The following is a 52,854-nucleotide window of genomic DNA, read 5'->3' on the forward strand; positions in this document are numbered from 1 at the left end:
ACCGAGGCCATCAACGGCCGGCTTGAAGCCCTCCGACGCAACGCCCTCGGGTTCCGCAACCTGATCAACTACCGCATCCGAGCCCTACTGCACTGCGGCGCACTCGCACTCTAATTCCGGAAGAGCCGGCGAAGGGGGAAGACGATTAGCGGTTCACGACAGCGCAGTGCTGCTGTCGCTTCACTCGCCGTCAGCTCGGCGGTTCGGAGCGCCCGTCCGCGGGGGACGCTCGGTGCTCCTCCACCCCAGGATGTCGAAGACCCGCTGGAGCGCGATGTCGATCTCGGCGTCACGGCGGACAGTCCGGAGGAACTGGGGGTAGCGGCGGTCACCGCGCAAGAGGTTGTGGGTTGCGCACCGGTACAGATTGTCCGCTGGCTGGCCATCGGTGATGCCGGATGCAAGCCGCATCGTCGATCAGGTCGAGCTCGGCAGGAATCTTGGTCAACAGTTCGAGATCGTCCCTGCGTGCGTTTCGAGAATGCTGATCGCAGCGTGACCCGGTACGGCAACGCTGAGTGTGGACAACGCTAGTGGATCGCCGGGGTGATGCGATTGGGCGTCGCGACGTGCGGCTCGCCGTCCTGGCCGAGATGCTCGAAGCGTGCACCTGAGTGGGCGTAGTCGGTGCTGACTCCTCGTCAAGAGCATGCGCGGAGGGTCTCGACTGCCCGGCGCGTCTGATCGCGGCTCCATCGGTCCAGAAGGCAGGAAGCTGCCAAGGAGGAACGGTACGGTTAGCCACGCGTCCACGCTAGGACCTAAACGCGCGCGAAGGCTTTACACGATCGGTCGTCGTCGCGGGCGGGCCGTATTCCGCGCGCGCCCCAGCTGTCAAGGCTCTCTGCCTTTGCGCAAAGTCTTGCTCGCCCGCTTCGGTCGTATGGAATGATGGGAATCATCTCGTTGGTGAACTGCAAATGGTAACCTTCGATGCAGATCGGACAATTCATGACAACTAGGGACCCGGAATCCCAATACTTCGTACGTCTTATGGACGAGCCGGTGCCTGCCTGGATCACCGCTGCCCAGGCGACGCCGTGGACATTGCTAGCCGGGCCTGTCATACCTGCGACAGCAATGATGGGGTGAGCCACCCGTTTGTGTCCCTCGACAGCATCCAGGCCGTGCGGGGCACGGCCGAGACGAGCACCTGCATGCGGAAACGGTTGCTGAGCCCCCGGCACTCTCGAGTCTGCCCACACGCCCCAAGCGAGCGTCAAGATCGCTCCGCGTGGTGCGGATCGTGGTGCGAACTGGGGGCTACGAGCGACTCGTGGGGCCCTCAAAGACGCGAGAGTGAGAACAAAGACGCTGGTAGGAGCCTCGAGACACACGTTCCCGCGTTCTTACAAGCCGTCGGTCGCAGGTTCGAATCCTGCCCGCGCCCACGCAGCCGGGTCGGGGCAGGGGTCTGCGGAGTCCCGCGGCACCTACGGCTGGCCGCGGGTGCACGCCGAGTCGGTGAGCCAGAGCTGGTCAAGGCCGTCGACGGTGAACTGGCGCCCACTCACGTTCCGGCGGCGAGCAGGCGTTGTCCAAGATCACTGACCCCACACCGTCGGTGTCCGGTCCCGGGAGCCAACCTCACCTGCTCGTGCAGTCCAGGATCGGTGCGATCGCCGAGGGCCCTGGGGTCCTGTGGCCGACCATGGCGCTGCTCGGGATCGGCAATGGGCTCGCGATCCCCGCGATGATCGCGTCCGTGCTGGCGGTCGTGGCACCCACGACCTCCGGGACAGCAGCTGGGCTGCTGACGACGACCCAGCAGGTGGCCATGGCCTTCGGGGTTGCGGTCTTCGGCTCGATTCAGTCGGTGGCGATCGGCGGGTCGACGGACGCCACCTCCGGCTACGTTTACGGGCTGTCGGCGACCCTGGTGGTGGCGACGACCCTGCTCGCTCTGGCCGCGCTCTCATCGACGGTCCTGTACCGGCGATCCGGTTGAGGACGTGCCCGGCTCGGGTGGCGTCAGGCCAGGCGATACCGCGCGACGGCTTCCTCGTCCCACTCGATGCCGGTTCCCGGACGGTCCGGTGGGGTGGCGGCGCCGGTGGTGACGTCCAGCGGCTCGCGGAGCACCGGGGCGGCCCAGTCGACGTACTCGAGCCAGTGGGCTGTCGGTGTCGCGGCGAGCAGGTGGGTCGAGATCTCGGGGTAGAGGTGGTTGGACATCGGGATCGCGGCGACGTCGGCGAGCGCGGCGGCCTGCAGCCAGCCGGTGACTCCACCGATCCGGTCCACGTCGGGCATGACGAGGTCGCTGGCCCGCGAGGCGAGAGCCGTGGACATCGCCCGCGGGCCCGCGAAGTTCTCCCCGATCTGGATCGGGGTGCGGAGCTCGGCGGTGAGCTCGGCGGCGCCCGTGTAGTCGTCGTGGCGGATCGGCTCCTCGATCCACGTCAGACCGAGCTCGTCGAGCTGCCCGCACCGCTGCCGAGCCGACGGCAGATCGAGTGCCTGGTTGTAGTCGGCCATGATGGCCACATCCCGCGGGAGCGCGCGGCGCACGGCCTCCACGGCGTCCCGGTCGTCCTCGGGAACGGTCCGGCCCAGGCGCAGCTTCACCGCGGCCATGCCCTCGGCGGCGAGCTCGGCGGCCTCGGCGGCCACGGTCTCGGTGGCGGCGGGCCCGAGACCGTTGCTGTTGTAGGCGGGAACCGGGCGCGGATCGGCGCCCAGCAGGCGGACGAGGGGGAGCTGGGCGGCGATCGCGAGCGCGTCCCAGCAGGCCATGTCGAGTCCGGCGAGCAGGCCGGCGATCGGGCCGCCGACGCCGGCGAGCTTGTACCGGGCGGTGAGCACGCGGCGCAGCGCGGCCGGCTGGGCCGAGAGCCCCACGAGCGCGCCGGCGACCTCGCGGGTGAGCGCGAGGACGGCACGACCGACCGGCTCGAGGTAGCAGAACAGGTAGGAGCGGCCGGTGATGCCCTGCTCGGTGTGGACGTCGAGGAGCGCCAGCGGCGCGTGGGTCATGCGGCCCGCGCTCGTGTGGAGGGGCCGGCGCATCGGGACCTGCACCAGTCGGGCATCGACGGCCCGCAGGGTCAGTGCCGGTACATGGCCGGGTGCGCTCATCGGTCGCTGCCCTGCGCGTGGACGGCGAGCACGTCGGCAATCGCACGGTTGGCCGGGGTCGACACCCCGAGTCGCTCGCCGCGGGCCACGACGTCGCCGCTGAGCCAGTCGACCTCCAGACGGTGGCCCTGCTCGAGGTCGCGGTGCATGGACGAGGTCATCGTGGCGGGGACGGTGTCGACGAAGGCGATCCGGTCGTCGGCGAAGTCCGCCGGCAAGGCGACGCCCTGGGCACGAGCGACCAGGACGACCTCGTCCATGACGTCGTGGACGAAGGCCCGCGATCGCGGGGTGCTCCGGATCGGGCCGATCGTCGTACGAGCCAGGCTCGTGGTGCCCGAGAGTCCGACGAGGAAGACGAACTTCTCCCACGTGCTGCGCTCGATCTGCTCGCTGACCTCGACGTCGACGCCGGCGTCGGCGAGCGCCGCGCGAAACGCCTCAACCCGCGGTGAGCGTGTGCCGTCGAACTCGCCGATCACGATGCGCTGCAGGGAGCCGGAGTGCTCGATCACGCCGGGCTCCGCGATCGTGGCCGCGATGTAGCACACCCCACCGAGCACGTGCGCCGCGCCGACGGTCCGCGTGAGGACGTCGTCCTTCATCACACCGTTCTGCAACGACACGACGGCTGTCGCGTCGCCCACGAGCGGCGCAAGCGAGGCGACGGCCTGCTCGGTGTCCCAGAGCTTGACCCCCACGACGACCACGTCGACGGGACCGATCTCGGTGGGGTCGTCGGTGACCCTGGGGTGGGGGAGGTGCACGTCGCCCAGCGGGCTGCGGACCTGCAGGCCCTGGCTTCGGAGGGCGTCGAGGTGCCGACCGCGCGCCAGGAACGCCACCTCGTGTCCGGCGCCCGCGAGCCGGGCCCCGAAGTAGCCGCCGATCCCGCCGGTACCCACCATCGCCACGCGCATCTCGACCTCCTCCTAACTGAAAGATCATTCAAGAATAGCAGAGTGTCAGCAGCTGAGCGGCCTGCCAGAGGGCATCACCGAGCAGGAGGAGCCGCTGGGCTCGGCTACGATCGTCCCGTGGGCCGCACCCGGGGCTTCGATACGGAGCAGGCGCTCGACGCAGCGCTCGAGACGTTCTGGGTGCATGGCTACGACGCGAGCTCGATGCCGGAGCTCTGCCGGGCGATGGGGATCCAGCCAGGAAGTGCGTACGCCGCGTTCGGTTCCAAGCGGGATCTGTTCCGCGCCGCGCTGCAGCGCTACGCCCGCACCGTGTCGTCCGAAGCCGTCCTGGGTCTGACGTCCTCGCCGTCCGGCCTCGACGGCCTGAGAAGCTACTTCGACGATCTCGTCGAGGCGATGGTGGACGGCCGCCGGCGGTGGGGTTGCCTGATCACGAACTCCCTGGTCGAGTTCGCCGAACGCGATCCCGATCTCGCCGGCGTCTTCGATCTTCATCTGGCGAACCTCGAGGCCGCCTTCGAGGCGGCGCTGACGCGAGCGAAGGCCGCGGGCGACCTCCGTTCCGGCGCGGGTCCGGAGCAGGCCAAGCTGCTCGTCGCCGTCGTGCAGGGCATGAACGTGCTCGCGAAAGCAAGGCCAGGGCGGCCCGCGTTGCGCTCGGTGGCGGACGCGGCGCTCGCCGGTCTCGTGGCCGCGCCCGACGCCCCGAGGCTGAGCGATCGGTGCGGGTACCTGCAGGACTGAGACCGCTTTCCCGACCGACCTTCGGAATCCACGGACGCCGCATGGCCGGGCACCGCGCCCTACGCGCCCTACGCGCCCTACGCGCCCTACGCGCCCTACGCGCCCTACGCGGTCGTCGACGGTCGTTACCGCGGTCGGCTACGAGGGAGACGTCATTCCGTCCGGCGGATTGCTGCGCTTGTGTGGTGGAGGCGTAGTGGTGGGCCAGGATTGAAGCGCAGGTTCGAATCTGCCGCGCCCACTCAGCCCTCCGTGACGGATCTCGCGCGCCTGAGCAGGACGGCGGACAGGGCAATGATCCAGACGACGAAGGTCAGCGGCAGGTAGAGGCCGAGCGGTCCGTCGAGGGCGAACGGTCCGCTGGTGGCGAGGGCGGTCACCGACACGAGACGGGCGACGATCGCGACGACGCCGACCGCGGTCACCCAGGTGGGGACCAGGCGCGCCCGGTGCAGCCCCGCGCCGATCCCGGCGACCATGGCGACGTCCGGGAAGGCGCACGCGGAGAGGGCGACGAACTGGCCCGTGTAGATGCCCGCGACGAGGCCGGGGTCGGCGCCGATGGCGGCGAGGTGGAGGGCCAGGCCGCCGAAGACGGCCGAGACGCAGCTGAGCGCGTTGGTGAGGACGGCGGCGACCAGGCCGACGCGCAGCGCGATCCCGCCGGGAGCGGATCGCGGCACCGACCACGCGAGGAGCGCGGCCATGGTCGTCAGGAGCGTGGCGAACAGCGCCGTCAAGGGGAGCGCGAACACCATGCCCCCGGCGGCGGCCGCGAGCCCGGCGGCGACGGCGGCGCTGCCGTCGGAGAGATGGACGTCGGTCGGTGTGGCCACGAGCGCGCTGAGCACCGCCGCGATCGCCCCCAGCCCCGCGACGGCCGCCCACCGCAACGGCGTCCGCCCGGGCCGGGGGTCGGTGAGACGGTCGGGGTCGGGTCGGGCGACGGACGTCGTCATCGGGCTCTCCTGTCCTGGCGGTGCTGGCTCCGCAGGAGAGTCGCGCCCCGGGGGCAGGGGATCATCGGCCGAAATGCCGAGATCCGTCATCCGCCGTGGCGCTGGACGATCACGACGAGCTCGGTGCGGCGGGTGACCCCGAGCTTGGCGAAGACGCGCGCGAGGTGGGACTGCACGGTGCGCGGTGAGACGAAGAGCTGCTCGGCGATCCCGCTGTTCGTCAGGCCGTCGGCGGCGAGCCGCGCGACCTGCTGCTCGGCCGGGGTCAGCGCCGCCCATCCTTCGGCCGGACGGTTGCGGGGCCCGCGCGTGCCGGAGGCCAGTCGGGTGGCCTGCGCCTCGGACAGGGCACGGCCCTGTTGCCAGAGCTCGTCGAAGGCCTCGTCGCCGAGGACGGCGCGGATCTCGCGACACGATGCCGCGGCGCGGCGGCCGCCGGCGGTCGGCTCGCACCATCCGAGTCGTTCGCGATGAGCGGCGGCCGCGCCGAGGAGACGGACGACCCGGGGGCCGGTCCGTTCGACGTCGGCGAGTGCCTCCCAGCACTCGATCACGCCGAAGGCGTCCCCGAGCGCGGTGGCGATCTCCAACGCGGCGTGCAGGTCCGCGACACCGGCGCGGGGATCCCGCGCGGACGCCGCCCGGCCGGCGGTCCGGGTTGCGAGGGACTCGGCCCAGCGGTCGCCGATGCGCCGGGACGCCGCACGAGCGTCGACGGCGAGCGTCACGGCGCCGTCGACGTCGTCCCGGTCCAGTGCCGCGGCGGCCTGTTCGGCGAGCACCTGCGCCACCAGCAACGGGGCCGGCCCCGCGGTCGTGGCGGCCGCGCCGGCGAGCAGCTCGGCGCGCGTGTCGGGGGCGGCGAGGGCGGAGCTCTGGAGCAGGGCGTAGACCTCCAGCGCCGGAGCACCCGCGGCGGCGGCGAGTTCGTGGGCGCGGGAGGCGTGGTGCTCGGCGTCGGGGCGGTCGCCGCGGCGCCGGCCGACGCCCGCCAGGACGGTGTGCACCCACGAGGCGCGGTAGTCGCCGCCGAGGGCGCTCACCAGCGCAAGACCGGCGCGCGCGTCGCGCTCGGCGTCGGCGAGCCGACCCTGGGCCAGGGCCAGGTGCGCACCGACGCCCAGGCCGAAGCCCTCGCCCTGGAGGTTGCCCGCGCCGCGCGCGACGGTCAGGCACTCCGCGACCGCCGCGTGCGCCGCCGCGACGTCACCGCGCATCACCTCGACGTAGCCGAGCGCGCCCGCGGCGTCGGCCAGGTTCCACGCGTCCTCGGCCCCACGGGCCAGCGGCACCGCCTCGGCCAGCAGCGCCTCGGCCCGGTCCAGCTCGCCGCCGGACCACGCGAGCTGACCCAGCCAGCTCAGGGCGCGGCCGGCGATGCGGTCGTCGCTGAGCCAGCGGGACATCTGCAGGCTCTCCTGCGTCGCGGGCAGCGCGACCGCGACGTCCCCGGTGAACATGCCCAGCACCCCGAGCCCCCACAGCGCCGCGGCGCGGGTGGCCGTCGGCTCCGTCGGGGCGCGGTCGAGCGCCACCCGGAGCCAGGTGACGCCCTCGGAGATCGACCCGCGCAGGTGCCAGAAGGACGTCAGCGCGGCCGCGAGCCGCAGCGCCGCCGCACCACCGCCCGACCCGTCCGACGTGGCCCACGAGAGCGCCGCGCGGAGGTCGGGCTGCTCGGCCTGGAGCCGGTCCAACCACGCGAGCTGGTCGGCGCCCGTCAGCGCGGGCTCGGCACGTTCGGCCAGGTCCAGGAAGGTCCGGCAGTGCGCCGTTCGCGCAGCGGCGAGCTCGTCGCGGGCCTCCAGCTCCCGGACGGCGAACGCGCGCACCGTGTCCAGCATGCGGTACCGCGTGGGCGTGGCCGCGGTGTCGGCGGCGAGCAGCGAGCTCGCGGTCAGCTCCGCGAGCACGGCGTCGACGTCGGTGGGGGACAGCTCGCCGATCGCGCCCGCGGTCGCGGCGGTGAACGGCCCGGCGAAGACCCCGAGGCGGCGGAACGCGGTCCGCGCCGGCTCGGGGAGCAGCTCGTGGCTCCGGCCGATGGCGGTCGTCAGGCTCCCGTGACGCGAGCGTGTCGGCCCTCCGGCGACCGCGAGCACGCCGAGCGGATCCTCGAGCCGGTCGTGGATCTCGGCGACGCCGAACACCCGGCGCAACGCCGCGGCGAGCTCGATGGCCAGCGGCAAGCCGTCCAGACGACGACAGATCGCCTCCACCTCGGCGGGATCGTCGTCGACCTCCGGCCCGGTCGCCCGGGCGCGCCGCACGAAGAGCTCCCGGCCCTCGGCGAAGTCGAGCGGGCCCAGCCGGAACACCTTCTCGCCGTCGACGCCGAGGATCCGCCGGCTGGTGGCCAGCACCTGCGCCGACGGGCATCGTTCGAGTATCTCGACGACCACCCGACCGCACCCGGCGACGAGGTGCTCGCAGTCGTCCAGGATCAGCAGGGTCGCCTGCGGGCCGAGACGGTCGACCAGGGCGTCGGTCACCGAGTGCCCCGGAGACGCCCGCACGCCGAGGGCCTCGCCGACGGCATCGGCGACGAGGCCCGGGTCGGCGACCCCCGCGAGGTCGACGAGCCACGCCCCGCCGGCCCACCGGTCCTGCCCTGAGCGCGCGACCTCCAGGGCCAGCCTGCTCTTCCCGGCACCCCCGGGCCCGCAGACGGTGACGAGCCGCGCGCCGGCCAGGGCGGCCTCGAGACGGCGGCGTTCCCCGCCGCGCCCCACGAACCCGCTCAGCGGGTACGGCAGGTTCCCCACCACGACCACCCCGAGCAGGAACCTACGTCCCGGATGCTCGAGGAGGCAGTCGGTGGGCGATCCTCACCACCATGCGCCGGACGATCGCGCTGATGCGTCGCGTGGGTCAGCGGATGACCGAGATCAGTGGTTACGACCGGGCCGTCGCGCTGGCCGCCCACGTGTTCACGGCGATCCTGCCGATGCTGCTGGTGCTCGACGCGCTGCTGCCCCGGGACGCCCGGCGCCCGGCGGGGGACGCGCTCGCCACCAGCCTCGGGCTGTCGAGCTCCGCAGCCTCGGCGATCACCGCGGCGCTCCCGCCCTCCGCGGGCACCGCCCCGGAACCGTCCGGCGGGCTGACCGTCGTCGGGGCGCTGCTGCTCGCCGCCGCCGTGTTCGGGTTCGCCCGGACCCTGCAACGCACCCACCACGCGGTGTGGGGCCTCGGCCCCGGGGGAGCCCGCGACCGGGCCGCCGGCGCCCTGGCCGCCGTGGTCCTGGTGGCCGAGTACGGCCTGCTCGCGTGGTTCGGTCCCGACCTCGTCCGGCCCGTCGGCAGCGTCGTGCTGGGCTTCGTCGGGCACGCGGTGTTCGCCACGGCGCTGTGGTGGGTCCTGCAGTGGATGCTGCTCGCCGGACGGGTCCGGTGGCGCTCGCTCCTGCCGGGGTCGCTGCTCACCGGTCTCGCGCAGTCCGTCGTGGTCACCCTCTCGGGCAGCTACCTCCCGTTCTCGATCACCGGGCAGGCCGCGCGCAACGGCCTCGCCGGCGTCGTCATCGCCTTCCTGTCCTGGCAGGTCGTGCTCAGCGTCCTGATCGTCACCGCGGCGGTCGTCGGTGCCGAGGTCGCGGCCCGCGACCGGTCGCAAGACGCCGACGCCGCGCACGGCGCAGAATCCGGGCGTCCCCGCTAGCGGGAGGTGTCCCCGCTCGCCGACGGCCGCCTCGGCGGGAGCACTGTTTCCTGCCGGCTGTCGACACGGCGTGCCGCCGCGGGCAGCCTCGGTGTCGTGTCGCCGCGGTGCGCCCCCGCACCGCGAAGCAGCACGGAGCCGACCCCCCTCGGTCGCGAACGCGTCCCGGACAGAGAGAAGCCGCCCATGCCCACGGTGACCACCTCCGACGGCCTCGAGATCTTCTACAAGGACTACGGGTCGGGTCAGCCGATCGTCTTCTGCCACGGCTGGCCGCTGTCGTCGGACGACTGGGACACCCAGATGCTGTTCTTCCTCAACGCGGGCTTCCGGGTCGTCGCCGCCGACCGGCGCGGCCACGGTCGGTCGACCCAGACCGCCGACGGGCACGACATGGACCACTACGCCGACGACCTGGCCGCGGTGGTGAACCACCTCGACCTGCACGACGCGGTGTTCGTCGGCCACTCCACCGGCGGGGGCGAGGTCGCGCACTACCTGGGCCGCCACGGGCAGGACCGCGCGGCCGGCGCGGTGCTGATCAGCGCGGTACCGCCCCTGATGGTCCAGACCGACGCCAACCCGAAGGGCACCCCGAAGTCGGCCTTCGACGACCTGCAGGCCCAGCTCGCGGCCAACCGCTCGGTGTTCTACCGCGACCTCGCCGCCGGCCCCTTCTACGGGTTCAACCGCCCGGGTCGCGACCCTCAGGAAGCGATCATCCAGAACTGGTGGCGTCAGGGGATGACCGGGGGGACGAAGGCCCACTACGACGGGATCGTGGCGTTCTCGCAGACCGACTTCACCGACGACCTGAAGAAGATCTCCGTGCCGGCACTCGTGATGCACGGTGACGACGACCAGATCGTCCCCATCGACGCCTCGGCGAGGATGTCCGCTCAGGTGCTGCAGAACGCCACGCTGAAGATCTACGAGGGCTTCCCGCACGGCATGCCGACCACCGAGGCGCCGACCATCAACGCCGACCTGCTCGAGTTCATCCGCTCCTGAGCCGCCGGAGATCGCGGGCCGCCCGATCCCGTGCGCGGGTCGGGCGGCCCGGCGCTGCCGGGTGCACCGGGGCGGACCCCGAGCTCCGCGCCGGCTACGGTCTGCGCGCCACCTCCACGACCCACGCCATCGCCGCGTCGACGGTCGCGGTCGACGGCAGCGCTCGCTGTGGAGCGCGGGTGTCCGGCGGGAGCACGTCGTCCGCCGAGCACCACACGACGCCCGCGACGTCGTCGCCGGCACGCATCGAGGCGGTCACGACCGGAGCCGCCGACCCCCAGCCGACGAGCACCACCGGGCACCGGACCCCGTACCCGCGCGCGAGCCCCACGGGGTCCGTGACGCGCCCGGCCACGACCAGGCAGCCCGCGCCACGGCCCGTCGCCGGCACCCCGAACCGCGCCCACCCCGCCTCCGCGGGGAGTCCGTCCGGCATCGGCACCAGCGCGCACACGTCCCCGCCCGCGCCGAACAGGTACGTGTCCGGCGCGACCGCCTCGGCCGGGCACGGCAGCAGCGGCAGCGCCGCCCGGAACGCCGCGACCTGGGCGGCGCGGTTGCCCCGGTGCGACACCGACGACGGCGGGAACACGTGACCCGCGAACCCGTAGGCCTCGGCCGCCGCCAGCAGCGCCGAGCAGGCACCCGCGACGTCGTCGGCCGCCAGGCGGTCGTCGCCGGCAGCGACGGCACGGTCGCCCTCGGCCCGCCAGAACCGCTCCCACCCCGCCGCGTCGCCGACACGGGTACGGCGTGCCGCCGCGGCGACGGCGGCCGGGTCGGCGGCTCCCGGGTCGCCGAGCAGGCGGTCGAACGTCGGGTCGGGGTGACGGCGCACGAGGGCGTCAGGAGCGACGGAACGTCGGCCGGCCCCGGGCGTCGGCGCCGGTGGGCAGCCCGAGCAGCAGGCAGTGGTTGAGCAGTGTCTGCTTGAGGAAGACGGCGAACACCGGGAACTGCAGGCTCCGCTGCACGGCGATCACCGACCGCGGGGCGGCGTCGGTCACGAGCTCGGTGTAGAGGTCGTCGACGCACAGGCCCTCCGGGTGGCGCCGCAGGACCGCGTCGACCGCCGCGGTGAACTCCTCCCCGGTGTCGAGGATCTGCTGCAGGCGGGCCCGGGCCTCCCCGCCCCGGACCGGCAGCAACGGGGCGTGCCCGGCGCCGACGCCGTCGAGCAACCCCTCGTCGATCATCGTGATCGCCCGCACCGCGGTCGCGGCCGTGCGGCGCGGGTCCGAGTCGGTCCAGATCGGCACGGCGCTGGTCTCGTCGGCCAGCATGAGGAACCGCGCGTCGGGCAGGTGGTAGACGACGCCGCCGGCGGAGTGGCCGCCCGACTCCAGGACCTGGACCTCCGGGCGGCCCGCGTCATCGGTGAACGTCCAGCCGGTCCAGCGCGTCGACCCGATCGCGATCTCCTCGGCCCGCCCCCGGTCCTCGTAGTCGACCATCGAGGCGACGCACGGGTGCACCGCGGGATAGGTGCGGAGCAGGATCTCGACGACGAACGACGGGACGAAGCCGCTCAGTGCCGGCCCGAGCCCGAGCGCGTCCATCCGCTTGCCGAGGTCCGCGACGTCGTCGGCCGTCAGGTTCGCGGGGGCGCCGAGCGCGCGCAGCAGGTCGGCGAACCGGTCCGCGGGCAGGTCCAGGCCCGCCAGGTGGTCGAAGTACGCCACGCCCGAGCGGTACATGCGCGCGAAGAACGCCGCGTGGTCGACGGCGGCGGGCCGCGACGCGCGCGGGATGTGGTGCCGCCGCGTGGCCGCGGGGATCGCCGCCATGACGTGGTTGTTGCCGAGGTGGTCCACGTGCCCGTGGCTGTTGAGCAGGAGGACCTCCTCGATCCCCGTGAACCGTGCGGCGACCGCGAGGATCGCCGCGTACTGCTCCGGTCCGGCACCGGTGTCGAGCAGGTAGAGGCGCGGTCCGCGGCGGTACACGGCGACCGTCGGCAGGTCCGGATCGCCCCACAGCGAGTGGGGGTGGCGGCCCTCGACGAGGACCAGGTCGGGGGTGATCTCGTGCAGGCTTCCGACGGTCACGGCGCTGGAGGCTCCCGGCCGCCGCTCTCACGACGGTCTCACGGACGGTGGGCGTCGGTTCCGGGAACGGACGAACCGGCCGCGACCGGCGCTACCGTCGTGGTGTGGAGTTCCGCGATCTCGGGCCTCTCCTCGTCGAGGACGACGACCTCGCGCGCCCGCCCGGCGGCGCCCGCCTCTCCACGGTGCTCGCGGTGCTGCTCGCGCGCGTCGGCGAGACGGTCGCCGCGCCGGCCCTCGTCGAGGCGATCTGGGGCGCCGACGCCTCGGCCCGCAGCGTGAAGGTGCTCGAGTCGCACATCTGGCGGCTCCGCAAGATCCTCGAACCGGACCGTGGCCCGCGGGCGGCGCCGACCGTGCTGCGCACCGAGCCGACGGGCTACCGACTCGCCGTCGACCCCGCGCACCTCGACTCGCACCGGCTGGTGGCGACGAGCGCGTCCGCGCGCGCCCTGCTCCTCGCGGGCCGCCACGGCGAGGTCCTCGCGGCGAGCGAGCAGGCGCTGGCCCGCTGGCGGGGACCGTTCTGCGAGGACGTCGCCGACACAGGGTGGCTCGCGCCCGTGCGCGAGCGCTTCTCCGACCTGCGCCTCGACCTCGCCGAGCACCGTGCCGACGCGCTGATGGCCGTCGGGCAGCCCGAGCGCGCCGCCCACGAGCTCGCCGCGCTCGTCAGCGAGCACCCGCTGCGCGAGCGGCTGTGGGAGCGCCGAATCCTCGGGCTGTACCGCTCGGGGCGCCAGGCCGCGGCACTCGCGGCCCACGACCAGGTCCGCCGCCTGCTCGCCGAGGAGCTCGGCGTCGACCCCGGACCGGCGCTCGCCGATCTCCACCAGCGGATCCTCACCCACGCGGACGGGCTGCGCCCGCCGCCGGCACCGGAGACGGAGCGGCCGGCGGTCGACCTGCGGCTGCCGGGCCGGCGGCGGAGCATCCTCGGTCGCGACACCGAGTGCGCGGAGATCGCGTCACGCCTGCGCCCCGGCGCGCTCGTGACGGTGCTCGGTCCCGGGGGCGTCGGCAAGACGCGGCTCGCGACGGAGGTCGCCGCCGGCGCGGGGGACCGCTTCCCCGACGGCGTGTGGTTCGTCGACCTCGCGCCGGTGACGGTCGCCGACGCCGTGCCGGCGGCCGTCGCCGACGCGCTCGCCCTGAGCCCCGTGCCCGGCGCGTCGGCGCAGGACGTGGTCGCCGCCCACCTCGCCGACCGCCGGGCCCTCGTCCTGCTGGACAACTGCGAGCACCTGATCCCGGGGGCCGGCGCGCTCGTCGACCGGCTGCTGGACCGGTGCCCCGGCACGGCCGTGCTGGCCACCAGCCGCGAGCCCCTCGAGGTGGCGGGCGAGGTCCGGCACCTCCTCGGCCCCCTCCCGGTGCCCGACGGTCCGCCCGAGGAGCTCGCGACGTCGGCCGTCGTCCGGCTGTTCCTCGAGCGGGCGGCGGACGACCGCCCCGACCTCGATCCGGGCGGGCCGGACGGGCCGCTGCTGCGCCGGATCTGCGCGGCGGTCGGCGGCCTGCCGCTGGCGGTCGAGCTCGCCGCCGCCCGGGCCCGGTCGTTCGAGCTCGCCGAGATCGCCGAGAGCCTCGAGCGCTCGCCCGGGGATCTCGCGCGCAGCGGCCCCGGTCCCGACCGCCACGCGACCCTGCTCGAGACCGTCGCGTGGAGCTACCGCCTGGCGGGGCCGGACGAGCAGGTCCTGCACCGCCGGCTCGCGGTCCTGCCGGGGCCGTTCACCCTGGAGGGCGCGGCGGCCCTCTGCCGGCCCGCGCCGCTGCGGGCCGAGCAGGCGCTCGACCTGCTCGGAGGGCTGGCGCACCGGTCCCTCGTCACCGCGGTCCGGCCGGGCACGGCGGGCCGGGCGACGACGTTCACGCAGCTGGTGCCGATCCGTGCGCACGCCGACCAGGTCCTCGCGCCGGGGGAGCGGGAGGCGGCGACGGCGGCGCGGGACCGCTGGGTGCTCGACAGCGTCGCCGCGGGGCCGCTCCCGGGTGCCGCGGACCAGCCCGCCTTCTACGACTGGCTCGACGACAACGTGGCCGCGGTCCGCGCCTGCCTCCGGTCGTTGCTCGTCGAGCGGCCCGACCCGGCGGGACCCCGGCTCGCCGCTCGCCTGCTCGTGTACTGGCACGACCGCGAGCGGCTCGTGGAGCTGTCCCGCTGGGCGCAGGCCGCGGGCGACGCCGCACCCGTCCTCGCCGGCTTCGACCGGGCGGTCGCCGGCGCCGTCCGCGGGTGCGCCGACGCCCTCGCCCACGACGCGGACGCCGCCGACGGACACCTCGCCGCGACGGTGCCCGCGCTCGCGGTGCCTCCGGTCGACCGGGCCCCGGAGGCGGCGCGCCTGCTGTTCGTCATCGCCATCTGCGCGTGGAGCGGCGACGCGATCGGGTGGGCGACGGACGCCGCCCGCGCCGCGGTCGCGGTGGCCGAGCGGGCCGGGGACCGCCACACGGTGCTGGGCGGGCGGGCCGTGCTCGCCGCCTCGGCGCTGCTCGCCGGGGACGCCGACCGAGCCGTGGCCCTCGCCGATGCCGTGCTGGCGGACAACCGGGCCGTCGGCAACCAGCTCGCGGCCCTGTTCGCCGAGGTCACGCACTCGATCGCCGCGCTGTTCGCCGCGGACGGTGCCGCCGGCCTGCGACACGGCGACGCGGTCCTGCGGACCCAGCTGCGGCTCGGGACCCGGAACTTCGCGGAGTCGCTCGAGTCCCGCGGCGCCCACCTCGCCCACGCCGGCCAGCCGGAGGAGGCCGCGCGCACCTTCGCGGTGTCGTCGGCCCTCAGCGCACGCCAGGGACGGACGTGGCCGTGGCACCCCGGCACCGAGGAGCGGCTGGCGGCGGTGCGCGCCGAGCTGGGCCCCGACGAGTTCGCCGGCCACTGGGCGAGCGGGCTGCGGACGGGTCGTCTCGACCCCACCGAGCTGGTGGCCGGCCTCGTCCTCGACGGTCCGGGGGTCGAGGCGCGGCTCTGAGCGGCTTTGAGCGGGGTGGGAGCCCCGTGAGAGCGGGTCCGCCCATCCTGCGACCGGCCATCCGCCGCCGGTCCGAGGAGCCCGTGTGCCACCCACCGTCCTGACCCCCACGCCCGCCCCGACCCCCCCGACCACCCTGACCGGCCTGGCGTTCCAGGACGCGGAGTTCGACGGGCAGTTCCTCCGGGCGCTCGACACGATCCCCTCCGGCGGCGCCGACGTCGGCGAGTCCTTCATGACCGCGCGCCGCATCGCGCCCGGCGACCACGACGGCTGGTTGCGGGAGTGGCAGGCCCTCGGCGACCGCGTCCTCGCCGCCGCCGACGCGAGCGCCGCCGCGGGTCGGCGGGTCAGCGCGTACGAGGGCTATCTGCGGGCGATGACCTACCACCGGACCTCCGGGATCTTCCTCTACCGGCCGCCGCTCGACCCGGAGTTCGTCGACGCCCACCGTCGCCAGCGGGACGCGTTCGCGCGGGCGGCCGCGCGGTCACCGTGGCGGATCGAACCGGTCGAGATCCCCTACGGGACGACCCCGCTCGCGGCGTGGTGGGTCCGCCCGGACGGGGACGGCCCGCACCCCACCGTCGCGATGGTCGGCGGGTACGACGGCACCAAGGAGGAGTCGTTCGTCGCCGGCGGCGTCGCCGCGCTGCGCCGCGGTTACGCCGTCCTGCTGGTCGACGGTCCCGGACAGGGCGCGGCGCTCACCGAGCAGGGCCTGGTCTTCCGGCCCGACTGGGAGGCCGTGGTCACCCCTCAGGTCGACTGGCTGCTCGCCCGGCCCGAGGTCGACCGGCAGCGCATCGTGCTGATGGGACGCAGCTGGGGCGGCTACCTCGCGCCGCGCGCCGCGACCGTCGAGCACCGGATCGCCGCGCTGGTCGCGGACGCCCCGCAGTACGACCCCGGCGCCGGTGCGAGGTACCTGCTGCCCGAGCAGTACCGGGACCGGTTCGACACCGGGGACCCCGACGAGCTGAACGCCGTCCTGCGCCAGGAGATGGCCGCGAGCCCCGCCGTCGCGTTCATCCTGGATCGCGGGATGCTCACCCACGGGTTCGCGACGCCGATCGACTACCTGCGCGGGTCGGCGGACTACACGCTCGAGGGCCTCGCCCCGCGGATCACGTGCCCGACGCTGCTGTGCACCGGCGAGAACGACGTCCGCGGCAACGCCGCCCAGCCGCTGTTCGACGCGCTGACCGTGCCCAAGGAGTGCCTCCGGTTCACGAACGCCGACGGGGCCGGGGAGCACGACGAGGCGGGCGCCGCGGCGTTGTGGAGCCAGCGGGTCTTCGACTGGCTCGACGCCACCCTCCAGCGCTGAGCGCCCGCCGTTCCGGCCGCTCACCACGTCACCGGTAGCTCCAGCACACCGCCGGTGAGGCTCTCGGTCCGGAGGCGGAGCTCCTCGGGCGGCACGGCGACGCGCAGCGTCGGCACGCGGGCGGGGAGCGCGGCGAACACCTCCCGCAGCTCCACGCGCGCGAGGCTCGCGCCCACGCAGTGGTGGACCCCGTGCCCGAAGCCCAGGTGCGGGTTCTCGGCGCGGTCGCGGTCGAGCTCGGTCGGTGCGGCGAACACCGTCGGGTCCTGGTTGGCGGCCCCGATCGAGAGCACGACGGCCTCGCCGGGCGCGATGGTCACGCCGTCGACCTCGACCGTGTCGTGGGCGTACCGGATGAGCCCGCCGCCGCGCCCACCGCCGGGCACGGGCAGCCGCAGGATCTCCTCGACGACGCGGCCCACGTCGTCCGGCCCGACGGGCGGGCGGACGCCCTCGTGCGGGAACAGGCGCAGCACCCCGGCGTCGATCCGGGTCATCGTGGTCTCGTGCCCGGCGAAGAGCAGGCCGGTCGCGATCCCGGTGACCGCCATGTCGGGGAGGGTCGGGTCCTCCCGCTGGGCGGCCACGAGATCCGAGAGCACGTCCTCGCCGGGCTCGCGCCGCTTCGCCTCGACCAGGCCGCCGACGTACCGGGCGAGCGCGGTGATGCCCGCCCGGCTCGTCTCGGCGTCGTCGATGGTCGCGGCCTGGGAGGACCAGGCCCGGAACGCGTCGCGGTCGGCGTAGGGCACGCCGAGGAGCTCGCAGATGACCAGCGCCGGCAGCGGCTCGGCCAGCGCTGCGTGCAGGTCCGCGGGCCGCTCTCGAGCGAGCAGGTCGTCGATCATCCCGTCGACGAGCTCGCCGACGTGGTCGGCGAGGTGGCGCATGCGCCGAGCCGAGAACGCCGGGGCCAGCAGGCGCCGCATCCGCTGGTGGGACGCGCGCTCCTGCTCGGGGTCCGAGCCGCCCATCGGACCGCCGAGGATCATCCCCTCGTGCAGCCGCGCCGCCTTCTCGGGCTCGGGGTGTGACCGGCCCAGGCGCGGGTCGGCGAGCAGGGAGCGCACCTGGGCGTAGCCGGTGACCAGCCAGGCCTCGTCGCCGACCCGCGTGCGCACGCGCGTCACGGGGGCGTGCTCGCGCAGCGGCCCGAGCGCCGGGGCGAGGCCGAGCGGGTCGGGCGTGGGGAAGGGGAGGCGGGGGAGGTCCGCCGCGGTGTCGGGCACCGGCCCATCGTCGCGCGGTGGTGGGCGGCCGCGCCTCCACCGACGGGTCGAGACGGGGTGGACGCCGTCCCCGGCACCGGGTCGCGCAGCGCGCCGCTGTCCGCGCCCACCACCGGGCGTTGGGTGTCAGCACCCAGGGCGCCCGGGTGTCGCCACGGAAGCCCCCCGACCTCGACCGACCTAGCGTTCTCCCACGACGCCTCCCCACCCTGCCGGCGGTCTCGGGGTCGGGGTGCGGCGCAGGAGAGGAGAAGGCCGTGGTGGACACCGGGCGGTCGACGATCGGGACGGCCCGTCCGTCCGAGGTGCAGCGGTCGACGTGGCTGTGGATCGCGGCCGTCGTGCTGCACGTGGCCTCGCTGCTCGCGGTGTACGTCGCGGTCGCCTCGACGACGAGACGCACGCCCACCGGAGCGCTGTTCGGCGCGCCCCACCTCGTGTTCGTCGTCGTGAGCGCGGCGATCGCTCTGGCGCTCGTGCTCGGCATGCGCAACGGCCGCCACGGGGCGCGCGTCACGCTCACCGTCCTGGGCGTGCTGAACGTCGTCGGCACCGTCGTCGGGCTCGTCTTCGCCCTCGCGTATCCCGTGCCCCGGGGGGTCACGCTCACGCTCGGGGGGCCGGTGGGCGTCGCCATCGACATCGCCCAGACGGTGTGCATCGTCGCCGCGATCGTGCTGTTCTACCGGCCCCGCGCCAACGCCTGGTTCGCCGCGGCACGGCGCTGACGCCCGCCGCCGGCGACCTGGGGGCTTGCCCCCGTCCGCGTCATCGCGTAACACCTCATGGGCGTGCGCGATGCACCGGATGCGATGACGACAGCGGCCGTTCCCACCCCCGCCCTGGGTGCCCGTGCGCGCGACGTCACCCGTCCGAACACGGAGCACCGACCCGCGAGACTCACCGTCGCCGTCGTGTGCGCCGCGGTGTGGTGCGCGCTGTGCTACCTCCCGGAGCTGTCGTCGCGGCCGATGACCAGCGCCGTGGCGATCATGGTCGCCGTCGGTTTCGCGGTGGCCGCGGTGGTGGTCGCCGCGCAGCCGGGACGCCGCGGCGCGGGGGTCGTCCTCGCCGTGACGTGCGTCCTCTGGCCGCTGAACAGTCTCGGGGGGTGGGACGTCGGTCCCGCGCCGTTCGCGCGGCAGGCCGCCGAGTGCGTCTTCTGGGTGCTCGTCCCGGTCGCGGTCCTGCTCTACCAGCACCCGCGCTGGGGCGGGTGGGAGCGCCTGTTCGTCGGATGGATCACCGTCGAGTTCGTCGGCGGGCAACTGCTCTGGACGGCCCTCTCCCGTCCCGAGTGGTCCGGGCTCCCCGCCGACGCCTGGTGGCCCTCGCTCGCTCCGGACCCGGCTCTCTTCGAGATCACCCGTGATGTGCTCGCGGTGCTGTACGCGCCGTCCGTCCTCGCGTTCGCCGTCCTGCTGCTCTGGCGCGGCCGCCGGGGTGCGCCGGTCGACCGGTACTCGATCGCGCCGGTGGTCGTCGCCGTCGCGGGTGTCGGCGTGGCGGCCGGCTTCTCGTGGTCGGTCTTCGAGCGGACCACGGCGATCGTGGCGGTGTTCCTGCTCCCGCTGCCCGTCGCGTTCGTGTACTCGGCGACGCGGCTCGCCCGCCTGCGTCTGCGGCTCAGCGAGGCGCTCGACGCCGCGCTCGTCGCGTCGGGCACGGCACCCCGGGCCACGGTCACGTCGGCGTTGCGGACGGTGCTGCGCGATCCCGACCTCTCGGTCACCTTCTGGTCGGCGGAACGCGGCGAGTGGATCGGGGAGACCGGCGAGGTCCGCGCCCCGGGGTCGGGCGAGGACCAGGTGGAGATCCCGGTCGTGCGATCGGACGGCCGGCTCTGCGCCGTCGTCAGCACACGGGCGACCTCGCTCGCCGCGCGCCGCGAGGTGGAGGCGGCGGTCCGTCTCGCCGGCACGGTCATCGAGAACGCCGGGCTGCGGGCCGTGGTCCAGGCACAGGCCGAGGCCGTGGGGCGTGCCCACGCCCGCACCGTCCAGGCCGGGGTGGAGGAGCGGCGGCGGCTCGAGCAGGATCTCCACGACGGCGCCCAGCAACGGCTCCTCGGGGTGCTGACGCTCCTCGCCGTCGCCCGGCAGGACCCCGCGGGCGAGACCGGGGAGACCACCGTCGGCCGGGCCGAGACCGAGGTGCGCGCGGCGCTCGCCGAACTGCGCGACCTCGCCCACGGCCTGCACCCCACGGTGCTGACCCGTGACGGCCTCCCGGACGCGCTGACCGACCTGGGGGAGCGGCTCGCCCTGCCGGTCGAGGTCCAGGTGCGGGTCGGACGGCTCGAACCGGCGGTGGAGACCAGCATCTACTACGTGGTCAGCGAGGCCCTCACCAACATCCACAAGCACGCAGGCGCCGAGCGTGCCTGGGTGCGGGTAGCTCCGGGCGCCGTCGGTGTCGACGTCGACGTCCGCGACGACGGCGTCGGCGGTGCCGATCCCACGGGTGCCGGACTCCGGGGCCTCGCCGATCGCGTGATCGCCCTCGGGGGACGGTTCACGCTGCACAGCCCGGCCGGCGCCGGGACGCACGTCAGGGCGTGGATGCCGTGCGGGTGATCCTGGCCGACGACGCGGCGCTGTTCCGGTCCGGGCTGGCGCGGCTGCTCGCCGGTGTCGGCGTCGAGGTCGTCGCGGAGGCGTGCGACGGGCCAGGTCTGCTGGCCGCCGTCGAGTCCGCTGCCCCCGACGCCACCCCCGACGCCGTCATCGTCGACATCCGGATGCCCCCGGACTTCGTCGACGAAGGCCTCGTGGCCGCCGAACAGCTGCGCCGCACCCACCCCGAGCTGGCGGTCCTCGTGCTGTCCACCTACGTCGAGACCGGCCTGGCCGTGCGCCTGCTGGAGTCCGGCGCGGGACGGGTGGGCTACCTGCTCAAGGACCGGGTCACCGATGTCACGGCCCTGCACCAGGCGCTCGCCCGCCTCCTGGAGGGGCAGGCCGTCATCGATCCCGACGTCGTCGCCGGCCTGCTCGACCGGAGGGTCCGCCACAGTCCCCTGGCCGAGCTCAGCTCCCGTGAGCGCGACGTCCTGCGGTGCATGGCCGAAGGGCGTTCCAACGCCGGGATCGCCGCCGCGCTGTTCCTGAGCGAGCGCACCGTGGAGAACCACGTCGCGCGGCTCCTGGTCAAGCTCGACATCGACGCGGCCCCGGAGCACAACCGCCGGGTCCGGGCCGTGCTCCTGTGGCTCCGCGACCGGGCCCGGGTGAGTCCCCCGGGCTGACCGGGACCCTCCGTCATCGCCCGCCGCCCCGAGGTCCTCCGTGGGCCGGAGAAGTGGGTGTCAGCACGGACGCGACGCCGGCTCCCCGCGATCTAGCGTCATGAGGTCGTTGATCCGGACGGGGGGAGCGCCGATGTCCGTCGACACCAGCGTCGCGTCGCGGTCACCCTCGTCCGGCGACGGACCCGGGGCGGTCGACGGCCTGATCGAGGTCTTCGCGACCGAGCGGACACGGATGCTCCGGTACGCCCGGCATCTGCTCGGCCACCGCGGCGAGGACGCCGAGGACGTCGTGCAGGAGATCATGCGCAAGGCCTACCGCCGGCCGCCCGCGCTGCGCGACCCGCGGGCGCTGCGGGCCTACGTGTACGCCGCCGTCCACCACGAGAGCACGACCTGGGGCGTGCGCTCCGCCGCCGAGGGACGCCGGCGCGGCTCCGACGAGTCGCCGCTCGCCCTGCTCCCGGAGCCGGGCCCCGGTATCGACGACCGGATCGTGCACCACCTCGTGGTCGCCCGGGCCCTCGCGCGACTGTCTCCCAGGGAACGCCAGATCGTCGAGCTCGTCGACCTCCGCCGCTACACGGAGAAGGAGGCGGCCCGGGCCCTCGGGCTCGCGATCGGCAGTGTGAAGAGCTATCACCACGCCGCCCGTCGGCGCCTGCGCGACGATCCGGATCTCGCGGAGCTCGTCCGCTGAGCCGAGATCAGGCGTCCCGGGACGGACCAACGTCCGAGGGCGGACCGTCCCGGAGTGCGCACTCGGCGCGGATCGCGGCACGCACCCGGGGCCCGGGTCCGCCGGGCAGCGGCGGCGGGTCCTGGCAGAGCCTCCGGAAGGCCCGCAGCACCAGGTCGTCGACGGCCCGCCCGTCGTCGCCGAGGACGTGGCCCGCGTACCGGTGGATGCTCGCGTGCTCGCGGCGGTAGAACGCCAGCAGCTCCTCCACGCGCGACGCGATGACGTGACCGACCTCCCAGCCCCCGGGTCGAGCCTCCGCGCGTCCCGGCGCGCCGGCGGCAACGCCCAGCGCGGTCGGGAACCACTGCGGATCGAAGGCGCCGAGAGCGCGGGACACGGCGTCGTCGGCCTCGCGCTCGCTCGCGTCCGGCATGGCGCTGCTCCTCTCCGCCGGTGCCCCGGACGGGCCCGAGCCCGTCGTCGCTGTGGTGCCGCCCCGGGGACGAGCCCGGTCGGGGCGTCAGCGCGCCGCGATCCCCACGCCGAGAATCGTGATGGAGTTGCTCTCCTTGTTGGCCACCACGGCGCGGGTGCCGTCCGGGGTCACCGCGATCATCGAGGCGCCGTCCCCGGCCGGCACCGTCCCGGTCACGTGGCCGTCGCGGCTGCTGACCACGCTCACGTCGTGAGAGTCCTCGTTCACCACGTAGCTGTGGGCGCCATCGGGCGCGAACGCGACGCTCTGCGGTCCCTCGCCCAGCGGGGTCGTCCCGGCGACCCGGTTCGTGGCCGGATCGATGATCGTCATCGTGTTGCCGTCGTAGTTGACCTCCTCGACCAGCCGGCCGTCGGGGGAGACCGCGATGCTGTGGGGCGCCTGCCCCTCCCCGATCGGGATCGAGGCGACCGTCCGCCGCTGGGCGGTGTCGATCACCGTGACCTGCCCGGGCACGTGGTTCGTGACGTAGGCGTAGCGACCGTCGGGGGACAGGGCCACCCAGTGCGGGCTGACGGGCACCGGGATCTGGGCCACGGCCTGTCTGGTGCTCGGGTCGAGCACCGAGACCACGGAGGCGTTCATGTTCGGCACGTAGAGCAGGTGCGGCTCGGTCGGGGAGATCGCGAAGCCGAACAGCCAGGTCAGCGCTCCGCCCTGGGCTGCGCGCTGACCGGTCGGGATCGCACCGTCCAACGCGCCGACGCGGGTGTCCATCGTCCCGATGACCAGCTGGTCCTGGGCCCGGTCGTAGTACGTGACGTAGACGTCGTCGCCGCCGGGTGCGACGCCGATGAAGTAGGGCGGTCCCGGGATCGGGATGTCGTTGACGACCTGGCCGGTGCCGATGTCGAGGACCTCGAGCGCCGGGCGGTCGCCCGTGATCGTCAGGTAGGCCGACTTCCCGTCCGGGGAGATCGCCACGGTCTCCGGCGGCCCGTTCGTGGGGAAGCTCCCGGTCACGGTGGGCTGGTCGACGCTCGCCGCGGGCGGGGCGAGGTCCTCGTCGTCCGGCGCCGCGGGCGCCGCGGGCGCCGGTGGCGCACCGGGCGCGCCGGTGGCGGGCCGCTCCTGGGCCACGATGACGCCGACGGCGACGACCACGATGGCGACCAGCACCACGGCGAGCGCGGCGAGGAGCAGGGAACGGTGGGACCGCGTCCCCGCCCGCCCGGCGCCGTCACCGGGCTCGCGGCCCGACCCGTCCGGGAGCGAGCCCCCGCTGTTCGGCGGCCCGCCCGGGCCACGGACGACGGTCTCGGCGTCGTGGTCCGGGCCGGAGCCGGACGGCGAGCCGGTGGTGGATTCCCCGGTACCGCCCCCGGAGCGTGGTGGCGCGGTGAGCGCCGCCGTCACCCCGGAGCCGGTGTCGACGGAGCCGAGCTCCTCCGCGCCGCTGCCGGTCGCCGCGGGGACGGAGGCGACCGCGAAGCCGGCCGCGGGGGTGGGGACCGACCCGCCACCGGTCGAGCGGGCGAGCGCGGCCCGGGCGTCCCTCGCGAACTCCGCGGCGGAGGCGTGACGGTCCGCGGGGTCCTTCGCCATGGCCCGCTCGACCACGGCGTCGAACGCGGCGTCGACCTCGGGGCACCGGGCGGACGGCGCCGGGGGGACCGAGTCCGTGTGTGCCTTCATCAACGACGGCAGCCCGTCGACCTCGAAGGGCGGGGTGCCGGTCAGACACTGGAAGAACACACAGCCCAACGAGTAGATGTCGGCGGCCGGGCCGGCGTTGCCGTCGAACTGCTCCGGCGCCATGTACTGCAGGCTGCCGACGACGACGTGGCTCGCGGTCAGCGACTGCGACCGGCCCGACGAGGCCCGGGTGATGCCGAAGTCGGCGAGGTAGACGAAGTCCTCCTCGCCGGAGCCGCGGTCGAGCAGGATGTTCGACGGCTTGACGTCCCGGTGCACGAGACCCTCGCGGTGCGCCGACTCCAGGGCGCTCGCGACCTGCCCGATGACGGCCACGGCGCGGTCGACGGGCAGCCGGCCCTCGTCGAGCAGCAGGCGCTCGAGGTCGCACCCGTCGACCAGCCGCATGTCGAGGAACAGCCGGCCCTCGATCTGGCCGTAGGTGTGGATGGGGACCACGTGCGGGTTGCGCAGCCGGGCGGCCACCCGTGACTCGCGACGGAAGCGCTTCTGGAACTCGGCGTCGTCGGCCATGTGCGTCAGCAGGCGTTTGACGGCCACCTCGCGGTCCTGGCCGACGTCGTAGGCCTGGAAGACCTCGCCCATGCCGCCACGCCCGATCAGTCGCTGCAGGCGGTACGGGCCGAACTCCTCGCCACCGACCATCGTCGGTGCTCCCCCCGCCCCCTCGCCGGCACCCGCCGCCCCGGAGCCCTCCCCGTCCGGAGGGTGCACAGCACCGCCTCGCGGACGAAGCCAGTCGCCGATCTGGTTGAACGCCACGACACGGTGGACTCCGCAGGGACCCGAAAGGTTGGGGGCTCCGGAACAGGTTTCTCGATGGGCGCTCGCATCCCGTCCGCGCCGGGAATCCCGATGTGCCCGGCGCGCGGCCTGCCTACCGTCGTCGGCGACACCCGCGCACGCACCCGAGGCCCACACCATGACCGCGTCGACGTCCCGCACCTCCCTGTTCTGCGACACCGCGCTCGCCGCGCGCATCGAGCGGGCCGAGGTGGACCTCATCAGCACCGTCAGCCGTGCCGCCGCGGCCCGCTCCGGCATCGCCGGGTTCGTCACGCCCCTCGCCGGCGGCGCGGCGTCCTTCGCCGGCGCCGAGTCGCCGTACACCAAGGTCGTCGGGCTCGGGTTCGACGGCGTGCCGACGGACGACGAGCTCGCGGCGGTCGAGCAGGCCTACGCCGCGCACGGCGCGCCGACCTCGGTCGAGCTCGCCCACCTCGGCGACCCCGACCTCGCCGCACTGCTCAGCGATCGGGGCTACCGGCTCGAGGGGTACGAGAACGTCCTCGGGCTGGACCTCACCACGGCCACCGACCTCCCGGTGCCGGCGGGGATCGAGGTCCGCCGCAGCGGCGACGACGAGCTCGAGGCGTGGCTCCCGGTGATCGTCGAGGCCTCCACGCACCCCGACACCCAGGGCGTGCCGTGGCACGACGACTTCCCCGCCGAGGCCATCGAGGCCGCCCAGCGCGACTCCGCGGCCGCGGGCCTCACCCGGTACGCGGCCTTCCGCGACGGCGTCCTCGCCGGCGGCGCCGAGTTCCGCACGGTCGACGGCATCGCCCAGCTCGCCGGGGCCGGGACCGCGCCGGCTCACCGCCGCCACGGCGTCCAGTCCGCGATGCTCGCCGCGCGCCTGGCCGACGCCCGGGCCCTGGGCTGCGACGTCGCGGTGATCGTCACCCAGCCCGGCTCGACGTCCCACCAGAACGCCCAGCGGCGCGGGTTCGACCTGCTCTACACCCGCGCGACGCTGGTGCGACAGCCGTGACGGAGACGATCACCCTGCACACCGGCTCCCGGCAGGAGATCCGGGCGCTGTTCGAGCTCGCCGAGGACTCGGCCGCGCAGCTCGACACCTACCTCGAGCTCGGCGACGTCCTGGTCGCCCGGGTCGGCGACAGGGCGGTCGGGCACCTCCAGCTCGTGCCGGGGACGAACGCGTGCGAGGTCGAGCTCAAGAACATGGCAGTGGCCGGGGACCGGCAGGGCACCGGCGTCGGCCGCCGGCTCGTGCGCGCCGCGGCCGACCTGGCCCGCGCGCGCTCGGCGCACCGGATGACCGTCGCCACCGCGGCCGCCGACATCGGCAACCTGCGCTTCTACCAGCGCGTCGGCTTCCGGATGCTCGCGATCGACCGCGATGCGTTCGTGCCGGCGACCGGCTATCCGGACGAGATCGTCGTCGACGGCATCCTGCTGCGCGACCGGGTGTGGCTCGATCTCGACCTCGATCACCCGGGCTGAGCCGGGACTACGACCGCGCCCGGAGCAGGGCGACGCCGTCGCCGCGCAGCTCGTCGAGCACGGGCGGGCGGCCGACCATCGCCAGCAGCAGCACCCGCAGCGGTCCCCGGACCTCCGGCCCGTCGCCGGTGGTCCAGTCGACGTCCTCGGCGATCAGGCGGAGCCCGGTGACACGTCTCTTCGCGCCGAGCAGTGGCTGGGTGCCCTTCGCGACGTCCGCGGCGGTCACGAGGGCCTCCTCCGAGTGCGCGATCGCCGTGCCGGTGGGGTGGGCGATGTCCTCGCCGTGGGCGACGATCTCCACCAGCCACGATCCGGTCGGACCGGGCGGCGCGTTGCGCGCGTGGACCCGGTCGCCCAGCCGCTCGAGCAGCCTGGGGACGGGGTCGGCGCCGACGGTCGCCACGTTGCGTGCCATGAGCCGGGAGAACGAGAACCCGCTGCCGGCGAGCCCGAGGAAGAACTTCGGGGGCGTCATCTCCGCGGTGGAGACGACGTGCGCGAACGTGTCCTTGGTGCTCCAGCCCGCGCACAGCGAGGGAGCCGCCCACTGGTCGTCGCGCAGCCCGGCGAGCGCCTCGACCAGCCGCGCGCGCTCGTCGGCGATCAGTTCCCAGGTGCCCATGGTCTCCTACCGGTGGCTGCGACCGCTGTTTCGGCTGGAGTCGAATTAGAGTGGCGGCGAAACCGACAGTCAAGAGGACGGTGTGGACGAGATCCAGCGGGTGCTCCAGGCCCTCGGCTCGCCGGTGCGACGGGAGATCCTCTGGCTGCTGGGCGACCGGGAACGTCCGGCGGGGGAGATCGCGGCGGCGGTGCACGTCAGCGCTCCCACCGTGTCCGAGCACCTCAAGGTGCTGCGCGACGCGGGCCTGGTCGCGATGCGGGTGGACGGCAGCTTCCGGCGCTACCGCGCCCGCCGCGAGGCGCTCACGGGGCTGCAGCGCCTGCTGGTCGAGCCCGGGAACCGGTGGCGACCGGCCGACGACGTGCCCGAACGCGATCGGGCGGAGGCGCGCACGGTCCCGGCCGTGCTCGCGTCGGTCGACCTCGGCTGCTCCCGGGAGCTCGCCTTCCGGGCGCTCACCGACGCGGACCTCTACAGCCGGTGGCTGGGTGTCCCGGTCCGGATCGAGGACGGCCACTTCTCGGCCACCCTGGAGTGGGGCACCCACGTCCGCGGACGCTACGAGCACGTCGTGGCCCCGGAGCTGATCGTCATGTGCTGGGACTTCGCCGACGACGTCGTGCCGGTCCCGGGCGCCGAGCAGCGCGCCTACGCCCACGTCTCCGCGACGGGGGACGGCAGCCGGGTCGAGGTCAACCAGCTGGTCGAGACCCCGGAGCAGGCGACATTCATGCACAACGCCTGGCGGATGGTGCTCGGACGCCTCGCCGAGGCCGCGCCGGACCTTGCGGGCCCCGAGAAGCCGCGGCGGGCGCGCGCGAAGCACCGCCCCACCTGACGCACGCTCACCGCGCCGGCTTCTCGAAGGACGCGACGAGCAGGCCGGGCAGCCCGACGTAGGCCGCGTGGTTCGCGTCCGGCACGACGTCGGCCGTGGGTGTGGCGACCGCCTCGGCCGTCAGGCGCGGTTCGGTGTAGCTGCCCACGACGAGACCGGCGTCGAGCGCGGCCGACACGTAGTCCGACGGCAGGTGGGCGTGCAGGCGCAGGAAGCCGCGGCCGTGGTCGGTCGGGAACTGCGCCTGCCAGCCCAGCGTCACGAGGAACGGGTGGACGTCGCTGAGCACGATCCGGCCGCCGGGCCGGACGACGCGGGCGAGCTCGCCGATCGCGGCCGCGAGGTCGGCGACGTGCACGAGGGCGAGCGCGCAGACGGCGGCGTCGACCGAGGCGTCGGCGAGGGGCAGGTCGGTCAGCTCGCCGTCGAGGAAACGGGCGTCGGGGAGCTTGGCCCGGGCCCGGTCGAGCATCGCGCGCGACTGGTCAACCCCGGTGACCGTGTGGCCGCGGCCGGCGAGGTATGTCGCCCACCGGCCCGTCCCGCACGCGGCGTCGAGGACCTCGCCGGTCGGCAGGGCGTCGAGCAGGCTCCGCAGCGGCGGCTCCTCGATGCCGAAGAGCCGCAGCGGACGGTCGTAGGTCGCGGCCCACTGCGCGTAGCCGTCGGTCAGGTCGAGCTCGACGCCGAGCTGTCCGGCCGGCGGGGTGCCCTCCAGCAGGGCCCGCGTCTCGGCGAGCCGCGCGGCACGGAAGTCGGCCGCGTCGGTGGTGTACAGCGTCCGGAGCAGGGCCAGGCCCTCGACGCCGACCGTCAGTTCCTCGAGCGTGGGTCCCGGATCGGTCACCGCGAGGACGCTACCGAGGTTGCGCGGCCCCGGCGGGCGACCCGACGGGGTGCCATTGGCGCTCGGCCAGGAACCCCGGGTCGGCGATGTGGTCGGGGTCGGTCACGAGCACGACGCCGAGGGCGCCGGCCCCGGTGCGCCCGAGGGCCTCGAGGGCGGACGAGGCGTCGTCCGCGCGGGTCTCGCCCTCCTCGACGACGAGCAGCGCACGGTCGGCGGCGGAGCAGACCACCTGGCCCTCGACGGATTCCACCGGCGGCGCGTCGATGATCACGAGGTCGGCGAGCGTGCGGCCCTGGCCGACCAGACGCTGGACGTGGACCTTGGAGAACAGCGCGAACAGGTCGTCGCGCCGGCTGCCGGGCGGGGCGACGAGGAGCCCGCGGCCGTTGCTGACGATCGTGCTGTCGACGCGGGCGCCGCGTTCGGCGAGGAAGTCCGCGACACCGGAGCGCGTCGCGAGCTCCGAGGGCAGCGGCTCGGCCTCGAGGTCGGTCTGGAGCAGCAGGGTGGTCTGGCCCTGCAGGGCGCGCAGGCCGGCCAGGGCGACGGCCACGCGGGACTTCGACGCCCGCGCCGAGGCCGGGCCGGTGATCGCGAGCGCGCCCGGCCGCGGCATGCCGGTGGGGTTCGTCAGCCCCGTCAGTGAGCGCAGCAGCTGACCCCGGGCGTCCTCGCCCGGGCGGCGGCGTCCGCCGACGGTGGCCAGCACGGGGAGCCCCAGGCGGTCGGTCACCTCGCCCGGGGTGACGATCCGGTTCTCGACGCGCCCCAGCGCCCCGGCCAGCACGACGCCCAGGACCAGCCCGCCGAGCAGCGCGGTGGCGGCGTTGCGCAGGGCGTCGGAGGACGTGGAGGACACGCCGGCGTTGAGCTGCAGGTCCTGGAGCTGGCTGATGGTGTCCGGGCCCGAGTCGACCTCGTCGCGCAGGGCGACGGCCATCGCGGAGGCGGCGCGCTGGGCGGAGTCGGGATCGGGGGACTCCGCCTCGACGTAGAGGATCGGGCTCCCCGCGGCGAGCGACGCCGTCGCCGTTACCGACGGGTCCACGCCGGCGCGCTGGCGCAGGACCTCCTGGGAGGAGGCCTGGTTGAAGTAGTCGATGTAGCCCTGCGCGGACACGGTGACCTCGTCCGGCGTGAGCTTCTGGGACACGATCGTCAGCGCGGCGTGCCCGACGTAGGTCGTGCCCTTGATCAGGGAGCCGCCCAGCGCGCCCGCGGCGGCCACCACGCCGATGAGGACGACCAGGACCCACCGCCGGCGGATGCGGTCCCGGTGGATGAGGAATCCCTCGCGCATGGCCACCAACAGTACGGCCGTGCCCGTCCCCGTCGGGTGAGCAGGTGCCGGGTCAGCCGATCGACCGCTCCCGCCCGGCCCAGTGCGGGGCCCGCAGCGCCAACTTGTCGACCTTCCCGAACGGCGTGACCGGGAGGTCGTCGACGACCTCGGCGGTCTTCGGGCGGGCGTAGGCGGCGAGCCGGTCCCGGCACCAGGCGAGGACCTCGTCGACGTCCACCGCACCCACGATCACCGCGTGCACGGCCTCGCCCCAGTCGTCGTGCGGCACGCCGATGACGGCGACCTGGGAGACCGCGGGGTGGGCCGCGAGCACGTTCTCCACCTCGCTGCAGTAGACGTTCATCCCGCCGCTGATCACCATGTCCGCGCGCCGGTCCCGCAGGTGCAGGTAGCCGAGGTCGTCGAGGAACCCGACGTCGCCGGTCCGGATCCAGCCGCCCGGGAGGAACTTCTCCGCGGTCGCCGACGGGTCGTCGAGATAGCCCTCGAGGACGTACGGGGAGCGCAGGCAGACCTCGCCGGTCTCCCCGGTCGGGATCGGGTCGCCGCGGTCGTCGACGATCGCCACGTCGGCCATGATCGACGCGCGCCCGCACGAGTCGAGCAGCTCGGGACGGGCCGGGTCGTGGTCGTCCTTGGCCAGCCGGGTGCCCCAGTTCGGGCACTCGGTCTGCCCGAAGAGCTGGACGAACACCGGCCCGAACACCTCGAGGGCGCGGGCGAGCCGGCCGGGCGTGATCGGCGCCGCGCCGTAGACGACCGTCCGCAGCCCGAACCGCTCCGGCGCGTCGAGCGTGTCGAGCAGCCGGTAGAGCATCGTCGGGACGAGGAAGGTCCACGTGATCCCGCGGTCGCGCAGGGCCGCGAGCACCCGATCGGCATCGAAGCCGGGTTCGATGACGCTCGTGGCACCCCGGAGCAGGGCGGACTGGGCGAACAGGCCGGCGGCGTGGGCGAGCGGCGTGGTCAGCAGCAGGCGGTCGTCCTGCACGATCTCGGCCTCCAGCATCTGCGCGTACTGGAGGGCGACGGCCGACGCCTGGGTGTGCACGACGCCTTTGGGGCGCCCGGTCGTCCCGCCCGTGAAGTAGATCGCCGCCCGTGCGTCGGGGTTGATCGCCGGGGGAGGGGGCGCGGGCGCGCCCGAGGGGCCGGCGAGGTCGCCGACGGGGATCACCGTGGTGTCCGGGAGCTCCACGCCGAGCGCCGGGTCGACGACCACCACGCGCGCCCGGGTCCTCGCGACGATGTAGCGCACCGTGTCCGCCGGCAGCAGCGGGTTGACCGGCACCTTCACCGCGCCGAGACGCGCCACCGCCACGTCGACGACGACGAACTCGACGCCGTTGCCGAGGTGGAGCGCCACCGGGTCGCCGGGCTCGACGCCGCGAGACAGCAGCTGGCCGGCCACAGCCGCCGACCAGCGATCGAGATCCTCGAAGGTCCAGCTCCGCCCGCCCAACTCGACGGCGGTCCGGTCGCGATAGCGGTCGAACGCCGCCGTGAACTCGGCGCCCAGCGTCGTCCGCACGAAGCCTCCCTGAGATCAGTGCATGGCCATGCCGCCGTCGACGGTCAGCGTGCTCCCCGTGATGTAGGACCCGGCGTCGGACGCCAGCAGCAACAGGGGCCCGTCGAGCTCGTCGAGGCGGCCGACGCGGCCCAGCGGCGTGGCCGCGTGGACGCTCGCGGCGCCGCGCTCGTGGGCGAGCAGCGGGGCGGTCATCTCGGAGGCGAAGAACCCAGGGGCCAGCGCGTTGACCCGGATGCCGTGGCGGGCCCACTGGCGCGCCAGGTCGCGGGTCATCCCGAGCAGCCCGGCCTTGGACGCCGAGTAGGCGGCCTGGGGCACGTCGGTGGTGGCGAGAGCCAGCGCCGAGGAGATGGTGACGATCGAGCCGCCGGCCTCGGCCGCGATCATCGCCCGGCCCGCCGCGGCGGCCATCTGGTAGGCGGCGAGGAGGTTGACCTCGAGGAGGCGGGCCGCCCGCGCGGGGTCGTCGCGTTCGCTGCGGCCCCCGTAGCCGGTGCCGGCGTTGTTGACCAGGACGTGCACACCGCCGAGCCCGTCCACCGCGGCGTCGATCAGGGCGTCGCACTGCGCGGCGTCGGTGACGTCGGTGGGCACGGCGAGGCAGCGCCGGCCCTCGGCCTCCACCGCCGCCGCGACCGCCGCGAGCATGTCCGACCGGCGGGCGGCCACGACGACGTCCGCGCCCGCGCGGGCGAGGACCGCGGCGAAGTGGGCGCCGAGCCCGGACGACGCCCCGGTCACGACCGCCACGCGGCCGTCGAGGCGGAAGGGGGTCACGACGTCGACCCCGCGACCAGCGGATCGGGCAGCGCGCCCAGCATGGCGCGCATGCTGCCCCCGGCCGCGAGCCCGCCCAGGGCCAGCGCGAACAGCTGGTCCGCGAGGCGGATGTCCGCCTCCTCGCCGTGCGGCGTGAACCAGTGCTGCATCCAGTCGATCATGCCGACGATCGCGCGGGCGACGATCCGCGGCTCGGCCGCCAGGGAGAACTCGCCGCACGCTGCGCCCTCGGCCACGAGGGCCTCGACCGCCTCCATGTACCGGGCGTCCATCCGCCGGAACTCCGCGAACCGGGCCGACTGCTCGAGGCGTCCCAGGTGCTCCAGGTAGACGAACGCGGCCGGGTAGTACTCGCTGAAGATCCGGACCTGCATGCGCACCAGCTCGCGGAGCCGGACCGCGACGCCGCTGTCGGTGTCGGCCAGCAGGCGCTCCAGCTCGTCGAGCAGGGCGCGGGCGGGCTGCTCGACCACCGCCAGGAGGAGGTCCTCCTTGCTGTCGACGTAGTTGTAGACGCTGCCCTTGAGGATCCCGACGCGGGTGGCGATGCCCTCGAGGGTCGCGCTCTCGTACCCGTGCTCGCGGAACTCCTGGCCGGCGGCCTGCAGGATCTCCGGCCAGCGGCTGGGGCGGGGCATGGGGAACTCCTCAGGGGGCCGTGAACCGTGCCGGGAAGCGTTGCATGCCGCGCGAGAGCAGCACGGGATGCCACGACAGCGGCTCGTCGGTGAGCCGGAGCTCGGGCAGCCGGGCGAGGGCGCGCGGGATCGCGATCGACGCCTCGAGCCGGGCGAGCGGCGCGCCCAGGCAGAAGTGCATCCCGAGCCCGAAGCCGAGCTGACCGGACCTCTCCCGCGTGACGTCGAAGGTGTCCGGGGCGTCGAACACCTCCGGGTCGCGGTTCGCCGACGACGGGCAGAGGAACACCCGCTCGCCGCGGCGCAGCCGGCGCCCGCGCAGCTCCACGTCGTCGCCCATCACGCGCGCGACCGTCTTCGCCGGGCCGTCGAAGCGCAGGGCCTCCTCGACGGCCCCGGCCACGAGATCGGGGCGCGCGTCGAGGAGCCGGCGCTGCGCGGGGTGCGCCAGCAGCGCGAGGAGCCCGCTGCCGATGAGGTTCGTCGTCGTCTCGTGACCGGCGAACAGCAGCAGGACCCCGGTCGCGATGACCTCGTCGTGGCTCAGCGCGTCGCGGTCGTCGCGGGCGCTGATCATGGCCGAGATCAGGTCGTCGGCCGGGTCGCGCTCGTGGGCGCGGACGAGGTCGGCCAGGTAGGCGGTCAGGTCGGCCATCCCCTCGGCGCCGACGGCGTGCCGCGTGGCGTCGCCCATCCCGCCGAAGACCAGCCCGGTGATCTGGTCCGACCAGTCCTTGAACTGCTCGCGGTCCTCGCGCGGTACGCCGAGCATGTCGGCGATCACCGAGGCGGTCAGGGGGTAGGCGTAGTCGCCGATGAGGTCGACGTCGCCGGTGCCGCGCCCGACGATCCCGTCCAGCAGTTCCGCGGCGATGTCCTCGACCGTCGCGGTCATCCGCGTGACCGCGCGCGGGGTGAACGCCCGGCTGAGCAGGCGACGCAGGCGCTTGTGGTCGGGCTGGTCCTTGAACACCATCCAGCCCTCGAGGACCCCGAACGCGGCGCGCACGCCCGGATCGGCGTCGGGGCCGTCGAGCTTGGCGCGGCGGTAGGGCGTGATGCGGTCGGAGGAGAAGCGCTCGTCGCGCAGGGCGGCGGCGACGTCGTCGTACCGCGTGACGAACCACGAGCGGTACTTCGCGCTCCAGTGCACGGGGTCGTGCTCGCGCAGGGCGGCGAGCAGCGGGTAGGGGTCGGCCACCGCCTCGTCGCCGAGCAGGTCCGCGTTGCCGAGGTCGGTCTGCTGGGTGGTCACCGCGCCTCCAGCACCGTCACGACGCACGCGTTGCCGTCGAGCACCGACACCCCGCCGCCCATGGTCTCCACCAGCCCGAGGCGCGCCCCCTCGACCTGCCGGGCCCCGCACTGCCCGCGCAGCTGCCAGGTGATCTCCGCGAGCTGCGCGAGCCCGGTGGCCCCCAGCGGGTGGCCGCGGGAGAGCAGCCCACCCGACGGGTTGACCGGGTGCGCGCCGCCCAGTGCGGTGACGCCGCCGGCCGCGGCCTTGCCGCCGTCGCCCGGCGGCACGAGGCCGAGGGCCTCGGTGGTGACGATCTCGCCGATCGTGAAGGCGTCGTGGACCTCGACGACGTCGACGTCGGTCACGGCGTCGAGGCCGGCGTCGGCCAGCGCGTCGCGGGTGGTGTCGGCGACGATGTCGTGACCCCAGACGTGGGGGGAGCGGTGGTTCCAGGGCGCGCCGCTGCGCAGGGCGGCGCCGCGGACGACGACCTCGCCGGCCGCACCGTCCGCCGCCGTGAGCACCGCGGCCGCGGCCCCGTCGGAGGTCGGGCAGCACTGCAGGAGCGTGAGCGGGTCGGCGATCATCCGCGAGGCCAGCACCTCGTCGACGGTGTAGCGCCCGGAGTACTGCGCGCGCGGGTTGTGCACGGCGTGCGCGTGGTTCTTCACCGACACCGCGGCGAGCTGCTCGGGGGTCGCCGCGCCCGTGTGCAGGTAGCGGGCGGCGCTCATCGCGTACATCGCGGGCATGGCGAGCCCGGCGCGTCCCTCGGGGTCGGTGGTCTCGGGCGTGATGGCGCCGGCGAACGCCGTGCTCATCTGCTCCAGGCCGAGCGCCAGGACCCGCCCGTAGCGCCCGGTGCGGACGGCTTCGTGCGCCTCGACGAACGCGGTCGTCCCGCTGGCGCACGCGTTCTCCACGGTCAGGACCGGGATACCGGTGATGCCCATGGCCCGCAGCACGCGCTGGGCGACCCCGGCCGGCGCGAACACCGTGCCGACCCAGACCGCGTCGACGGCGTCCACCCCGGCGTCGGCGAACGCCTCGCTCACCGCGTCCCACGCCAGCCCCACCAGGTCGCGATCGGGCTGGCGCCCGAAGTGCGAGGTGCCGACACCGGCCACCGCGACGGTCATCGAGCCACCTCCACCTGCAGGTCGCCGTCGTCCGAGGCGCCGATCAGCCATGCCGCGCCGCCGATCGGGGCGGGCTCGTCGCCCGCGACGTGCGCGAGCACCCGCGGCCCGTCGTCGAGGTCGACGTAGGCCAGCGCGTACGGCGGGGTGTGGCCGGGGACGGCGATCCGGACGACGGTGCTGCTCCAGACGGTGCCGCGCGGACCGAAGTGCGCGACCTCCACCTCGGCGCCGCACGCCGGGCACCGCGGCCAGGCGTAGGCCACGGGCTCGGCGCAGGCACGACAGCGCCGCCCCGCGACGACCCAGTCGCCGTCGGCCGTGCGGTGGATCTCCGGGCGCGGATCGGCGCCCGTAGGAGAGGACATGAACACTCCTGGTCTCGACTGGCGGCCATGTAAGCAAACGGATGGTCGGTTAACAACCATCGGCGCAGGAGGTTTGGTCGGGCGCAACGCGGTCTGGCTCCCCTAGTCGTTACCGCTCTTGACACTGCTGGTGAGCCGGACCACAGTGAGCGCAACGCCGATGGCAAACCGAAGTTTGCCAACGCCGAGCCCCTCGCCCACCGTGCGCGCTCGAGTCGAGCAGGAGGAACCGATCGATGAAGTTCGGCTTTTTCACGATGCCGGAGCACCCGCCGCAGGAGAACTGGACGCTGTCCTACGACCGCGACATCGCTGCGGTGGTCGAGGCGGAGCGACTCGGGTTCGACGAGTTCTGGATCGGTGAGCACCACACCGGCGGCTTCGAGAACGTCCCGGTGCCCGAGTTCATGATCGCCAAGGCGTCGGCGCTGACGCACCGGATCCGGCTCGGCACGGGCGTGGTGAACCTGCCCTACCAGGACCCGTTCATGGTCGCCGAGCGCCTCGCCTTCCTCGACCACCTCACCCACGGCCGGCTCGAGTACGGCTTCGGCGGGGGCGGGCTGCCCACCGACAAGGCGCTGTTCGGGCTGGAGCCCTCCGAGGCCTCGCCACGCACCAACGAGGCACTGGAGATCATCTGGCAGCTGCTGACCTCCGAGGACCCGGTCAGCTACGAGGGCGTGTACTGGAAGTACGAGGACCGCCAGCTGCAGGTCGGCCCGTACCAGGACGTCCCGCCGTTCGCGATCGCCGGCCTGACCGGCACCCACAACTACGCGAAGTGCGGCGAGAAGGGCTGGAAGCCGCTGTCGGTGCACTTCGCGCCGACCGACAACGGCACGTACATGGACGCCCCGGACCTCAAGGCGATGGGCGCCGCGATGCTGGAGGCGGGCAACCGTGCCGGCATCGCCGAGTCCGTCACCCGCGAGAACTGGCGGATCGTGCGCGAGGTCTACGTCACCGACGACAAGGACCAGGCGCTGCGCGACATCCGCGAGGGCGTCAAGCGCTCCTACGACTACCTGTTCGGTCTCGGCCTCGGTGCCCTGATGAAGATCGGCGACGGGATGACCGACGCCGACCTCACGCTCGACTGGATGGTCGAGAACATCCCCTGGATCGTCGGCAGCCCGGAGGACTGCACCCGCCAGCTCAAGGAGCTGGAGGAGGAGACCGGCGGCTTCGGCACGCTGTTGATCAACTGTCGCGACTGGGTCACGACGGACAAGTGGAACCGCTCCCTGGAGATGTTCGCCCGCTACGTGATGCCGCAGTTCCAGGCGAACCAGCGCATGGCCCGCCGCCAGAAGATGGCCAACGTCGCGCTCGGCATCGCCTGATGGCGCCTGGGATCACCCGCCTCGAAGGGCGGGTCGCGGTCATCACCGGCGGGGTGCAGGGGATCGGCCGCGCGGTCGCGCTGCGCTGTGCCGCCGAGGGCGCCACCGTGATCATCGGTGACCTGCAGGACGACGACTCCACCGCCAAGCAGATCGTCGCCGACGGCGGGCAGGCCACCCACATCGTCATGGACACCCGCCAGCGGGACGACTGGAAACGTCTCATGGACGAGGCGATCGGCGGTCACGGTCGGCTCGACATGCTCGGCAACATCGCCGGGGTCACCAACACCTTCGGCCCCGACAACGTCGTCGACCTCGACGACATCGGCTGGGACCACGTCGTGGGCACCGACCTGCGCGGCGTCTGGCTGGGCATGCAGGCCGCCATCCCGCGCATGCTCGAGCACGGTGGCGGGAGCATCGTCAACATCGGCTCGATGGCCGCGCTCAAGGGCCTGGAGAACCTCGCGGCCTACTCGGCGGCCAAGGGCGGGGTCGTGAGCCTGACCCAGCAGGCGGCGATGGAGTACGGCCCGCGGGGCGTGCGCATCAACTGCATCTGCCCGGGCACCATCGACACCCCGATCCTCGCCGGCATCACCGAGGGCATGCGCAAGAACTTCGAGGCCGCGCACATCATCCCGCGCCTCGGCACGCCCGAGGACATCGCCGCGGCGGCGGCCTTCCTGTTCTCCGACGACGCCGCGTTCTGCACCGGGGAGATCCTCCCGGTCGACGGCGGCTGGAACACCAAGGGCAGCGCCGGCTGACCACGCCGGTGCAGCGCGGGACCGGTGCCTCCTCCCCCCGGGGCACCGGTCCCGCGCGACCTCCTGCCCGTCCTCCCGACCGAGCGAAGGAGTCAGTGTGGACCTGTCCGGACAGACCGCCCTGGTCACGGGCGCCGGCAGCGGCATCGGCAAGGGCATCGCCCGGGCGCTGCTCGACGGCGGCGCGAACGTGGTCGGGCTCGAGATCGAACCGGCCAACATCAAGGCGGCGGGCGAGGAGCTCGCCGGCGGCGACCGCCTCGCCTGGTCGGAGGGCTCCGTGTCCGTCGCCGCCGACGTGGAGGCCGCGTTCGACCTCGCCGAGAGCCGGTTCGGCACGGTCGACCACCTGGTCAACAACGCCGGCACCGCGTCGCTGGCCCTGATCGTCGACACCGCCGAGGACGACTGGGACCTCATCGTCGACACCTGTCTCAAGGGCACCTTCCTGTGCACCCGGGCGTTCGGCCGGCGGGCCCTCGCCGCGGGACAGGGCGGCACGGTCGTCAACATCTCGTCGCTCAACGCCATCGCCGCGACCGACGGCCTCGGGCACTACTGCGCGGCCAAGGCCGGCGTCATGAACTTCACGAAGGTCGCCGCCGGCGAGCTCGGGCGTCACGGCATCCGGGTCAACGCCATCGGTCCCGGCACCGTCAACACGCCGCTGGGGGCCGGCTTCACCGTCGGGCAGATCGGCCAGGAGTTCCTCGACCGCACCCTGGTCGGCCCGCCGCGGCACCAGGAGCCGGAGGACATCGCCGACATCGCGCTGTTCCTGATGTCCCCGCAGGCCGGTCGGATCACCGGCCACTTCATCCCGGTCGACGGCGGCCAGCACGTCCGGGGACTGCACTCCTACTGGGACGTCGCCGAGGAGCAGGGCCTCGTCGCGCGGCCGGGACAGTGACCACCGAGGCGCGGCCGCAGGCGGGCGGCGAGGCCCTCGACGACCGGGGGTTCCCCCGCTTCTGGGACGCCGAGCGCGAGACCCGCGATCCGGTCGAGCGCGACCGGATCGTGCTCGAGCGCATGCAGCACCAGCTGCACTACGCGTACAGCGAGCTCCCGTTCTACCGGCGCCACTACGACGCCCACGGGTTCCACCCCGACCAGGTGCGCTCGGTGGAGGACTTCACCACCAAGGTCCCGGTGATCACCAAGAAGATGCTGATCGCCGACCAGCGCGAGCACCCGCCGTTCGGCAGCTACACGCCGCCGTTCGCCCCGGGGCAGATCGCCCGCATCCACGGCTCGTCGGGCACCTCCGGGACGCCGACGATGTACGCGGTCTCGAAGGGTGACTGGCAGCGCGCGGCCGACGTGCACGCCATGGCGCAGTGGTGCGCCGGCATCCGGCCCGACGACCTCGTGCAGGTCGGCTTCCCGTTCGGGCTCTTCTTCGGCGGGTGGGGCGTCGTCCAGGGTGCCGAGCGCATCGGCGCCACGGTCTTCCCGCTCGGCGTCACCGACTCCGAACGGCATCTCGAGCTGATCACGACCCTGGGCTCGACGGTCTTCAGCGCCACGCCCTCCTACTGCATCCACCTGCTCTCGGTCGCCGAGCGCCTCGGCCTCGACCTCGCCGCGAGCAGCGTCCGCCGGATCCTGGTGGGCGGGGAGCCCGGGGGCAGCCTCCCGGGCACCCGCAAGATCATCGAGGAGGGCTGGGGCGCGATCGCGAGCGACGCGGGCTCCACCTCGGAGATGTACCCGTTCCAGACCAGCGTCGGCTGCGAGGCCGGGACCGGCACCCACCTCATCACCGACGAGGTGTTCACCGAGGTCGTCGCGGCCGACGACCCGGGCGCCCCGATCCCCGTCGGCGACCGCGGCGCCGTCGTCTACACGCACCTCTGGCGCGCGTCGCAGCCCATGATCCGGTTCGCTCCCGGCGACGAGACGTACCTCGCGACCGACCCCTGCCCGTGCGGACGCACCTACCCGCGCCTGCCGGAGGGGATCCTCGGCCGCCTCGACGACATGCTCGTGATCCGCGGCGCGAACGTGTTCCCCAGCGCCGTCGAGACCGGCCTGCGCACCGTCCCGGAGCTCGGACCCGAGTTCCGCATCCGGGTGGGCAAGATCGGCGCCCTCGACGAGATGACGGTCGAGGCCGAGCTGACGCCACGCGCGTCGGGCGAGCTGCGGGACCGGGAGGAGCTGGTCCGCCGCATCGAGGACGCCCTGCGCCGCAGCCTCCAGATCCGGGTGCCGGTGTCCCTGCTCGAGCCCGGGACCCTGCCGGAGACCACGTTCAAGGCCCGCCGGGTCGTGGACGAACGACCGCGGGCCTGACCCGCAGAGAGGCCCGATCCGTGATCGTCTCGCTGTCCGCCACCTCGGCCGACGTGGTCGAGGCCGACGACTGCACCCGGCTCCACGTCGCGACCTCCCTGTCCTCCGGCACCGCGGACGCCGCGCTGCGGGCATCGGGGATCGGGCGTCTCGACCCCGGCGGGGAGGCCCTCCTCGACCTGGAGACCCTGCGGACCCGTGCCCGTGCCGACGCCCGGGAGCCCGGCTGGGACGAGAAGTGGTCGAAGATGATCGACTACGCGCGGGGCAAGGGCTGGGTCACCGACGCCGCCGTCCGGGCCCACGTCGAGTACGGGGCGTCCGCGTGACCGCGACGATGACGCCGGGCCCGGAGAGGATCCGGGTCCCCCTGGCCGGGGACGACCTGCGCCAGGTCTACGGCCACGGCCCGCTGGTGTTCCACCGCAGCGCGCTCCACCCGTGGACGGGCGCCTGATCAGGAGGGCGGGACGACCTCGCTGAGGTCGTAGACGAGGTCGAAGCCGACGCGATGGCCGAGGCCGACGGCCTGCACCGTGTTCAGCCAGGCGTAGCGCGGATCGGCGGTCTCGAAGGTCGGGGCGACGACGAGGTCGACCGGGACGCCGTCGGCGAGCCGGGCGCGCCCGCCGTAGCGCATGAAGATCACGGCGTCGTCGTCGGTGCGGAAAGCCATGCGGGCGTCGACGTGGCAGGTGCCGTCGGGGGCGACGGTCATCCAGTCGTGCCCGGCGTGGCCCTGCTGGCGCGCGCGGACGCGGTCGCCGTCCCAGACGCACTCGCCGACCTCGCCGAGGACACGGCGCCCGGCGGGCAGGCCGTCCTCGACGAGCCGCTCGCGCACGGTGATGGTCAGGGTCCCCAGGGGGCGGCTCTCGAGCACGGTGGTTCTCCCATCACGCAGAGAAGGGTTCCGACTCCCGGAATGTGTCCCTAGTCTCGGTGGGATGGGTAGTGCCAACAGCGAGTTCGACTTCCAGGGCATCCACCACCTCGCGCTCGTGTGCTCCGACATGGCGCGCACCGTCGAGTTCTACAGCGGCGTGCTGGGCATGCCGCTGGTCAAGACGATCGAGCTGCCGGGCGGACGGGGCCAGCACTTCTTCTTCGACTGCGGTGGCGGGGACTGCCTGGCGTTCTTCTGGTTCCCGCACGCGCCCGACGCGGTGCCGGGGATCTCCGCGCCGGCGGGGCGTCCGGGCGAGGTCGACCTGGCCAACGCCGTGGGCGCGATGAACCACGTGTCGTTCACGGTGCCGGAGGCCAAGTTCCTCGAGTACTACGAGAAGCTGCAGGCCAAGGGCGTCGACTGCACGCCGATCCTCGACCACGACGACAGCCCGCGCGGGGTCGCCGAGTCGTTCCACGAGGGCGTGTTCGTCCGGTCGTTCTACTTCACCGACCCCGACGGCGCGCTGCTCGAGTTCGCCTGCTGGACGCGGACGTTCGGCCCCGGCGACGTCGCGCACGTGCCGCGCACGGCCGCCGAGCGCGTCGTGCCGGCGTCTCTGTGAGCACTCCGGCCGAGAACGTCGTCGCCCGCTTCTTCGCCGCGCTGGAGGCCGGCGACTTCGCGACGGTGGAGGCGCTCTACCACCCGGACGCCGTCATGTGGCTCAACGACGGCACCGAGCGCGGCGTGGCCGGCACGCTCGCCGTGCTGCAGGGCCTCCACGCGGTCGTCGACGGCTTCCGCTACGAGGTCGCCCGCCGGCACGTGGTCGACGGCGGCGTCGTTCAGCAGCACGCGCTGTGCGGGCGCCTGCCCGACGGCACCGAGGTCCGCATGCCCGCGGCGATGTACCTGGAGATCGCCGACGGGCGGGTGCGCCGCATCGAGGAGTACCTGGACTCCGCCCACGCCGCGCCCATCCGGGCGGCGCGGGGCGCGCTCGCGTCGTGACCGGTGGCGCCGTGACCAGCACCGTCCCGGCCGGTGTCGAGCGGGACTTCGTCTCCGCCGTCTCGCCGCTGGCCCCGCGGGCGGGCGCCGGTGGTCATCCCTGTCAGGGGCTCTACCACCACCCCGCGGGATTCCGTCCGCGCGTGGCGGTCGTCGCCGCGCACTACGACGTGGACTTCGCCGAGCACTACCTCGCGCCCTACCTGGCGGCCCGCGGCTACGGGTTCCTGGGGTGGAACACCCGCTTCCGCGGCAACGGCATGCACTTCCTGCTCGACCACGCGGTCGCCGAGATCGGGGTCGGCGTCCGCTGGCTGCGCGAGGAGGCCGGGGTCGAGCAGGTCGTGCTGCTGGGCAACTCCGGCGGCGGCTCGCTGATGGCGGCCTACCAGGCCCAGGCCGTGGCCGGGACGGTCACGTCGTCCTCGCTCGCCGCGGCGGACGCGATCGGCGACCTGCCGCCGGGGGACCTGTTCGTCTCCCTGGCCGCGCACACCGGACGTCCCGAGGTCCTCACCGCGTGGATGGACGCCTCGGTCATCGACGAGACCGATCCGGCCGCCTGCGACCCGTCGCTCGATCCCTACGACCCCGCCCACGGCCCGCCGTTCGACGAGGAGTTCCAGGCGCGCTACCGGCAGGCCCAGCGCGCCCGCAACCACCGTGTCACGGCGTGGGTCAAGGCCGAGCTGGGCCGGCTGAGGTCCACGCGCGCCGACGACCGCCTCTTCACCCTGTACCGCACCTGGGCCGATCTCCGCATGATCGACCCGTCGATCGAGCCCTCGGAGCGGCGGCCCACGTGGTGCTACCGGGGTGACCCGCAGGCCGCGAACTACGGCGTCCACGGGATCGCGATGGTCTCGACGCTGCGGTCGTGGCTGTCGATGTGGAGTCTCGAGACCTCCGAGTGCCAGGCGGCGCGGCACCTCCCGCACGTCACGGTGCCGTCGCTGGTGATCCAGGCCCGGGGCGACACCGGCGTCTTCCCCGGCGACGCCCGCGCGATGCTCGAGGGCCTCGGCGCCGACGACCGGCGGGTCGTCTCCCTGACCGGCGACCACTACTTCCTGAGTCCCGGCGGCGCCCGCGACGAGGTCGCCGACGTGATCGCGGAGTGGCTCGGCGCCCGCCGCTGACGGGCCTCACCCGGTCGCGCCTCACTCCGTCCCGACGAGCACCGGCCAGCCGACGCCCTCGGCCTGGAGGGTCTCGCAGTCGGCGGTGGTCGGCCGGGGGAGCGGGCGGGTCCCGAGGCCCCGCAGGACGAGGCCGATCACCAGCCGGGAACCGGGCAGCGACGAGTGCTGCGTGCTCGCCGAGGGGCAGATCGACTGCACCCGGATCGCGGTGATGCCGGGCAGTACCGCGGAGTCGGGGGGATCGACGACCTCGTCGGCGTCGGTCCACACCGACAGCCAGGGGATCGACGGGCGCGGGCCGGCGGCGAGCTCGGTGAGCAGGGCGCTGCCGGGTACGAGCTGGTGGCACGCCTCCCGGCAGGACTCGGGCGTCAGCGCCGTGGCCGCGGCGGCGATCGCCGTCCCGCGCAGCGGCGACCCGAGGGTGACGAGCCGGCGCACGGCCGGCGCCGTCCGCCCCGTCCGCAGGTACTGCCACGCCGCCACCCCACCCGCGGAGTAGCCGACGAGATCGACCGTCGACGCCCCGTGGCGCAGCAGCGCGCGGACGGCGTCGTCGATCGCGGCGGCCTGACCGCGCAGGTCTCCGGTGCCGTCCGCCGGCATCGTCATGACGCGGCTCGGGCGCCCGACGACCCGCAGCCGGGCGGCCAACCCCTCGAGCACGCCGCGGGGGCTCCCGTGGCCGGGGATCAGCAGGACGGTGCCTTTGTCGGACGGGTCCGCGGTGGGCGGCACGCCCCACTCGCGGGCCACGGCGTGGGCGACGACGCCGGTGGTGGCGAGCAGGACGGCGGTGAGCACGACGAGGAACAGCCGGCGGCGGGGGGAGCGGTCGGAGAACGGCGCCCAGCGGGGCCACCCGGTGCTCGACGGTCGGCGCATGCGGACTCCCGCGCCGCGCGGTCCTCCGGCGAGCCCACCTGCGGCCGGTCCGAGTATTCGCCGATCCGGGGGCCGGGACGAGCCCTATCGCGGACTGGGCCAGAGCACCGGACCCGGCGCGGGCCGCCCGAAGTGCGAGACGGAGTCGTGGGTCGCCCCCGTCAGCACGTGCGTCGCGAGGTGCGGGATCAGCGTGTCGACGTCGGTGGTGAACTGGCGGCCGAACGTCGCGTAGGCCGAGAGCTCGCGGTGGATCAGCTCGCCGACGGGTCCCGGATAGCGTCGCAGGGCCAGGTCGGCGGCGGCGCGGAACCGGTCCTGCTCCGACACCGCCGTCACACCTCGGTCTTGAGCACGCAGATCGCGAGGTGGGCGTCCTCGACGACGTCGCGTGCGCCCCCGCCCAGCCCCGTCTCCGCCGCCGCGGCCACGCGGGCACTGTCCGCGGCCTGCTCGAGCTCGATCACGGCGTCCCGCGAGGCACCGTCCGATGCCGCTGTGGCCTTGGCGGCCTTCGCGTCGAATTCCCGGACCACGGCGACCAGCACCGGCGACGCACCGGAGTCCTCGGTCACGGCCGTGAGGGCGGCGGCGGTCTTCTGCTTGACCTCGTCGAGGCGGCTCAGGACATCGATCATGGTGGCGGCTCCGGCATCGGGCGTTCGGGACACCTCGACGCTAGGAACGAGGCGGCCACCCCCGCATCGGGCGATCACCCCATCCCGAGCAGCCCGTGCTCGGCGGCGTACCGGGCGGCCTGCGCGCGGGTGTGCACGTCGAGCTTCGTGAAGATGTTCTCGACGTGACGACCCGCGGTCTTCTCGCTGATGACGAGCCGCGCACCGATGGCGCGGTTGGAGAGCCCGTCGGCGATCAGCCCGAGCACCTGCCGCTCGCGGCCGGAGAGGAGGGACCCGGTCGCCGAGTCCGTCTCGGTGTCGACCAGACCGGCCAGCCAGCCGTCCACACTGCCGGGCCCGAAGTCCAGCCAGACCGGCTGGTGGGCCGCTCCGTCGACCTCGACCGCGGCACCGGCCGGGGCGAACCCGAGCGGGAGGAAGATCGGGCCGAGCTGCGCCAGGTCGACGACGACCGAGTACAGGCGACGCAGGCGTGGGCGCCACTGCATGTAGGTGCGCTTGACGTCGAGCCAGCACGCCGAGACGGGCGCGGAGCGCAGCTCGCCCGTCTCCCGGCCGAGCCAGCGCCGCATCAGCAGGACCCGCTCGCCGGCCCCGGGCGGGTCCGCGGCCAGGTGCTCGAGCCAGCGCCGGGAGACGGGGTCGGCCTCGAGCAGCGCGGGGTCGAGGGAGCCGATCTCGGCGATCTGGACGAACGCGGCGACGGCGCCGTCGGGGCCGCGGGCGACCGCGAACGTCTCGGGGTGTGCCGCCCACCACCGGCCCAGGACGTCGGCGAGAGGCGCCGGCTCGTGTCGCGCGGCGATCTCGGCGATCGCCGCGCCGTCGTCGGGGCGTGCCGGCTCCACCACGTGGGTCGTTCGGGCGCTGGGGAAACAGGCGTCGCGGACGACCGGGTTGTCGATCAGGAACATGAGGTCCGCGGTCCGCTGCCAGAGGTCGTCGCCCGGACCCGGCGACCGATCGGCGAGGAACCGGGCGGCGCGGCGTCGGTGGTGGCGGCGCAGCTCGGGGTCGCGGAGCGCGAGCTCGTGGCCGACGGTGTCCCGCACGACGTCGTGGAGCACGAGCCCGTCGGGCGCACTCTCCACGAAGGGCAACGTGCGCAGGCTCTCGTAGGCGGTGCGCGCGCGGTCGCCCAGCATCGCCGCGAGGAGCGGCTCGGTGATCCGTCGCGTCGTCGCCGCGGCCTCCAGAGCGGTCGTCGCGTCGAGCGAGAGCGTCTCGACGAACGTGGTGAGCAGACCCTCCGGGACGGGACCGCCCGCCGTGGCCGGCGATGCCGCGGCGTCCGACCCGTGGCGTGTCGCCTCCGCCGCGAGCTCGAGCGCCAGGGGATGACCGCGGGCGTAGTCGTTCACCCGGCGTACGTCCGTCTCGTCGAGCCCGCGCGACCGCAGCAGCTCGTGGGCCTCGCCGACCGACAGCGGACCGAGTCGCCGTTCCGCCACGCCGCCCGCCCAGCCCGGCGTGGTGTGCCAGCCGAGCGCCGGCCGGTCGCGACCGACGAGGACAGTGATCACCGAGTCCGGCAGGGCCGGCAGGAGGGTGTTCCGCAACCAGGCGTCCGCGAGCCCGAGGACCTCGTAGGTGTCGATCGCGACCACGTGACGGCGCGCGACGGCGAGGGCGGCGGCGATGCGGGCGATGGCGCCGGGCTGGGTCGGGGAGTCGGCGGGGGAAGGGTCGACCAGGCCGAGTGCCCGCGCGAGCGCTCCGCAGACGCCGTAGGGGGTCGGCTCGAGGTCGCGGCCGTCGAGGAGGGTGACGGCGATGTCGTCGGGGAGGTCCGCCAGCGCGGCGCGCAGGAGCCGGGTCTTGCCGATCCCGCCCGGACCGTGGACGAGGGCGACCAGGGGGGCCTCGCCGTCGTCGGGGCGACCCGCGAGGACGTCCCCGAGCGCGGCCAGCTCGGTGCCGCGTCCGACGAAGCTCTGGGTCGCCTTCTCGGCGATCCGATTCCCGATCGTGCGCGTCATCGCGTCACCCCCACGCCGGTCCGACCTGGACGTATCGTGCCGCATCGTCACAGTTCGTCGACCGTTCGCCGCCCGATCCGCGCAGTCGGTGTGCACTTTCGGCGCAGTGCGTCGGATCGTGACCGCGGCGAGCACACGGAGGCCCGGGGCCGAGGGGCGTCGGCGGGGCTAGCGAGTGCCCTCCGATCGACTGCTCTCGGTCCGGACGGCGGAGTCGTCGTGCAGGACGTCCTCACACCGGACGAGGCTCGCGACCCGGCACACCTGCCGTGACGGACGCACGACGCGGACGGTCGCGCTGTGCCGGACGGCGAGCTGACGCAGCTCGATGAGCGCGGTGATCCCCTTCGCCGAGCAGAAGCTCACCCCGGCGAGATCCAGGACGAGGACGCGCCGACCGCCGGCCAGCTCCTCGCCGGCCGCCTCGAGCAGCGACGACGCGACCGCGAGGTCGACATCGCCCACGACCTCGAGCACGACGGAGTCCGGCGAACGCCAGGGGGAGCGGACGGGGCACTCGTCGGCGGGATCGCGGGGACGCGGCACCCGACCGTCAGACATCGTCGCGCCCTCGGGCGCCGGCAGGCGGGTCGTGCGGGCGGCAGCACCTGACGGGGGCGTCCGGCTCGCCTGCGGAGAGCGGCATCAGGGCTCCTACGTCGGCTCGAGGTGCACGACGCACGTGGGCTCGATCAACGGGCTCGTCGAGGCGCCGCAGCGGTAGGCCGCGTTGGCGAGCACCGAGCACGCGCATCCCGCGGCCCGGGCCGCGGGGCTCCCCGGCAGCAACGGTGCCGCGGCGGGAGCGGGTGTCGACGTGCCGGACGCCGGCGCCGGCGGGCGTCCGGGCGGTGCTTCGGGCTCCGTCGAGGGTTCCGTCGAGCTCATCGCCCACCGAGTGTTCGGCATCTCCGCGCGGCGCGGGGGGCTCGTGCGGGAACTAATTGTCGGATCCCGGGCGTCCTCGGCTCCGCGCGATCGGCACGGCGACCGCCTCGCGCCGTGATCGCGCCCCTCGGCCTCGCGCTGGTTACTGGCTGGTATCTCTCGCCTGGCGATCGATACCAGCCAGTAACTGCGTCGGAACGGCAAGGGGCGGAGGACCGTCGCCGCACCAGGCCCACGCCAGCGTCGCCCGGACCCCATCGCACCAGCCGGGTCGGGCGGCCAGGTCCGGGGTGAACGCGTCCGGACGCTGCGCGGCCGCCCACTCGGCCTCGATGAGGTCGGGGCGGGCGGGCCAGCCGCGCAGCGTCACCGGCGACCGTGCCTGGCCGCCGCACAGCGCCGTGCGCATCGGCAGGGCGGCCATCCATCGGCACGTGTGGACGACGGCGTCGACATAGCCGTCGACATAGCCGTCGACGTCGCCGGGGTCGGCCGCCTCGGCCCGGCCCACCGCCTCCCGCCAGACGGCCACGAACGCCTCGCGCGGCACGCCGAGGTTCCGCGGCGGAATGCGCGCGGCGTCGGCGTCCGTCGGCTTCACGGGTCCAGCGTGACATCGCCGGCGGGGTCCGCCGAGGGCTCGCCGGGTTAGGGTCCTCCCCGTGTCCGCTCCGACGCTGCTGACGACGCGGGGTCACATCGACCTCGCCCGCGTGGCGTCCGCGCTCTGTCGCGGCTGAGTCGATCGATCCGTCTCCCTGCCGATCCCTCAGCCGTGCTCCCGGGTCGCGCCGGCTGTCGCCGCGCGCCCGGCCGCGAAAGGACACACCCACGACCGCGACGGTCAGCACGTCGACCACCAGCGACGACCAGCTCGACGAGATCTTCAGCCCCGTCTTCGCGCGGATCGCCGAGGGCGCCGTCCAGCGCGAGCAGGACCGTGCGCTCGCCCGTGACGAGGTCGCGGCCCTCAACGAGGTGCGGTTCGGGGCCCTGCGCGTCCCGACCGGGCTCGGGGGCTACGGCGTCTCGGTGCGCCAGCTGTTCCGCCAGCTCGTCCTCCTCGCCGCGGCGGAGTCGAACCTGCCGCAGGCGCTGCGCGTGCACTGGTGGTTCGTCGAGGAGCAGCTGCTCGCCGCGCCCGGGCCGGAGCGGGAGCGCTGGCTGCGCGCGGCGGCCGACGGCGGGCTCGTGGGCAACGCGATCTCGGAGCCGGGCGTCGGCGCGATCGACCGGTACAGCACCACGCTGACGTCGCACGGGGACGGCCTGCGCCTCGACGGCACGAAGTACTACAGCACCGGCAGCCTCTACTCCGACCACATCGTCGTGGCCGCCGACCGGGATGGCGAGCGGGTCGCGGTGCTCGTCGACGCGGACGCCGACGGCGTGACCCAGCACGACGACTGGGACGGTTTCGGCCAGCGCACCACGGCCAGCGGCACCACGGAGTTCACCGATGTCGCCGTCACCGGCGACCGGGTGCTCGGCCCCGGGTACGGGACGCCGGGCCGGACCTACGGGACCGCCTACCTGCAGCTGGTGCAGCTCTCGGTGCTCGCCGGGATCGCGCGGCGCGCCACCGACGACGTCGCCGGCTGGGTCCGCGACCGCACCCGCACCTTCACCCACGCCGCCGCCGACCTCCCGCGCCACGACCCGCTCGTGCAGCAGGTGATCGGCCGGCTGTCGGCCACGGCGTACGCGGCGCGCACGCTGGTCCTCGAAGTCGCCGACCAGCTCGACCACCTCCTCGCCACCGACAGCGCGGACGCCGAGCTGCTCGACCGCGTCGAGCTCGACGTGGCGCGGGCGCAGGCCGTGGTGATCCCGTCGGTGCTCGACGCGACGACGCAGCTTTTCGAGGTCGGCGGCGCGTCGATCACCTCGGAGAAGCTGCGGCTGGACCGCCACTGGCGCAACGCCCGCACGGTCTCGGTGCACAACCCGCTGATCTACAAGCTGCAGACCGTCGGCGACCACGTGCTCAACGGCTCCGAGCTGCCCTACGCCTGGAGCGCCGGGCGACGCTGACGCTCACTCGCGCTCGACCCGGCGCAGCCCCTCCGCGGGCGTCCACCACTCGACGACCAGCAGGGTCGCCTCCGGATTCAGGTGGGTGTGCACCACCTCGCTGATGTCGGCGCGGAAGAGATCGCCGTCGGGGCCGTCCGTGATCGCCCCGGCGGCGACCGCCCGCCCGGCGATCTTCGCCTCACCGGGCCACTGCGCCTCGTGCCCCTCGACGGGATCGACCGTGGCGCTGTGCAGCGCGAACCGGGGGTCCCGACGCAGGTCCGCGCCCTTGCGGGCCTTCGGCATCGAGCCGAAGGTCAGCTCGCCGTCGTCGAAGACGGTCTCGATCCCGGAGATGCGCGGCCCGCCGTCGGCGCGCAGCGTCGCGATCGTCTTGTGCTTGTGCGCCTCGAACAGGGCCCGCACACGCTCCGCGAAGTCCGGCGCCGCTTCCTCGACGTCCCGCCACGTGGTCACGCACGGATCGTCGCACCGGATACCGACAACTCCGGGGAGCCCGGGGAGTGCGCCGCAGACGGGCGGGGTACGCCGCGGCCTGCCACGCTGTCGACGGGTCGCTGTCGACGAGGAGGACTCAGGCATGTCCACCGGCGATCCCGTCGGCCTCCGCGTGATGACTTTCAACATCCGGGGCTTCACGACACCGGTGGACGGTCGGCACCGGTGGTCGCTGCGGGCCGACCACAACGTGGCGACCATCCGCGAGCAGGAGCCGGACCTGGTCGGCGTCCAGGAGCTCCAGGCCGAGAGCTTCGCGACGTACCGCGAGCAGCTGGGGGAGTACGAGGTCGTGCTCGGGCCGGCGGCAGGGCGGGGCCGGCGGCACGAGTACAACGCGATCCTGTTCGACCCCGGCCGCCTGGAGGTCGTCGACGCCGGCGGGTTCTGGCTCAGCGAGACCCCGGAGACGCGGTCGGCGTCGTGGGGCACGCAGAACGTCCGCGCCGCGAACTGGCTGACGTTCGCGGTCCGCGGCACCGGCGCGAGGTTCCGGCACGTCAACGTCCACCTCGACCACTGGAGCGGCCTCGCCCGCGACCGGAGCGCGGAGCTCCTGGTGCGCCGGCTCGGCGACGAGGGACTCCCCACGGTGGTGACCGGCGACTTCAACTGCCCGCCCGGTCCGGGGCCCCACCGGACGTTCCTGGCGCGCGGCTTCGAGGACACCTACGCCGAGCAGGGTCCCGACGACGGCACCTTCCACGGGTTCGGCGGGGTCACCTTCGCGGCGGCGCGCGGGTTCCACCGCTGGCGGCACGGGCCGCGCCCCCTGCGCCTCGACTGGATCCTCGTCGGGGACGGTGACGGCGGCGGACGGTGGCGCGTCGAGCACGCCGCGATCGTGCGCGACCGCGACCCGGCCACCGGCGCGCCGCCGAGCGACCACGACCCGGTACTGGCGGAGCTCTCGCTCACCTAGTCTCCGTCCGGACGAGCAGGGGGTGGGCGTGGACCTCGAGGAGTACCTCGACCGCTGGTCGCGCGCGCACGGCGACTACGACGTGCGCTCCTCCCCACTGACGCGGCTCTGGCTGCGCATCGCCCACCGTCTCGCGTCGCCCCTTGCCGTGCGCGGTGTCCAGCCGACGCGGGTGACCGCGGTCGGCCTCGTCGGCGCCCTCGCGGTGGGTGGCGTCGCCGCACTCGGGGGACGGTGGCCCCTGCTCGCCGCGGTCCTCGTCGTGGTCGTCGCGCTCCTCGACGGCGTCGACGGGGCCGTCGCGGAGATGACCGACGCCGCGACGGCCTGGGGGCGGGTGCTCGACCAGCTCGTCGACCGCGTCGGCGACCTCGCGATGATCGGCGGACTCTGGGCCCTGGGTGCCCCCGGCCCCGTGTGCGCGGCGGCCGCGGTGCTGACGATCCTCGACGAGGCGATCCGGTCCAGCGCGAGCGCGGCGGGTGTCGCGGAGGTGGGCCTGGTGACCTTCGCCGAGCGGCCGACGCGCCTGGTGCTGGGCGGCGTCTCGTTCGCGGCGGCGGGGGTCGTGCCGACGGCGGCGGTACCGGTGGCGACGGTCGGCGCCTCGATCTGGCTGGTCCTGGCCGCGTTCGCGACCCTGCAGCTCGTGATCAACGTGCGGCGCCGGCTGCTCGGCGTGCCCCGGCACGGGTCGCCGACGGCCACGCACGAGCAGGACGGCGAGCCGCGCGGGGACCGGTAGCGGCGGACCACCGTGATAGCGTCCACACGGTTGCCGTCACTTTTCCTCGCTGTGTTCGCGTCGTGGATCAGTCGATTTCGACTCCACCCGCAGCAGGGATTTCCTCGCCGTGTCCGTGGAGTCGGGCAGCTTCGACGGGCGGGTATCGACCCGTCGCCCGACACGAAAGAGGATGTATGTCCGACGGCACGGTCAAGTGGTTCAACTCCGAGAAGGGCTTCGGCTTCATCGCCCCCGAGGACGGCGGCAAGGACGTCTTCGTCCACTACTCGGCGATCGAGGGCAACGGCTTCAAGTCCCTCGACGAGGGCCAGCGCGTCTCCTTCGAGGTGAGCGAGGGCCCGAAGGGCCTGCAGGCGGACTCGGTCCGCGCGCTCTGAGCACTGTGGTCCCGCGGCCGTCACGGCCGCGGGATCACGGTCCCTTCCCCGCGAGCCCGTCGAGCCGCGCCACGAGGGTCCGCGGAGCCACCTGGCGGTAGGCGTCGGTGAGCACCTCGCGGACCTCCTCCCAGTCCGGTCCCTCGGGGCGGAGATCCAGGCGGAGGGCGACCCAGTCGCGGCCGCCGAAGGGCGGCGGGAAGTACTGCTCGGGGTCGGCGGCGACCAGCTCCCGCCGGGCGCCGGATGGTGCCGCGGCCCAGAGCGCGACGTGCGGCTCGTCGAGGTGGTGGTCCTCCGGGTCGACGAACTTCGCGAACGAGCGGCGGCGCACGAACCACGTGGGCGCGCCGTGGGTCGGGCCCTCGGTCACCTCGGGCAGGGCTGTGCAGACGCTCCGGACACCGTCGAGCAGAGCAGTGCGATCCACCGGAAGCCCTCCGTGGCCGTATCACCCGGCCGGGTGTCTCGTTACCTTTTCGTGACCGACTCACAGCGCACGGTGCCCTTCGCGACACCCCGGCGCACGAACGGTCCCAGCGTGCCGCGTCTGGTGCTGAGCGCGCTGGGTGTCTTCGCCCTTGCGCTGCTGCTCGTCACCGGGGCGGAGCTGTTTGTCGGCCATCCACTCACCGGTGGACATCCCGGCGAGACGTCGATGAGCGCACTGTTCGTGCCCTAGTACTACAGCCTGAGTTGTAGTCGTCCGGCTCGGGTGCGGTAGTGGCATGCGCGGGCTCGGGCTTGGTGGCGTCGTCGCCAGAGTGACCAGGTCAAGATGCTGGTCAGGCAGCGGGTCGGGGT

General features: G+C 74.2%; 57 protein-coding genes. 29 read left to right on the forward strand and 28 right to left on the reverse strand.

The features are described 5' to 3' along the window. Together QSK03_RS29835 and QSK03_RS29840 are read left to right on the forward strand one after the other, a co-directional pair. Window positions 1–114, forward strand: a 114-nt coding sequence (locus QSK03_RS29835; RefSeq protein ID WP_285659285.1) for a transposase, incomplete at its 5' end; no start/stop codon positions are given. 1,537 nt (window positions 115–1,651) lie between these two features. Beyond that, window positions 1,652–1,948: a hypothetical protein gene (locus QSK03_RS29840; protein ID WP_285659227.1), complete on the forward strand. Its 297-nt coding sequence runs from the start codon at window positions 1,652–1,654 to the stop codon at window positions 1,946–1,948. Window positions 1,949–1,971: 23 nt separating this feature from the next. Here the strand turns inward: QSK03_RS29840 and QSK03_RS29845 are convergent, their stop codons facing one another. Together QSK03_RS29845 and QSK03_RS29850 are read right to left on the reverse strand one after the other, a co-directional pair. Beyond that, complete coding sequence (locus QSK03_RS29845) at window positions 1,972–3,078, reverse strand: enolase C-terminal domain-like protein (protein ID WP_285659228.1); 1,107 nt, start codon at window positions 3,076–3,078, stop codon at window positions 1,972–1,974. Continuing rightward, window positions 3,075–3,998, reverse strand: a complete 924-nt coding sequence (locus tag QSK03_RS29850; RefSeq protein WP_285659229.1) for a 2-dehydropantoate 2-reductase — start codon at window positions 3,996–3,998, stop codon at window positions 3,075–3,077. The genes QSK03_RS29845 and QSK03_RS29850 overlap by 4 nt, the downstream gene beginning before the upstream one ends. Window positions 3,999–4,040: 42 nt before the next feature. Between QSK03_RS29850 and QSK03_RS29855 the strand changes: the two genes are divergently transcribed. Then, the gene (locus tag QSK03_RS29855) at window positions 4,041–4,745 is read left to right on the forward strand and encodes a TetR/AcrR family transcriptional regulator (RefSeq protein WP_285659230.1); all 705 of its coding nucleotides are present in this window, start codon (window positions 4,041–4,043) and stop codon (window positions 4,743–4,745) included. 242 nt (window positions 4,746–4,987) lie between these two features. On the opposite strand, the gene QSK03_RS29860 is transcribed toward QSK03_RS29855, so the two are convergent. Both QSK03_RS29860 and QSK03_RS29865 read right to left on the reverse strand, forming a co-directional pair. After that, window positions 4,988–5,704, reverse strand: coding sequence for a hypothetical protein (locus QSK03_RS29860; protein ID WP_285659231.1), 717 nt, complete (start codon window positions 5,702–5,704; stop codon window positions 4,988–4,990). Between the two features lie 86 nt (window positions 5,705–5,790). Continuing rightward, entirely contained in the window at window positions 5,791–8,469 is a 2,679-nt protein-coding gene (locus QSK03_RS29865; protein ID WP_285659232.1) for a helix-turn-helix transcriptional regulator, read from the reverse strand. Window positions 8,470–8,540: 71 nt separating this feature from the next. Between QSK03_RS29865 and QSK03_RS29870 the strand changes: the two genes are divergently transcribed. After that, a complete protein-coding gene (locus QSK03_RS29870) occupies window positions 8,541–9,365 on the forward strand; it encodes a YhjD/YihY/BrkB family envelope integrity protein (RefSeq protein WP_285659233.1) in 825 nt (274 codons plus the stop codon). Window positions 9,366–9,551: 186 nt separating this feature from the next. After that, window positions 9,552–10,376: an alpha/beta fold hydrolase gene (locus QSK03_RS29875; protein ID WP_285659234.1), complete on the forward strand. Its 825-nt coding sequence runs from the start codon at window positions 9,552–9,554 to the stop codon at window positions 10,374–10,376. Window positions 10,377–10,470: 94 nt separating this feature from the next. On the opposite strand, the gene QSK03_RS29880 is transcribed toward QSK03_RS29875, so the two are convergent. Continuing rightward, window positions 10,471–11,214, reverse strand: a complete 744-nt coding sequence (locus QSK03_RS29880; protein ID WP_285659235.1) for a hypothetical protein — start codon at window positions 11,212–11,214, stop codon at window positions 10,471–10,473. Between the two features lie 7 nt (window positions 11,215–11,221). Then, on the reverse strand, window positions 11,222–12,424 hold the full coding sequence (locus QSK03_RS29885) for an MBL fold metallo-hydrolase (RefSeq protein WP_285659236.1): 1,203 nt from the start codon (window positions 12,422–12,424) through the stop codon (window positions 11,222–11,224). A 104-nt stretch (window positions 12,425–12,528) separates the two neighbouring features. Here QSK03_RS29885 and QSK03_RS29890 point away from each other — a divergent pair, with 104 nt between their 5' ends. Together QSK03_RS29890 and QSK03_RS29895 are read left to right on the forward strand one after the other, a co-directional pair. After that, a complete protein-coding gene (locus QSK03_RS29890) occupies window positions 12,529–15,405 on the forward strand; it encodes an AfsR/SARP family transcriptional regulator (protein ID WP_285659237.1) in 2,877 nt (958 codons plus the stop codon). 85 nt (window positions 15,406–15,490) lie between these two features. After that, window positions 15,491–16,735, forward strand: a complete 1,245-nt coding sequence (locus QSK03_RS29895; RefSeq protein ID WP_285659238.1) for an alpha/beta hydrolase family protein — start codon at window positions 15,491–15,493, stop codon at window positions 16,733–16,735. A gap of 20 nt (window positions 16,736–16,755) precedes the next feature. Here the strand turns inward: QSK03_RS29895 and QSK03_RS29900 are convergent, their stop codons facing one another. Beyond that, window positions 16,756–17,964, reverse strand: coding sequence for a cytochrome P450 (locus QSK03_RS29900; RefSeq protein WP_285659239.1), 1,209 nt, complete (start codon window positions 17,962–17,964; stop codon window positions 16,756–16,758). Between the two features lie 257 nt (window positions 17,965–18,221). On the opposite strand from QSK03_RS29900, the gene QSK03_RS29905 reads away from it, so the two are divergent. The 4 genes from QSK03_RS29905 to QSK03_RS29920 all read left to right on the forward strand — a co-directional run bounded on the left by QSK03_RS29905 (window position 18,222) and on the right by QSK03_RS29920 (window position 21,911). After that, window positions 18,222–18,692 carry a hypothetical protein gene (locus tag QSK03_RS29905; RefSeq protein WP_285659240.1) on the forward strand — a complete coding sequence of 157 codons (471 nt, stop codon included), beginning with the start codon at window positions 18,222–18,224 and terminating at the stop codon, window positions 18,690–18,692. 186 nt (window positions 18,693–18,878) lie between these two features. After that, window positions 18,879–20,540 carry a sensor histidine kinase gene (locus tag QSK03_RS29910; RefSeq protein WP_285659241.1) on the forward strand — a complete coding sequence of 554 codons (1,662 nt, stop codon included), beginning with the start codon at window positions 18,879–18,881 and terminating at the stop codon, window positions 20,538–20,540. Continuing rightward, window positions 20,531–21,211 (forward strand): response regulator transcription factor, encoded by a 681-nt coding sequence (locus tag QSK03_RS29915; protein ID WP_285659242.1) that lies wholly within the window; start codon window positions 20,531–20,533, stop codon window positions 21,209–21,211. Before QSK03_RS29910 ends, QSK03_RS29915 begins: the two co-directional genes overlap by 10 nt. A gap of 133 nt (window positions 21,212–21,344) precedes the next feature. Then, on the forward strand, window positions 21,345–21,911 hold the full coding sequence (locus tag QSK03_RS29920; protein ID WP_285659243.1) for an RNA polymerase sigma factor: 567 nt from the start codon (window positions 21,345–21,347) through the stop codon (window positions 21,909–21,911). A gap of 7 nt (window positions 21,912–21,918) precedes the next feature. On the opposite strand, the gene QSK03_RS29925 is transcribed toward QSK03_RS29920, so the two are convergent. Then, entirely contained in the window at window positions 21,919–22,326 is a 408-nt protein-coding gene (locus QSK03_RS29925) for a hypothetical protein (RefSeq protein ID WP_285659244.1), read from the reverse strand. An 87-nt stretch (window positions 22,327–22,413) separates the two neighbouring features. Beyond that, a complete protein-coding gene (locus QSK03_RS29930) occupies window positions 22,414–24,690 on the reverse strand; it encodes a serine/threonine-protein kinase (protein ID WP_285659245.1) in 2,277 nt (758 codons plus the stop codon). Between the two features lie 277 nt (window positions 24,691–24,967). Here QSK03_RS29930 and QSK03_RS29935 point away from each other — a divergent pair, with 277 nt between their 5' ends. Together QSK03_RS29935 and QSK03_RS29940 are read left to right on the forward strand one after the other, a co-directional pair. After that, entirely contained in the window at window positions 24,968–25,819 is an 852-nt protein-coding gene (locus QSK03_RS29935) for a GNAT family N-acetyltransferase (RefSeq protein WP_285659246.1), read from the forward strand. Beyond that, window positions 25,816–26,295 carry a GNAT family N-acetyltransferase gene (locus QSK03_RS29940; protein WP_285659247.1) on the forward strand — a complete coding sequence of 160 codons (480 nt, stop codon included), beginning with the start codon at window positions 25,816–25,818 and terminating at the stop codon, window positions 26,293–26,295. The genes QSK03_RS29935 and QSK03_RS29940 overlap by 4 nt, the downstream gene beginning before the upstream one ends. A gap of 7 nt (window positions 26,296–26,302) precedes the next feature. Here QSK03_RS29940 and QSK03_RS29945 read toward each other — a convergent pair whose 3' ends face one another. Next, window positions 26,303–26,920, reverse strand: coding sequence for a maleylpyruvate isomerase family mycothiol-dependent enzyme (locus QSK03_RS29945; RefSeq protein ID WP_285659248.1), 618 nt, complete (start codon window positions 26,918–26,920; stop codon window positions 26,303–26,305). Between the two features lie 82 nt (window positions 26,921–27,002). On the opposite strand from QSK03_RS29945, the gene QSK03_RS29950 reads away from it, so the two are divergent. Beyond that, window positions 27,003–27,761 (forward strand): metalloregulator ArsR/SmtB family transcription factor, encoded by a 759-nt coding sequence (locus QSK03_RS29950; protein ID WP_285659249.1) that lies wholly within the window; start codon window positions 27,003–27,005, stop codon window positions 27,759–27,761. A 7-nt stretch (window positions 27,762–27,768) separates the two neighbouring features. Here the strand turns inward: QSK03_RS29950 and QSK03_RS29955 are convergent, their stop codons facing one another. From QSK03_RS29955 to QSK03_RS29990, 8 genes are read right to left on the reverse strand one after another with little or no spacing between them, the layout of a single operon-like run. Next, window positions 27,769–28,608, reverse strand: coding sequence for a class I SAM-dependent methyltransferase (locus QSK03_RS29955; RefSeq protein ID WP_285659251.1), 840 nt, complete (start codon window positions 28,606–28,608; stop codon window positions 27,769–27,771). Window positions 28,609–28,618: 10 nt separating this feature from the next. Further along, window positions 28,619–29,911: a hypothetical protein gene (locus QSK03_RS29960; RefSeq protein ID WP_285659253.1), complete on the reverse strand. Its 1,293-nt coding sequence runs from the start codon at window positions 29,909–29,911 to the stop codon at window positions 28,619–28,621. Between the two features lie 52 nt (window positions 29,912–29,963). After that, the gene (locus QSK03_RS29965) at window positions 29,964–31,445 is read right to left on the reverse strand and encodes a class I adenylate-forming enzyme family protein (protein ID WP_285659255.1); all 1,482 of its coding nucleotides are present in this window, start codon (window positions 31,443–31,445) and stop codon (window positions 29,964–29,966) included. Window positions 31,446–31,460: 15 nt separating this feature from the next. Next, window positions 31,461–32,225, reverse strand: coding sequence for an SDR family NAD(P)-dependent oxidoreductase (locus QSK03_RS29970; RefSeq protein ID WP_285659256.1), 765 nt, complete (start codon window positions 32,223–32,225; stop codon window positions 31,461–31,463). Further along, window positions 32,222–32,866: a TetR/AcrR family transcriptional regulator gene (locus QSK03_RS29975; protein ID WP_285659257.1), complete on the reverse strand. Its 645-nt coding sequence runs from the start codon at window positions 32,864–32,866 to the stop codon at window positions 32,222–32,224. The genes QSK03_RS29970 and QSK03_RS29975 overlap by 4 nt, the downstream gene beginning before the upstream one ends. Before the next feature lie 10 nt (window positions 32,867–32,876). Then, complete coding sequence (locus QSK03_RS29980) at window positions 32,877–34,121, reverse strand: cytochrome P450 (RefSeq protein ID WP_285659258.1); 1,245 nt, start codon at window positions 34,119–34,121, stop codon at window positions 32,877–32,879. Then, complete coding sequence (locus tag QSK03_RS29985; protein WP_285659259.1) at window positions 34,118–35,245, reverse strand: thiolase family protein; 1,128 nt, start codon at window positions 35,243–35,245, stop codon at window positions 34,118–34,120. Before QSK03_RS29985 ends, QSK03_RS29980 begins: the two co-directional genes overlap by 4 nt. Beyond that, window positions 35,242–35,613 carry a Zn-ribbon domain-containing OB-fold protein gene (locus QSK03_RS29990; protein WP_285659260.1) on the reverse strand — a complete coding sequence of 124 codons (372 nt, stop codon included), beginning with the start codon at window positions 35,611–35,613 and terminating at the stop codon, window positions 35,242–35,244. The genes QSK03_RS29985 and QSK03_RS29990 overlap by 4 nt, the downstream gene beginning before the upstream one ends. Before the next feature lie 236 nt (window positions 35,614–35,849). Here QSK03_RS29990 and QSK03_RS29995 point away from each other — a divergent pair, with 236 nt between their 5' ends. The 6 genes from QSK03_RS29995 to QSK03_RS30020 all read left to right on the forward strand — a co-directional run bounded on the left by QSK03_RS29995 (window position 35,850) and on the right by QSK03_RS30020 (window position 40,487). Then, on the forward strand, window positions 35,850–36,959 hold the full coding sequence (locus tag QSK03_RS29995; RefSeq protein WP_285659261.1) for an LLM class flavin-dependent oxidoreductase: 1,110 nt from the start codon (window positions 35,850–35,852) through the stop codon (window positions 36,957–36,959). Next, the gene (locus tag QSK03_RS30000) at window positions 36,959–37,732 is read left to right on the forward strand and encodes an SDR family NAD(P)-dependent oxidoreductase (protein ID WP_285659262.1); all 774 of its coding nucleotides are present in this window, start codon (window positions 36,959–36,961) and stop codon (window positions 37,730–37,732) included. Before QSK03_RS29995 ends, QSK03_RS30000 begins: the two co-directional genes overlap by 1 nt. Window positions 37,733–37,829: 97 nt before the next feature. Next, window positions 37,830–38,642 (forward strand): SDR family NAD(P)-dependent oxidoreductase, encoded by an 813-nt coding sequence (locus QSK03_RS30005; RefSeq protein WP_285659263.1) that lies wholly within the window; start codon window positions 37,830–37,832, stop codon window positions 38,640–38,642. After that, entirely contained in the window at window positions 38,639–40,030 is a 1,392-nt protein-coding gene (locus tag QSK03_RS30010) for a phenylacetate--CoA ligase family protein (protein ID WP_285659264.1), read from the forward strand. Before QSK03_RS30005 ends, QSK03_RS30010 begins: the two co-directional genes overlap by 4 nt. A gap of 20 nt (window positions 40,031–40,050) precedes the next feature. Then, window positions 40,051–40,359 carry a hypothetical protein gene (locus tag QSK03_RS30015; RefSeq protein WP_285659265.1) on the forward strand — a complete coding sequence of 103 codons (309 nt, stop codon included), beginning with the start codon at window positions 40,051–40,053 and terminating at the stop codon, window positions 40,357–40,359. Beyond that, window positions 40,356–40,487, forward strand: coding sequence for a hypothetical protein (locus QSK03_RS30020; RefSeq protein ID WP_285659266.1), 132 nt, complete (start codon window positions 40,356–40,358; stop codon window positions 40,485–40,487). Before QSK03_RS30015 ends, QSK03_RS30020 begins: the two co-directional genes overlap by 4 nt. Here QSK03_RS30020 and QSK03_RS30025 read toward each other — a convergent pair whose 3' ends face one another. Further along, a complete protein-coding gene (locus QSK03_RS30025; protein ID WP_285659267.1) occupies window positions 40,488–40,913 on the reverse strand; it encodes a DUF3237 domain-containing protein in 426 nt (141 codons plus the stop codon). A gap of 64 nt (window positions 40,914–40,977) precedes the next feature. On the opposite strand from QSK03_RS30025, the gene QSK03_RS30030 reads away from it, so the two are divergent. The 3 genes from QSK03_RS30030 to QSK03_RS30040 are packed head-to-tail and all read left to right on the forward strand — an operon-like array spanning window position 40,978 to window position 43,072. Continuing rightward, a complete protein-coding gene (locus QSK03_RS30030; RefSeq protein ID WP_285659268.1) occupies window positions 40,978–41,544 on the forward strand; it encodes a VOC family protein in 567 nt (188 codons plus the stop codon). Continuing rightward, on the forward strand, window positions 41,541–41,933 hold the full coding sequence (locus QSK03_RS30035) for a nuclear transport factor 2 family protein (protein ID WP_285659269.1): 393 nt from the start codon (window positions 41,541–41,543) through the stop codon (window positions 41,931–41,933). Before QSK03_RS30030 ends, QSK03_RS30035 begins: the two co-directional genes overlap by 4 nt. An 11-nt stretch (window positions 41,934–41,944) precedes the next feature. After that, window positions 41,945–43,072, forward strand: coding sequence for an alpha/beta hydrolase (locus tag QSK03_RS30040; RefSeq protein WP_285659270.1), 1,128 nt, complete (start codon window positions 41,945–41,947; stop codon window positions 43,070–43,072). 21 nt (window positions 43,073–43,093) lie between these two features. Here the strand turns inward: QSK03_RS30040 and QSK03_RS30045 are convergent, their stop codons facing one another. The 7 genes from QSK03_RS30045 to QSK03_RS30075 form a co-directional block, all read right to left on the reverse strand. Then, the gene (locus QSK03_RS30045; protein WP_285659271.1) at window positions 43,094–43,960 is read right to left on the reverse strand and encodes an esterase/lipase family protein; all 867 of its coding nucleotides are present in this window, start codon (window positions 43,958–43,960) and stop codon (window positions 43,094–43,096) included. 84 nt (window positions 43,961–44,044) lie between these two features. After that, window positions 44,045–44,290 carry a hypothetical protein gene (locus tag QSK03_RS30050; protein ID WP_285659272.1) on the reverse strand — a complete coding sequence of 82 codons (246 nt, stop codon included), beginning with the start codon at window positions 44,288–44,290 and terminating at the stop codon, window positions 44,045–44,047. Window positions 44,291–44,295: 5 nt separating this feature from the next. Next, entirely contained in the window at window positions 44,296–44,598 is a 303-nt protein-coding gene (locus QSK03_RS30055) for a hypothetical protein (protein WP_285659273.1), read from the reverse strand. Window positions 44,599–44,672: 74 nt separating this feature from the next. Beyond that, on the reverse strand, window positions 44,673–46,580 hold the full coding sequence (locus tag QSK03_RS30060; RefSeq protein ID WP_285659274.1) for a helix-turn-helix transcriptional regulator: 1,908 nt from the start codon (window positions 46,578–46,580) through the stop codon (window positions 44,673–44,675). Window positions 46,581–46,748: 168 nt separating this feature from the next. After that, on the reverse strand, window positions 46,749–47,141 hold the full coding sequence (locus QSK03_RS30065; RefSeq protein WP_502872237.1) for an STAS domain-containing protein: 393 nt from the start codon (window positions 47,139–47,141) through the stop codon (window positions 46,749–46,751). Window positions 47,142–47,234: 93 nt separating this feature from the next. After that, entirely contained in the window at window positions 47,235–47,468 is a 234-nt protein-coding gene (locus tag QSK03_RS30070) for a hypothetical protein (protein ID WP_285659276.1), read from the reverse strand. Between the two features lie 142 nt (window positions 47,469–47,610). After that, window positions 47,611–48,069, reverse strand: a complete 459-nt coding sequence (locus QSK03_RS30075; protein ID WP_285659277.1) for a hypothetical protein — start codon at window positions 48,067–48,069, stop codon at window positions 47,611–47,613. A 61-nt stretch (window positions 48,070–48,130) separates the two neighbouring features. On the opposite strand from QSK03_RS30075, the gene QSK03_RS33305 reads away from it, so the two are divergent. After that, on the forward strand, window positions 48,131–48,208 hold the full coding sequence (locus QSK03_RS33305; RefSeq protein WP_352232075.1) for a putative leader peptide: 78 nt from the start codon (window positions 48,131–48,133) through the stop codon (window positions 48,206–48,208). A 238-nt stretch (window positions 48,209–48,446) separates the two neighbouring features. Continuing rightward, window positions 48,447–49,502, forward strand: a complete 1,056-nt coding sequence (locus tag QSK03_RS30080) for an acyl-CoA dehydrogenase family protein (protein WP_285659278.1) — start codon at window positions 48,447–48,449, stop codon at window positions 49,500–49,502. 3 nt (window positions 49,503–49,505) lie between these two features. Here QSK03_RS30080 and QSK03_RS30085 read toward each other — a convergent pair whose 3' ends face one another. Then, the gene (locus QSK03_RS30085) at window positions 49,506–49,961 is read right to left on the reverse strand and encodes a pyridoxamine 5'-phosphate oxidase family protein (RefSeq protein ID WP_285659279.1); all 456 of its coding nucleotides are present in this window, start codon (window positions 49,959–49,961) and stop codon (window positions 49,506–49,508) included. A 124-nt stretch (window positions 49,962–50,085) separates the two neighbouring features. Between QSK03_RS30085 and QSK03_RS30090 the strand changes: the two genes are divergently transcribed. The 3 genes from QSK03_RS30090 (at window position 50,086) to QSK03_RS30100 (ending at window position 52,050) form a co-directional block, all read left to right on the forward strand. Further along, window positions 50,086–50,925 carry an endonuclease/exonuclease/phosphatase family protein gene (locus QSK03_RS30090; protein ID WP_285659280.1) on the forward strand — a complete coding sequence of 280 codons (840 nt, stop codon included), beginning with the start codon at window positions 50,086–50,088 and terminating at the stop codon, window positions 50,923–50,925. Between the two features lie 22 nt (window positions 50,926–50,947). Further along, window positions 50,948–51,670, forward strand: a complete 723-nt coding sequence (locus QSK03_RS30095; RefSeq protein WP_285659281.1) for a CDP-alcohol phosphatidyltransferase family protein — start codon at window positions 50,948–50,950, stop codon at window positions 51,668–51,670. Window positions 51,671–51,846: 176 nt separating this feature from the next. Beyond that, window positions 51,847–52,050 (forward strand): cold-shock protein, encoded by a 204-nt coding sequence (locus tag QSK03_RS30100; protein ID WP_285659282.1) that lies wholly within the window; start codon window positions 51,847–51,849, stop codon window positions 52,048–52,050. 34 nt (window positions 52,051–52,084) lie between these two features. Here QSK03_RS30100 and QSK03_RS30105 read toward each other — a convergent pair whose 3' ends face one another. Next, window positions 52,085–52,480 (reverse strand): MmcQ/YjbR family DNA-binding protein, encoded by a 396-nt coding sequence (locus QSK03_RS30105; RefSeq protein WP_285659283.1) that lies wholly within the window; start codon window positions 52,478–52,480, stop codon window positions 52,085–52,087. 51 nt (window positions 52,481–52,531) lie between these two features. On the opposite strand from QSK03_RS30105, the gene QSK03_RS30110 reads away from it, so the two are divergent. Continuing rightward, entirely contained in the window at window positions 52,532–52,732 is a 201-nt protein-coding gene (locus QSK03_RS30110; RefSeq protein WP_285659284.1) for a hypothetical protein, read from the forward strand. Window positions 52,733–52,854: the final 122 nt, after the last annotated feature.

The sequence above is a fragment of the Actinomycetospora sp. NBRC 106375 genome (genome assembly GCF_030269665.1).
Taxonomy (GTDB): domain Bacteria; phylum Actinomycetota; class Actinomycetes; order Mycobacteriales; family Pseudonocardiaceae; genus Actinomycetospora.

Excerpts from the sequence above, each read along its gene's own strand:
- QSK03_RS30070 (WP_285659276.1), bottom strand. The coding sequence starts at position 47,468 with ATGAGCTCGACGGAACCCTCGACGGAGCCCGAAGCACCGCCCGGACGC.
- QSK03_RS29995 (WP_285659261.1), top strand. The coding sequence starts at position 35,850 with ATGAAGTTCGGCTTTTTCACGATGCCGGAGCACCCGCCGCAGGAGAAC.
- QSK03_RS29870 (WP_285659233.1), top strand. The coding sequence starts at position 8,541 with ATGCGCCGGACGATCGCGCTGATGCGTCGCGTGGGTCAGCGGATGACC.
- QSK03_RS29975 (WP_285659257.1), bottom strand. The coding sequence starts at position 32,866 with ATGCCCCGCCCCAGCCGCTGGCCGGAGATCCTGCAGGCCGCCGGCCAG.
- QSK03_RS29985 (WP_285659259.1), bottom strand. The coding sequence starts at position 35,245 with ATGACCGTCGCGGTGGCCGGTGTCGGCACCTCGCACTTCGGGCGCCAG.
- QSK03_RS29960 (WP_285659253.1), bottom strand. The coding sequence starts at position 29,911 with ATGCGCGAGGGATTCCTCATCCACCGGGACCGCATCCGCCGGCGGTGG.
- QSK03_RS30030 (WP_285659268.1), top strand. The coding sequence starts at position 40,978 with ATGGGTAGTGCCAACAGCGAGTTCGACTTCCAGGGCATCCACCACCTC.
- QSK03_RS30060 (WP_285659274.1), bottom strand. The coding sequence starts at position 46,580 with ATGACGCGCACGATCGGGAATCGGATCGCCGAGAAGGCGACCCAGAGC.
- QSK03_RS29930 (WP_285659245.1), bottom strand. The coding sequence starts at position 24,690 with ATGGTCGGTGGCGAGGAGTTCGGCCCGTACCGCCTGCAGCGACTGATC.
- QSK03_RS29840 (WP_285659227.1), top strand. The coding sequence starts at position 1,652 with ATGGCGCTGCTCGGGATCGGCAATGGGCTCGCGATCCCCGCGATGATC.
- QSK03_RS29845 (WP_285659228.1), bottom strand. The coding sequence starts at position 3,078 with ATGAGCGCACCCGGCCATGTACCGGCACTGACCCTGCGGGCCGTCGAT.
- QSK03_RS30100 (WP_285659282.1), top strand. The coding sequence starts at position 51,847 with ATGTCCGACGGCACGGTCAAGTGGTTCAACTCCGAGAAGGGCTTCGGC.
- QSK03_RS29920 (WP_285659243.1), top strand. The coding sequence starts at position 21,345 with ATGTCCGTCGACACCAGCGTCGCGTCGCGGTCACCCTCGTCCGGCGAC.
- QSK03_RS29850 (WP_285659229.1), bottom strand. The coding sequence starts at position 3,998 with ATGCGCGTGGCGATGGTGGGTACCGGCGGGATCGGCGGCTACTTCGGG.
- QSK03_RS29925 (WP_285659244.1), bottom strand. The coding sequence starts at position 22,326 with ATGCCGGACGCGAGCGAGCGCGAGGCCGACGACGCCGTGTCCCGCGCT.
- QSK03_RS29935 (WP_285659246.1), top strand. The coding sequence starts at position 24,968 with ATGACCGCGTCGACGTCCCGCACCTCCCTGTTCTGCGACACCGCGCTC.
- QSK03_RS30045 (WP_285659271.1), bottom strand. The coding sequence starts at position 43,960 with ATGCGCCGACCGTCGAGCACCGGGTGGCCCCGCTGGGCGCCGTTCTCC.
- QSK03_RS30000 (WP_285659262.1), top strand. The coding sequence starts at position 36,959 with ATGGCGCCTGGGATCACCCGCCTCGAAGGGCGGGTCGCGGTCATCACC.
- QSK03_RS29990 (WP_285659260.1), bottom strand. The coding sequence starts at position 35,613 with ATGTCCTCTCCTACGGGCGCCGATCCGCGCCCGGAGATCCACCGCACG.
- QSK03_RS30065 (WP_502872237.1), bottom strand. The coding sequence starts at position 47,141 with ATGTCTGACGGTCGGGTGCCGCGTCCCCGCGATCCCGCCGACGAGTGC.
- QSK03_RS29945 (WP_285659248.1), bottom strand. The coding sequence starts at position 26,920 with ATGGGCACCTGGGAACTGATCGCCGACGAGCGCGCGCGGCTGGTCGAG.
- QSK03_RS29860 (WP_285659231.1), bottom strand. The coding sequence starts at position 5,704 with ATGACGACGTCCGTCGCCCGACCCGACCCCGACCGTCTCACCGACCCC.
- QSK03_RS30090 (WP_285659280.1), top strand. The coding sequence starts at position 50,086 with ATGTCCACCGGCGATCCCGTCGGCCTCCGCGTGATGACTTTCAACATC.
- QSK03_RS30055 (WP_285659273.1), bottom strand. The coding sequence starts at position 44,598 with ATGATCGATGTCCTGAGCCGCCTCGACGAGGTCAAGCAGAAGACCGCC.
- QSK03_RS29875 (WP_285659234.1), top strand. The coding sequence starts at position 9,552 with ATGCCCACGGTGACCACCTCCGACGGCCTCGAGATCTTCTACAAGGAC.